The 57,164-nt window shown below is 65.8% G+C and carries 51 protein-coding genes (1 of these 51 running past the window's edge); 40 read left to right on the forward strand and 11 right to left on the reverse strand.

All coding sequences use genetic code 11. The annotated features are described in order from the left end of the window. The 4 genes from EJP67_RS11380 to EJP67_RS11395 form a co-directional block, all read right to left on the reverse strand. Positions 1–368: the 5' portion of an ABC transporter permease gene (locus tag EJP67_RS11380; RefSeq protein WP_126021820.1), read on the reverse strand. 475 nt of this gene lie to the left of the window's left edge; 368 of the gene's 843 nt are visible here — the first part of the coding sequence; the start codon lies at positions 366–368; the stop codon falls past the left edge of the window. 15 nt (positions 369–383) lie between these two features. Continuing rightward, positions 384–1,358 (reverse strand): ABC transporter permease, encoded by a 975-nt coding sequence (locus EJP67_RS11385; protein WP_126021821.1) that lies wholly within the window; start codon positions 1,356–1,358, stop codon positions 384–386. 76 nt (positions 1,359–1,434) lie between these two features. Further along, a complete protein-coding gene (locus tag EJP67_RS11390) occupies positions 1,435–2,997 on the reverse strand; it encodes an ABC transporter substrate-binding protein (protein ID WP_126021822.1) in 1,563 nt (520 codons plus the stop codon). 48 nt (positions 2,998–3,045) lie between these two features. Further along, entirely contained in the window at positions 3,046–3,804 is a 759-nt protein-coding gene (locus EJP67_RS11395; RefSeq protein ID WP_126021823.1) for a class II aldolase/adducin family protein, read from the reverse strand. Between the two features lie 442 nt (positions 3,805–4,246). On the opposite strand from EJP67_RS11395, the gene EJP67_RS11400 reads away from it, so the two are divergent. The 10 genes from EJP67_RS11400 to cydX all read left to right on the forward strand — a co-directional run bounded on the left by EJP67_RS11400 (position 4,247) and on the right by cydX (position 16,644). After that, on the forward strand, positions 4,247–4,996 hold the full coding sequence (locus EJP67_RS11400) for an electron transfer flavoprotein subunit beta/FixA family protein (RefSeq protein WP_126021824.1): 750 nt from the start codon (positions 4,247–4,249) through the stop codon (positions 4,994–4,996). A 2-nt stretch (positions 4,997–4,998) separates the two neighbouring features. Beyond that, positions 4,999–5,931, forward strand: a complete 933-nt coding sequence (locus tag EJP67_RS11405) for an electron transfer flavoprotein subunit alpha/FixB family protein (RefSeq protein WP_126021825.1) — start codon at positions 4,999–5,001, stop codon at positions 5,929–5,931. A 74-nt stretch (positions 5,932–6,005) separates the two neighbouring features. Further along, positions 6,006–7,796: an acyl-CoA dehydrogenase gene (locus EJP67_RS11410; protein WP_126021826.1), complete on the forward strand. Its 1,791-nt coding sequence runs from the start codon at positions 6,006–6,008 to the stop codon at positions 7,794–7,796. A 166-nt stretch (positions 7,797–7,962) separates the two neighbouring features. Then, complete coding sequence (locus EJP67_RS11415) at positions 7,963–8,925, forward strand: NAD(P)H-dependent flavin oxidoreductase (RefSeq protein WP_126021827.1); 963 nt, start codon at positions 7,963–7,965, stop codon at positions 8,923–8,925. Positions 8,926–8,987: 62 nt separating this feature from the next. After that, positions 8,988–10,100 (forward strand): acyltransferase family protein, encoded by a 1,113-nt coding sequence (locus tag EJP67_RS11420; protein WP_126022136.1) that lies wholly within the window; start codon positions 8,988–8,990, stop codon positions 10,098–10,100. Positions 10,101–10,256: 156 nt separating this feature from the next. Further along, entirely contained in the window at positions 10,257–11,948 is a 1,692-nt protein-coding gene (gene cydD / locus EJP67_RS11425; protein ID WP_126021828.1) for a thiol reductant ABC exporter subunit CydD, read from the forward strand. Beyond that, entirely contained in the window at positions 11,945–13,660 is a 1,716-nt protein-coding gene (gene cydC, locus EJP67_RS11430; protein ID WP_126021829.1) for a thiol reductant ABC exporter subunit CydC, read from the forward strand. Before cydD ends, cydC begins: the two co-directional genes overlap by 4 nt. A gap of 41 nt (positions 13,661–13,701) precedes the next feature. Continuing rightward, positions 13,702–15,321, forward strand: a complete 1,620-nt coding sequence (locus tag EJP67_RS11435) for a cytochrome ubiquinol oxidase subunit I (protein ID WP_126021830.1) — start codon at positions 13,702–13,704, stop codon at positions 15,319–15,321. After that, entirely contained in the window at positions 15,318–16,472 is a 1,155-nt protein-coding gene (cydB, locus tag EJP67_RS11440) for a cytochrome d ubiquinol oxidase subunit II (RefSeq protein WP_126021831.1), read from the forward strand. The genes EJP67_RS11435 and cydB overlap by 4 nt, the downstream gene beginning before the upstream one ends. Before the next feature lie 22 nt (positions 16,473–16,494). Further along, positions 16,495–16,644 carry a cytochrome bd-I oxidase subunit CydX gene (gene cydX, locus EJP67_RS11445; RefSeq protein WP_093201312.1) on the forward strand — a complete coding sequence of 50 codons (150 nt, stop codon included), beginning with the start codon at positions 16,495–16,497 and terminating at the stop codon, positions 16,642–16,644. Between the two features lie 22 nt (positions 16,645–16,666). Here the strand turns inward: cydX and EJP67_RS11450 are convergent, their stop codons facing one another. Both EJP67_RS11450 and EJP67_RS11455 read right to left on the reverse strand, forming a co-directional pair. Continuing rightward, complete coding sequence (locus tag EJP67_RS11450; RefSeq protein WP_126021832.1) at positions 16,667–17,248, reverse strand: GbsR/MarR family transcriptional regulator; 582 nt, start codon at positions 17,246–17,248, stop codon at positions 16,667–16,669. A gap of 49 nt (positions 17,249–17,297) precedes the next feature. Then, entirely contained in the window at positions 17,298–18,323 is a 1,026-nt protein-coding gene (locus tag EJP67_RS11455) for an AraC family transcriptional regulator (RefSeq protein ID WP_126021833.1), read from the reverse strand. Between the two features lie 110 nt (positions 18,324–18,433). Here EJP67_RS11455 and EJP67_RS11460 point away from each other — a divergent pair, with 110 nt between their 5' ends. The 6 genes from EJP67_RS11460 to EJP67_RS11485 are packed head-to-tail and all read left to right on the forward strand — an operon-like array spanning position 18,434 to position 23,766. Beyond that, positions 18,434–19,993: a long-chain-fatty-acid--CoA ligase gene (locus EJP67_RS11460; protein ID WP_126021834.1), complete on the forward strand. Its 1,560-nt coding sequence runs from the start codon at positions 18,434–18,436 to the stop codon at positions 19,991–19,993. Positions 19,994–20,038: 45 nt separating this feature from the next. Continuing rightward, positions 20,039–21,223 (forward strand): lipid-transfer protein, encoded by a 1,185-nt coding sequence (locus tag EJP67_RS11465; protein WP_126021835.1) that lies wholly within the window; start codon positions 20,039–20,041, stop codon positions 21,221–21,223. Positions 21,224–21,238: 15 nt separating this feature from the next. Then, on the forward strand, positions 21,239–21,679 hold the full coding sequence (locus EJP67_RS11470) for a MaoC family dehydratase N-terminal domain-containing protein (RefSeq protein WP_126021836.1): 441 nt from the start codon (positions 21,239–21,241) through the stop codon (positions 21,677–21,679). 17 nt (positions 21,680–21,696) lie between these two features. Continuing rightward, positions 21,697–22,116: a MaoC family dehydratase gene (locus tag EJP67_RS11475; protein ID WP_126021837.1), complete on the forward strand. Its 420-nt coding sequence runs from the start codon at positions 21,697–21,699 to the stop codon at positions 22,114–22,116. 28 nt (positions 22,117–22,144) lie between these two features. After that, complete coding sequence (locus EJP67_RS11480; RefSeq protein ID WP_019658647.1) at positions 22,145–22,975, forward strand: SDR family NAD(P)-dependent oxidoreductase; 831 nt, start codon at positions 22,145–22,147, stop codon at positions 22,973–22,975. A 2-nt stretch (positions 22,976–22,977) separates the two neighbouring features. Then, positions 22,978–23,766, forward strand: coding sequence for an enoyl-CoA hydratase/isomerase family protein (locus EJP67_RS11485; protein WP_126021838.1), 789 nt, complete (start codon positions 22,978–22,980; stop codon positions 23,764–23,766). Positions 23,767–23,778: 12 nt separating this feature from the next. On the opposite strand, the gene EJP67_RS11490 is transcribed toward EJP67_RS11485, so the two are convergent. From EJP67_RS11490 to pip, 3 genes are all read right to left on the reverse strand, one after another. Next, entirely contained in the window at positions 23,779–24,711 is a 933-nt protein-coding gene (locus EJP67_RS11490) for a DUF2167 domain-containing protein (RefSeq protein ID WP_165909616.1), read from the reverse strand. Positions 24,712–24,799: 88 nt separating this feature from the next. Continuing rightward, positions 24,800–25,222, reverse strand: coding sequence for a cupin domain-containing protein (locus EJP67_RS11495; protein WP_093201273.1), 423 nt, complete (start codon positions 25,220–25,222; stop codon positions 24,800–24,802). Between the two features lie 79 nt (positions 25,223–25,301). Further along, the gene (gene pip / locus EJP67_RS11500) at positions 25,302–26,255 is read right to left on the reverse strand and encodes a prolyl aminopeptidase (protein ID WP_126021839.1); all 954 of its coding nucleotides are present in this window, start codon (positions 26,253–26,255) and stop codon (positions 25,302–25,304) included. Positions 26,256–26,357: 102 nt separating this feature from the next. On the opposite strand from pip, the gene EJP67_RS11505 reads away from it, so the two are divergent. From EJP67_RS11505 to EJP67_RS11535, 7 genes are all read left to right on the forward strand, one after another. Beyond that, complete coding sequence (locus tag EJP67_RS11505) at positions 26,358–26,816, forward strand: ArsR/SmtB family transcription factor (RefSeq protein ID WP_126021840.1); 459 nt, start codon at positions 26,358–26,360, stop codon at positions 26,814–26,816. Further along, positions 26,705–27,166: an SRPBCC family protein gene (locus tag EJP67_RS11510; RefSeq protein WP_126021841.1), complete on the forward strand. Its 462-nt coding sequence runs from the start codon at positions 26,705–26,707 to the stop codon at positions 27,164–27,166. Before EJP67_RS11505 ends, EJP67_RS11510 begins: the two co-directional genes overlap by 112 nt. Before the next feature lie 20 nt (positions 27,167–27,186). Continuing rightward, a complete protein-coding gene (locus EJP67_RS11515) occupies positions 27,187–28,761 on the forward strand; it encodes an MFS transporter (protein ID WP_126021842.1) in 1,575 nt (524 codons plus the stop codon). Positions 28,762–28,808: 47 nt separating this feature from the next. Beyond that, complete coding sequence (locus EJP67_RS11520) at positions 28,809–28,994, forward strand: hypothetical protein (protein ID WP_126021843.1); 186 nt, start codon at positions 28,809–28,811, stop codon at positions 28,992–28,994. A 32-nt stretch (positions 28,995–29,026) separates the two neighbouring features. Continuing rightward, positions 29,027–30,136 carry a chorismate synthase gene (aroC, locus tag EJP67_RS11525; protein ID WP_126021844.1) on the forward strand — a complete coding sequence of 370 codons (1,110 nt, stop codon included), beginning with the start codon at positions 29,027–29,029 and terminating at the stop codon, positions 30,134–30,136. Positions 30,137–30,153: 17 nt separating this feature from the next. Next, the gene (locus EJP67_RS11530) at positions 30,154–31,335 is read left to right on the forward strand and encodes an MFS transporter (protein ID WP_240650605.1); all 1,182 of its coding nucleotides are present in this window, start codon (positions 30,154–30,156) and stop codon (positions 31,333–31,335) included. 89 nt (positions 31,336–31,424) lie between these two features. After that, positions 31,425–33,605 carry a LamG-like jellyroll fold domain-containing protein gene (locus tag EJP67_RS11535; protein ID WP_126021846.1) on the forward strand — a complete coding sequence of 727 codons (2,181 nt, stop codon included), beginning with the start codon at positions 31,425–31,427 and terminating at the stop codon, positions 33,603–33,605. A 79-nt stretch (positions 33,606–33,684) separates the two neighbouring features. Here the strand turns inward: EJP67_RS11535 and EJP67_RS34205 are convergent, their stop codons facing one another. Continuing rightward, entirely contained in the window at positions 33,685–34,056 is a 372-nt protein-coding gene (locus EJP67_RS34205) for an aspartate-alanine antiporter-like transporter (protein WP_420824263.1), read from the reverse strand. Positions 34,057–34,369: 313 nt separating this feature from the next. Here EJP67_RS34205 and EJP67_RS11545 point away from each other — a divergent pair, with 313 nt between their 5' ends. From EJP67_RS11545 to EJP67_RS11615, 17 genes are all read left to right on the forward strand, one after another. Next, positions 34,370–37,378 (forward strand): type VI secretion system Vgr family protein, encoded by a 3,009-nt coding sequence (locus EJP67_RS11545; protein WP_126021847.1) that lies wholly within the window; start codon positions 34,370–34,372, stop codon positions 37,376–37,378. A 75-nt stretch (positions 37,379–37,453) separates the two neighbouring features. Next, complete coding sequence (locus EJP67_RS11550) at positions 37,454–42,274, forward strand: RHS repeat-associated core domain-containing protein (protein ID WP_126021848.1); 4,821 nt, start codon at positions 37,454–37,456, stop codon at positions 42,272–42,274. Next, entirely contained in the window at positions 42,271–42,690 is a 420-nt protein-coding gene (locus EJP67_RS11555) for a VOC family protein (protein ID WP_126021849.1), read from the forward strand. The genes EJP67_RS11550 and EJP67_RS11555 overlap by 4 nt, the downstream gene beginning before the upstream one ends. Before the next feature lie 103 nt (positions 42,691–42,793). After that, on the forward strand, positions 42,794–43,048 hold the full coding sequence (locus EJP67_RS11560) for a hypothetical protein (protein ID WP_126021850.1): 255 nt from the start codon (positions 42,794–42,796) through the stop codon (positions 43,046–43,048). A gap of 387 nt (positions 43,049–43,435) precedes the next feature. Then, positions 43,436–43,912 carry a sel1 repeat family protein gene (locus EJP67_RS33600; protein WP_165909613.1) on the forward strand — a complete coding sequence of 159 codons (477 nt, stop codon included), beginning with the start codon at positions 43,436–43,438 and terminating at the stop codon, positions 43,910–43,912. Further along, the gene (locus EJP67_RS11565) at positions 43,909–44,247 is read left to right on the forward strand and encodes a hypothetical protein (RefSeq protein WP_165909617.1); all 339 of its coding nucleotides are present in this window, start codon (positions 43,909–43,911) and stop codon (positions 44,245–44,247) included. Before EJP67_RS33600 ends, EJP67_RS11565 begins: the two co-directional genes overlap by 4 nt. Before the next feature lie 76 nt (positions 44,248–44,323). Continuing rightward, complete coding sequence (locus EJP67_RS34120; RefSeq protein WP_276312245.1) at positions 44,324–44,446, forward strand: hypothetical protein; 123 nt, start codon at positions 44,324–44,326, stop codon at positions 44,444–44,446. 26 nt (positions 44,447–44,472) lie between these two features. After that, positions 44,473–44,967, forward strand: coding sequence for a pentapeptide repeat-containing protein (locus tag EJP67_RS11570; protein WP_126021851.1), 495 nt, complete (start codon positions 44,473–44,475; stop codon positions 44,965–44,967). A 12-nt stretch (positions 44,968–44,979) separates the two neighbouring features. Beyond that, entirely contained in the window at positions 44,980–49,674 is a 4,695-nt protein-coding gene (locus tag EJP67_RS11575; RefSeq protein ID WP_126021852.1) for an RHS repeat-associated core domain-containing protein, read from the forward strand. Beyond that, on the forward strand, positions 49,662–50,132 hold the full coding sequence (locus EJP67_RS11580; protein WP_126021853.1) for a hypothetical protein: 471 nt from the start codon (positions 49,662–49,664) through the stop codon (positions 50,130–50,132). The genes EJP67_RS11575 and EJP67_RS11580 overlap by 13 nt, the downstream gene beginning before the upstream one ends. 268 nt (positions 50,133–50,400) lie before the next feature. Beyond that, positions 50,401–51,564: an RHS repeat-associated core domain-containing protein gene (locus tag EJP67_RS11585; RefSeq protein ID WP_165909618.1), complete on the forward strand. Its 1,164-nt coding sequence runs from the start codon at positions 50,401–50,403 to the stop codon at positions 51,562–51,564. Next, positions 51,565–51,879, forward strand: a complete 315-nt coding sequence (locus tag EJP67_RS11590) for a hypothetical protein (RefSeq protein WP_126021855.1) — start codon at positions 51,565–51,567, stop codon at positions 51,877–51,879. A 172-nt stretch (positions 51,880–52,051) separates the two neighbouring features. Then, positions 52,052–52,414 (forward strand): hypothetical protein, encoded by a 363-nt coding sequence (locus EJP67_RS11595; RefSeq protein ID WP_126021856.1) that lies wholly within the window; start codon positions 52,052–52,054, stop codon positions 52,412–52,414. 295 nt (positions 52,415–52,709) lie between these two features. Beyond that, positions 52,710–53,726, forward strand: a complete 1,017-nt coding sequence (locus EJP67_RS11600; RefSeq protein ID WP_126021857.1) for a sugar ABC transporter substrate-binding protein — start codon at positions 52,710–52,712, stop codon at positions 53,724–53,726. A gap of 40 nt (positions 53,727–53,766) precedes the next feature. Next, positions 53,767–54,732: an ABC transporter permease gene (locus EJP67_RS11605; protein WP_126021858.1), complete on the forward strand. Its 966-nt coding sequence runs from the start codon at positions 53,767–53,769 to the stop codon at positions 54,730–54,732. After that, entirely contained in the window at positions 54,732–55,532 is an 801-nt protein-coding gene (locus tag EJP67_RS11610) for an ATP-binding cassette domain-containing protein (RefSeq protein ID WP_126021859.1), read from the forward strand. Before EJP67_RS11605 ends, EJP67_RS11610 begins: the two co-directional genes overlap by 1 nt. After that, entirely contained in the window at positions 55,525–56,754 is a 1,230-nt protein-coding gene (locus EJP67_RS11615) for an ROK family transcriptional regulator (protein ID WP_126021860.1), read from the forward strand. The genes EJP67_RS11610 and EJP67_RS11615 overlap by 8 nt, the downstream gene beginning before the upstream one ends. On the opposite strand, the gene EJP67_RS11620 is transcribed toward EJP67_RS11615, so the two are convergent. After that, on the reverse strand, positions 56,751–57,149 hold the full coding sequence (locus EJP67_RS11620; protein WP_126021861.1) for a DUF6194 family protein: 399 nt from the start codon (positions 57,147–57,149) through the stop codon (positions 56,751–56,753). The genes EJP67_RS11615 and EJP67_RS11620 overlap by 4 nt on opposite strands. Between the last annotated feature and the right edge of the window lie 15 nt (positions 57,150–57,164).

Raw genomic sequence — 57,164 nt, forward strand, 5'->3', positions numbered from 1 at the left:
GGGATGGCCTGGAACAGCTCGGTGAAGCGCATCAGCGTGGCGTCGACCCAGCCGCCGAAGTAGCCCGAGACGGCGCCGATGCTCACGCCGATCAGCAGCGAGACCACGGTGGAGACCACGCCGATCAGCAGCGAGACGCGCGCGCCGGTGACGATGCCCGAGAGGATGTCGCGGCCCATGGTGTCGGTTCCCAGCAGCAGGCCCTGTTCCGCCATGGGCGCGGCGAACGGCGTGCCGACCATGTCCCAGGGGTTGTTCTGCGCGACGAAGGGGCCCAGGGCCGTGACCAGCGCCACCAGCATCAGCACGATCAGGCCGAAGACCGCGCCCTTGTTGCGGCTGAAGCGCCGCCAGAATTTGCTTTTCATGAAGGGCTCCTTGGCTCAGCTCAGCTCGATGCGGGGATCGACCAGCGTGTAGACGAAGTCGGTGATCAGGTTGAACAGCACGGCCATGGCCGCGGTGAACAGGAAGCAGCCGAGCAGCAGGTTGTAGTCGCGCTGCAGCAGCGCGTCGAACATGAGGCGGCCGATGCCGGGCCAGGCGAACACGGTCTCGGTCAGCACGGCGCCGCCGATCATCCCGCCGGCCTGGATGCCGGCGAGCGTGACCACCGGCAGCAGCGCGTTGCGCAGGATGTGCTTGCGCTGGATGCGGCCCGGAGCCACGCCCTTGGCGCGCGCGGTCTTCACGAAGTCCATCTGCGCGACCTCGAGCATGGAGGCGCGCGTCATGCGCGCATACACCGCCATGTAGAACAGCGCCAGCGTCAGCGAAGGCAGGATCAGGTGCTTGGCGATGTCCAGCGCCTTGTCGATGCCTGTGAGGTCCGCGCCCACGGTGAAGAAGCCGAAGGCGGGCAGCAGGTCGAACTGCACGGTGAAGAGCAGCACCGCCATCATCGCCAGCCAGTAGAGCGGCGTGGCGTAGAACACCAGCGCGACGACGGTGATCAGGCTGTCCTGCCACTTGCCCGCGTTGCGGCTGGCCAGCGCGCCCAGCACGATGCCGAACAGCAGCGAGAGCCCGAAGGCCGTGCCCGTGAGCAGCAGCGTGGCCGGCAGACGCTCCAGGATCAGGTCGACCACCGGCTGCTGCTGGCGGTAGGAAAAGCCCAGGTCCAGCTTGATCACATGGCCCAGGTAGTTGCCGAGCTGCACGGGCAGCGGCTGGTCGAGGCCGAACTGCTGGCGCAGCTGGGCCACGAACTGCGCATCGGACGCGCCGGCCTCGCCGGCCATGACCGACACCGGGTCGCCCGGCGCCGCGCGAACCAGCAGGAAGTTGACGGTGGCGATCACCAGCAGGGCCATCAGGCCCTGCAGCAGGCGCACGGACATGAACTGCAGTCGTTTCATGGCGAACTCGGTTCGGGCATGCGGTGGTCCGGCCTATTCAGCCAACACAGGCGGGCACCGCATGCGGGGAGGAAAGTCAGGCCAGCTTGACGCGGCCCAGGCTGTCGTTCAGGCCGATGCCGGAGGACACCACGTTCTGGATCTTGCTGCGGTACAGCGTCGGGAAGTTGATCTCGTGCAGCCAGGCCACGGGCACTTCGTCGACCAGCAGCTTCTGCACTTCCAGGTAGATCGCGCGGCGCCTGGCCGGGTCGCTCTCGCGCGCACCGGCGGCGAACAGTTCGTCGACCTTGGGGTTCACGTAGCCCGCCACGTTGTTGAAGGGCGAGCCCTTGGCGATGTTGTCGCTGGTGTAGTTGCGCGCCACCCCGAGCGCCGGGTCGCCGTACTGGTAGACGTAGGTGAAGGCGAGGTCGAAGTCCCACTCGCTGTTGCGCTGGTTCCAGCCGGCCACGTCGGTGGCGACCATCTCGACCTTGATGCCGGCCTGCGTGAGGTTCTGGCGCACGATCTCGGCCTGGCGCTGCCAGGATTCGCCATAGGGCAGCGGCAGCAGGCGCAGCGTCTCGCCCTTGTAGCCCGATTCGGACAGCAGCTTCTTGGCCTTGGCGAGGTCGCGCGGGTACTTGGCGACGTCGTCGCTGGCGTAGGCGATGTGGCTGTTGAAGGGGCCGGTGGCCGGCTTGGCGTAGCCATACCAGGCGACCTTGGCCATGGCCTCGCGGTCGATGGCGGTCCACACGGCCTGGCGGAACTTCACGTTGTTCATGGGCGCCGTGCGGTTGTTCATCCACAGCCAGCTGTGCGGCGCGAAGAACTCCCAGCCCTTGGTGGTCACGGCCGCGCCGGGCAGCTTTGCGAGGCGGCCCACGTCGAAGTACTCCACCGTGCCGCCCGGCGCGATGTCGACCTTGCCCGACTCGAACGCCGCGGCGCGCGCGGCCGCGTCGGGGATCACGTGGAAATACACGCTCTCCACGCTCACGATGCCCGGCTGGTGGTAGTTCTCGTTGGCCACGAGGTTGATGTAGGAGCCCTTGACCCATTCCTTGAACTTGAGCGGGCCCGTGCCGATCGGCGTGGCGTTGGCGGGGTTGGTCGCGAAGTCGGTGCCTTCGTAGATGTGCTTGGGCACCATCGGCATGGTGCCGTTCTCGAAGATGCCCATGAAGGGGCCGAAAGGCTGCTTGAGCTTGAACTCCACGGTGAGCGGGTCGAGCGCCTTGATCGATTCCACCTGCGCCAGGCTGGCGCGGAAGCGCGCGTGCGTCTTGCGCAGGAACACGTCGCACGAGAACACCACGTCGTCGGCGGTGAAGGGCTTGCCGTCGTGCCATTTGACGTTGGGCTTGAGCTTGAAGACGTAGGTCTTGCTGTCCGCGCTCACGGTCCAGGACGTGGCGAGCTGCGGCTGGGGCTCGAGCTTCTCGTTGTAGCGCAGCAGGCCTTCGTAGATGTTGCCCGCGATCAACTGCGTGGGGCCGTTCTGCACGATGCCCATCATCAGGCCAGGCGGCTCGGGCTGGACCAGCACGTTGACGACACCCTTCTTGCCTTGCGCCAGGCTGTGCAGGGGCACCCCGGCGATGGACAGGCCTAGGGCGGCGGAGCCGGCTTGGATCAGGTTGCGGCGTTTCATCGGTGCGGACCTTTCGAAGTGGGTAGGGCAGTGAAGAACGGGTGAATCTCAGTCGCGGAAGGAGGCCGGGCTGGCCGGGGCCAGGCGCTGAAGGAGCGCGCGCCATTCGCGGGCGTAGGGGTCATGCGGTGCGGAGGCGAGGCGGTTGGTGTCGCCGCTTTCGTACTGGCGCGCGGTCAGCTCGCAGACCTCCTCGGGCACCGGGTGCACGGCCTGGCCGGTGCCCTGGATGGCGACCTGCACGCGGCAGGCGCGCTCCAGGTTGTGCATGAGGATGAAGGCCTCTGCCACGCTGCGGCCCAGCGTGATCAGCCCGTGGTTGCGCAGGATCAGTGCGCGCGAATTCGGGCCGAGGTCGGCGACCAGGCGCTCGCGCTCCTCGTGGTTGAGCGCGATCCCTTCGAACTCGTGGTACGTCACGCGGTTGTGGAACTGCAGCGCCCACTGGTTGCACGGCTGCAGCCCGCCGGCCAGCGAGGACACGGCGACACCGGCGACGGTATGGGTGTGCAGCACGCAGACGGCGTCATGGCGCGCGGCATGCACGGCGCTGTGGATCGTGAAGCCGGCCGGGTTCACGTCGTACTCGGAGGGCTCGACGATGTTGCCGTCCAGGTCGATCTTCACGAGCGAGGACGCCGTGATGTCGCGAAACAGCATGCCGAAGGGGTTGATCAGGAACTGGTCCGTGGTGCCGGGCACGCGGGCGGAGATGTGGGTGTAGATGCTGTCGTCCATCCCATAGAGGGCGACGAGCCGGTAGGCGGCTGCGAGGTCCTGCCGGAGCTGGCGCTCCGCGGATGCCATGGGAGGGAGGGTGCCGCCGCGTACGTCCGGGATGCTTCGTTCTGCTGTTTCCATTGAATCTCCGAAGATCGACTGTCATCTGTCGACAGTATTCATCTTGCAGTTTGCGTGCCAGCCCAGACATCGGCGAAAACCCGCAAATTGGCTGCAGTTGGCGTTTCAGCCGGCCTCGCATGCACCGCGAGCGGGCACGCCTGTCGTTTTGCGTGCAAGCCATGCAGCTTGATGGCGCGAATGCGCCCGCCCCGGCGGCCTCACGAATATCTTTGTCGCCCTAAAGGCTCAGCACTCCGGCGCTGCCTTATAATCACGAAAAAGCACGATCGTTCTTTTTTATGGCGCCAGCGCCGACGGGAAGAATGGAGAGGCGGCAAAGGTCGCGCCCTAGAATGACCGGTTTGCCCTCGAAGCCCCCTTTTTGCAATCCAATGGAGTCAAGTCAATGAAGGTTCTTGTGCCTGTCAAACGGGTCGTCGATTACAACGTGAAGGTGCGCGTGAAGAGCGACGGCACCGGAGTGGACATTGCCAACGTCAAGATGAGCATGAACCCCTTCGACGAGATCGCCGTTGAAGAAGCCGTGCGGCTGAAGGAAAAGGGCGTGGTCACCGAAGTCATCGCCGTCTCCTGCGGCGACGCCAAGAGCCAGGAAACCCTGCGCACCGCCATGGCCATCGGTGCCGATCGCGGCATCCTGGTGGAAACCACCGAAGAACTGCAGCCCCTGGCTGTCGCCAAGCTGCTGAAGGCGCTGGTCGACAAGGAGCAGCCTTCCCTCATCATCCTCGGCAAGCAGGCCATCGACGACGACGCCAACCAGACCGGCCAGATGCTGGCGGCCTTGGCTGATCTTCCCCAAGCCACCTTCGCCTCGAAGGTCGAAGTCGCAGGCGACAAGGCTACCGTGACCCGCGAAGTCGACGGCGGCCTGGAAACCGTGGCGCTGACGCTGCCCGCGGTCATCACCACCGACCTGCGTCTGAACGAGCCGCGCTACGTGACGCTGCCCAACATCATGAAGGCCAAGAAGAAGCAGCTCGACACGGTCAAGCCGGAAGAGCTGGGCGTGGACGTGAAGCCCCGCCTGAAGACCCTCAAGGTCGCCGAGCCGCCGAAGCGTGGTGCCGGCATCAAGGTGCCCGACGTTGCGACGCTGGTGGACAAACTGAAGAACGAAGCGAAGGTGATCTGAACATGACCGCACTTGTTATTGCCGAACACGACCACGCCAGCATCAAGCCGGCCACCCTCAACACCGTGACCGCAGCGCTGGCCTGCGGAGGCGACGTCCACGTGCTCGTGGCCGGCGCCAATGCAGCCGAAGCGGCCAAGGCAGCGGCACAGATCGCAGGCGTGGCCAAGGTCATCGCAGCCGACAGCCCGAGCCTTGCTGAAAACCTCGCCGAGAACGTCGCAGCCCAGGTGCTCGCGATCGCCGGCAGCTACAGCCACATCCTGTTCCCCTCGACCGCCAACGGCAAGAACGTCGCGCCGCGCGTGGCCGCCAAGCTGGACGTGGCGCAGATCAGCGACATCACGGCCGTGGTGAGCGCAGACACCTTCGAGCGTCCGATCTATGCGGGCAACGCCATTGCCACCGTGCAGAGCAGTGATGCGACCAAGGTCATCACCGTTCGCACGACCGGCTTCGACGCCGCGGCAGCCACCGGTGGCAGCGCCGCCGTCGAATCGGCTGAAGGCGTGGCAGACAGCGGCAAGAGCAGCTTCGTGGGCCGTGAAGTCACCAAGAGCGAGCGTCCTGAACTGACGGCCGCCAAGATCATCGTTTCTGGTGGCCGTGCCCTGGGCAGCGCCGAGAAGTTCACCGAGGTGATGGCACCCCTGGCCGACAAGCTCAACGCCGGCCTGGGCGCCAGCCGTGCAGCCGTCGACGCGGGCTACGCCCCGAACGACTGGCAGGTGGGCCAGACGGGCAAGATCGTCGCGCCGCAGCTGTACATCGCAGCGGGCATCTCGGGCGCGATCCAGCATCTGGCCGGCATGAAGGACTCGAAGGTGATCGTGGCGATCAACAAGGACGAAGAGGCGCCGATCTTCTCGGTGGCCGACTACGGCCTCGTGGCCGACCTGTTCACGGCCGTGCCGGAACTGGTGAAAGCGCTCTGATCGCATCGCTGCACTGAGCCAGAGGGCATCGTTCGCGATGCCCTTTTCGTATCCGCTGTATCTGGAGACATGACATGAGCTACACAGCCCCCATCAAGGACATGCTGTTCGACATCGAGCACCTGGCCAACATCGGCGAGATCGCGAAGCTGCCGGGCTTCGAGGATGCCGGCCTCGAAACCGCGCAGGCCGTGCTCGAAGAGTGCGCGCGCTTCAACCAGGACGTGATCGCGCCCCTGAACGTGGCGGGCGACCGCAATCCCTCGTCGTTCAAGGATGGCGCCGTCACCACTACGCCGGGCTTCAAGGAAGCCTTCGCGCAGTACGTGGCCGGTGGGTGGCAGGGGCTGCAGCATCCGGCGGATTTCGGTGGCCAGGGCCTGCCCAAGACCATCGGCGCTGCTTGCGGCGAGATGCTCAACTCGGCCAACATGAGCTTCGCACTGTGCCCGCTCTTGAGCGACGGCGCCATCGAGGCGCTGCTCACGGCCGGCTCCGACGAGCTCAAGGCCACCTACCTCGAGAAGCTCGTGAGCGGCCAGTGGACGGGCACGATGAACCTCACCGAGCCGCAGGCCGGCAGCGACCTCGCCATGGTGCGCAGCCGCGCCGAGCCACAGCCCGACGGCACCTACAAGGTGTTCGGCACCAAGATCTTCATCACCTACGGCGAGCACGACATGGCGCAGAACATCGTGCACCTCGTGCTGGCCCGCGTGGCCGGCGCGCCCGAAGGCGTGAAGGGCATCAGCCTGTTCGTCGTGCCCAAGTTCCTCGTGAACAAGGATGGCTCGCTTGGCGAGCGCAACGACGTGCACTGCGTGAGCATCGAGCACAAGATGGGCATCAAGGCGTCGCCCACGGCCGTGCTGCAGTATGGCGACCACGGCGGGGCCATCGGCTATCTCGTCGGCCAGGAGAACCGCGGCCTCGAGTACATGTTCATCATGATGAACTCCGCCCGCTACGCCGTGGGCATGCAGGGCATCGCGATCGCCGAGCGCGCCTACCAGCACGCCGTGGCCTACGCGAAGGAGCGCGTGCAGAGCCGCCCGGTGGACGGCTCCATCAACGCCAGCGCGCCGATCATCCATCACCCCGACGTCAAGCGCATGCTGATGACGATGCGCGCCTACACCGAAGGCTGCCGTGCCATGGCCAGCGTGGCCGCCGCAGCCTACGACGCCGCGCACCATCACCCCGACGCGGACGCGCGCAAGCAGAACCAGGCCTTCTACGAATTCATGGTTCCGCTGGTGAAGGGCTACAGCACCGAGATGAGCCTTGAAGTGGCCTCGCTGGGCGTACAGGTTCACGGCGGCATGGGCTTCATCGAGGAGACCGGCGCGGCGCAGTACTACCGTGACGCCAAGATCCTGACGATCTACGAAGGCACCACCGCCATCCAGGCCAACGACCTCGTGGGCCGCAAGACGGCGCGCGACGGCGGCCAGACAGCCAAGGCGATCGCCGCGCAGATCGAGAAGACCGAAGCCGAGCTGGCCAGGATCGACAACCCCGCTGCCGCGGCCGTGCTCAAGCGCCTGAAGGCTGCGCGCCAGGCCTTCGTCGAAGTCGTCGATTTCGTGGCCGGCCAGACCAAGGCCTCGCCCAACGCGGTGTTCGCGGGCAGCGTGCCCTACCTGATGCTCGCGGGCAACCTGGTGGCAGGCTGGCAGCTCGCGCGTTCGCTGATCATTGCGCAGGACCTTGCCTCGCGCAGCTTCGACACCGACTTCATGCTGGCGAAGATCGCCACCGCGCGCTTCTACGCCGAGCACATCCTCAACAAGGTGCCGGGCATCCGCGACAGCATCGTCGACGGTGCCGAGAGCGTGACGGCGCTGGCGCTCGAGGCTTTCTGAAATACGGACAGCCGAACGCAGAAGTCGCAAAGGTTACGCAGAAGTCGCAGAAGAAAAACCAGAATTTGTCTTCGGGTCCTTTCGCGACCTTTGCGTAGTTTTTGTCTTCCTTCTACGTTCGGCTGCCCGATCCCGCATTCAACACAACTTTCAAGAGACAAGCATCATGTCGAAACTGCCTCCCGTCCTCGCGAACCTGCCGCTGCCGATCATCGGCTCGCCGCTGTTCATCATCAGCAACCCCAAGCTCGTGATCGCGCAATGCAAGGCGGGCGTGGTGGGTTCGATGCCGGCGCTCAACGCACGTCCTGCGGCGCAGCTGGAAGACTGGCTCGCCGAGATCACCGAGGAACTGGCGGCCTACAACAAGGCCAACCCCGACAAGCCCGCTGCACCGTTCGCCATCAACCAGATCGTGCACAAGAGCAATGACCGGCTCGAGCACGACATGGAGATGGTCGTGAAGTACAAGGTGCCGATCGTCATCACCTCGCTGGGTGCGCGCACCGACGTGAACGAGGCAGTGCACAGCTACGGCGGCGTGACGCTGCACGACATCATCAACAACAAGTTCGCGCAGAAGGCGATCGAGAAGGGGGCCGACGGCATCATCGCCGTGGCGGCCGGCGCCGGCGGCCATGCGGGCACGAAGAGCCCGTTCGCGCTGGTGCAGGAAATCCGCCAGTGGTTCGACGGCCCGATCGCACTGTCGGGCTCTATCGCCACCGGCGGGGCGGTGCTGGCGGCACAGGCCATGGGCGCCGACTTCGCCTACATCGGCACGGCCTTCATCGCCACCGAGGAGGCGCGCGCGAGCGACGAGTACAAGCAGGCCATCGTCGACGGCACCTCCGACGACATCGTCTATTCGAGCCTCTTCACCGGCGTGCACGGCAACTACCTTGCGCCCAGCATCATCAAGGCCGGCATGGATCCGGCCAACCTGCCCGAAGGCGACGTGAAGACGATGAACTTCGGCGGCGGCGAAGGCAGCAAGGCCAAGGCCTGGAAGGACATCTGGGGTTCGGGCCAGGGCATCGGTGCCGTGACCGAGGTGGCCACCGCCGGCGCCTTCATCGAGAAGCTCAAGCGCGAATACACGGAGGCAAGGCAGCGGTTGGCGCTTTGACTGCCTTTGCCGACGGCGCCGCGCCCGTTGCGAGCGCGCCGCCGTCTTCATCCGCGGGACGCATGCCGCTGCTCGATGCGGCAAAGGGCGTCGCCTGCGCGGTGATCGTCGGACATCACCTTTCGCGCTACGGCCCGATGCCGGCGGGCGCATACGCGCTCGCACCCGATTTCTTCGCCTGGCTGGCCGACGAAGGGCGGCTGGCGGTTCAGGTGTTCCTGGTGATCGCAGGCTTCCTGGCGGCGGCCAGTCTTGCGCCCGACGGCACGCTGCGAGTGGACCGGCCGGTGGCGCGCATCCTGCAGCGCTATGGGCGGCTGATCATGCCGTACCTCGCCGCGCTCACCGTGTGCGTGCTGGTCGCGGCGGTCGTGCGGCCCTGGCTCGACGAAGAGGTGGTGCCGGCTGCGCCGACTTTCGGGCAATTGATCGCCCACGGCCTGCTGCTGCAGGATCTGCTGGGTTACGAGTCGCTCTCCACGGGCGTCTGGTACGTGGCCATCGACTTCCAGCTCTTTGCGCTGGCGTTGGTGCTGGTGGGGTTGCCGTCGATGCTGCAGCGCACCGGCGGCCCGGCACCGCAGGGCCTGCGGGCGCGATGGCTGCCCGTGGCGCTGGTCTTCGGGCTGGCAGTGGCTTCGCTCGCGCTCTTCAATCGCAATGCGGGGCTGGACGACACTGCCTTCTATTTCTTCGGCACCTACGGCCTGGGCATGCTGGTGTTCTGGATCGGGCGCGCGACGCGATACAGCACGTGGCAGAGCGCGATCGCGCTGCTGGCGCTGGTTGGGGCGGGCGCGCTGGCGATCGACTGGCGCAGCCGCATCGCGACCGCGCTGGTCACGGCGCTGCTGATTGCCATTGCTCAGCGGCGGAACTGGCTGTCGCCGAAGCACTGGCCCGCGACGGCGATGCCGCTGGTGCGGCTGGGGCGGATGTCGTATTCGTTGTTCCTCATCCACTTTCCGGTGCTGCTCGCCATGAATGCTGCGGTTGCGAATGCAGGTCCGCACGGCTCGTGGTTCGACGCGGCCGGCCTTGTGGCGACTTTCGGCCTGTCGGTGGTCGCCGCGGCGTTGCTCTATCGCTGGGTGGAAGCGCGCCCGGCCTCCTGGCGCGCGGTGTTCGCGCTGTTCGCCGCGCTGCTGGTCAGCGGAATAGTCGTTTCTCATTAAGGAACGGGCGCGCCAGCGCAGGCGCACCGTCCGAATCTTCCTGAACCGGTTGCGTTAGCGCGCGGGAGCGTGCAGTCTGCGGGCTCGTCAGCCGCCTCAGTCTCCGGTATGATTGTGGAAATTTCAGTAAATACTGAAAATTCACGAAACTAAGGAATGACCAAGCACTCGCCATCCCGATCGCCGCTGCGGGCTTTCGCGTCGCCTGACGTCGGCGGGGTGGTGCAGGGTGCCGCGGCGCTGTTCTGGTTGCCGCAAGCTGCGTTGCTGGCGATGGCTGTGCAGGGGCTGGCTTCGGGGCGCGGTTTCGACGCCGTGATCTGGCCTGCTGCCGCGATCCTGCTGCTGGGCCTGGCGAGAGCGGCTTGCGAGACCTGGGGCGCGCGCCGGACTTTCACTCGTGCGCGCGCACAACTCACCGCGTTGCGCGCTCAAACCGCCGCCGCGCTGGCCGCCGGCTCTCCGCTGGATCGAAGCCGCGCGCATTCCGGGCTCGCGGCAAGCGTGCTCGCCGAGCAGGCCGAGGCGCTGGTTCCGTACCTCGTGCGGTACCAGCCCGCCCGCTGGCGCGCGACGGTGGTGCCGATCTTCATCCTGTGCGCGGTGGCTGCCTTTTCGTGGGTGGCAGCGCTGGTCTTGCTGTTCGCGGCACCGCTCATTCCGATCTTCATGGCCATCGTCGGCTGGCGCGCCAGGGCCGCGAGCGAGGCGCAGATGGTGGAGCTCGGCGGCATGAACGCCTTCCTGCTCGACAGGCTCCGTGGACTGGCAACGTTGCGCTCCCTGGGCGCTGTGGAACTCACTGCGCAGCGCCTGGGCGATTCAGCGCAATCCCTGCGCCGCCGGACGATGGCCGTGCTGCGTATCGCATTCCTCTCTTCCGCCGTGCTCGAACTCTTCTCCGCGCTGGGTGTGGCATTGGTGGCTGCGTATGTCGGCTTCCACCTGCTCGGCTCCCTCGGCTTCGGCACCTGGGGCCGCACGCTGAGCCTCGGTGAGGGCCTGTTCGTGCTGCTGCTGGCGCCCGCGTTCTTCGAGCCGCTGCGCGAGCTGTCGATGGTCTGGCACGACCGCGCCGCGGGCGAGGCTGCGCTGGAGGCACTCGGCCGCCTGCAGCGCAACGACCTGCCTCTGCCCGGTGCGAATGCTTCGCTGACACGCGCCACGACGAATGCCCACGCAGGCCCGCCGGCAGTCACCATCCACAACCTGCATTTCGCCTGGCCGGGCGAGCAGCAGGAGGTCTTCGACGGTTACGAGCTCCGCATCGCTCCCGGAGAGCACGTCGCCCTGACAGGTTCCAGCGGCAGCGGCAAGACCGTCTTGCTTTCCCTGCTCGCAGGTCTGGTGCCTGTCACGCACGGTGATATCTCCATCGGCGGCGTCGCGCTCACCAGCCACACGGTGGCCGCACTGCGCCAGCGCATGGGTTGGATGGGCCAGACGCCGCACGTCTTCGCCGGTTCCGTCGAAGCCAACGTGGCGTTGGGGCGTCCGGATGCCGATAGCCAACGTGTGGCCAATGCCATGCACTTCGCATCGCTCGAAGCCGTGGCGCAGGCCCATCCCGTCACTTCGCTGGGCGAGGGTGCGCAGGGCCTTTCCGGCGGAGAGGCCGTGCGCCTCGCGCTCGCACGCGTCGCAGTCCACCCGCACGCCGACCTGCTGCTGGTCGACGAGCCCACCGCGCATCTGGACACCGAAACCGCCGAGCGAGTGATCGACGCGCTGATCACGCTGGCACGCGGCAAGACCCTCGTCGTCGCAACCCACGACCCGGTGCTCGCCGCGCGCATGGACCGCACGATAAACCTCGGCAGCGCAGAAGCGGTGGAGAAGGCCGCATGAGCAAGCCTTCCCACATCGGCACGAACTGGCGCGACCTGCGCCGGGTCCTGCGTCCCTTCCTCGCCACGCAGCCGCGCTGGCTGCTCCTGGGCTGCCTGCTCGCGGCGATCACGGTTCTCGCAGGAATGGCCCTGCTGGGCCTTTCCGGCTGGTTCATCACCGCGACGGCACTTGCCGGCCTGCATGCCGCCACAGCCTTCACCTTCGACGTATTCATGCCGTCCGCCGGCATCCGCCTGCTCGCGCTGGGCCGCACCGCATCGCGCTACGGCGAGCGGCTGGTGACGCACGACGCCACCTTCGCCGTGCTCGCCGAACTTCGTGTGCGCCTGTTCCGCGGCTGGGCCAGGGCCGAGGCAGCGCGCCAGTTGCTGATGCGCCCGGCGCGCCTGCTGTTCCGCCTCACCGCCGACATCGACGCGCTCGAATCGCTTTATCTCCGCCTGCTCGTTCCAGCGGCCGCCGCGCTGGGGGGCGCATTGCTCGCCGGCACGGTGCTCGGCTTCATGCATGTGGCGATGGGCCTCGCGCTGACGCTCTGGCTCGTGATCGCCGGCTGGGGCATCGCATTCCTCGTGGCAAGGCGAGCGCGCCGGCCAGCCGTGCGGCGCGCGCATGGCGTCGAGACGCTGCGCGCACGTGCCGTCGATCTGGTGGCAGGGCAGACCGACCTGGTGATGGCCGGCCGCATCGACGCGCAACGCGAGGCATTGATTGCTGCCGACGCACAGCTTGCCAAGGCCGACTTCGCACTGAACAAGCTCGAGGCAGCCGCCGGTTTCGCCTACGGCGGCGCAGGCACCCTGACCCTCGTCGGCGTGCTGCTGGCCGTTGGCTTGCTGGTGAATGAGGGTGTCATCGGCGCACCGGCCGCAGCGCTGGCTCTGCTGGTGGCGCTCACGGCGACGGAGCCTTTCGCAGCCTTGCGCCGCGGCGCGCTCGACGCGGGCCGCACCTGGCTGGCGGTGCGGCGCCTGGCGCCCCGCATGACTTCTTCCGCGGATGAGCCCGCCGCAACGGCGAAGGCTCCCGATTCCCGACTCGCACTCCAGCTGGAGGAAGTCACCGTAGCCCACGACGGCAGCAGCATCCCCGTCCTGACCGAAGCCTCATTGGCTCTGCAAGCAGGCGAGCGCGTCGCCCTCATCGGCGCCAGCGGCGCCGGCAAGTCCACGCTCCTCGCCGCCATCGCAGGCGAGATCGCCCCCCGTTCCGGCAGCGTCCTCGCCCAGCCGGCCTGCCTGCTGACCCAGCGCACCGAACTCTTCCAGGACAGCCTGCGCGACAACCTCCGCCTCGCAGCCCCCGAAGCCACCGATGAACGGCTGCACGCCGTGCTGCAAGCCGCGGGGCTGGAAGAAGAGGTGCGTGCCTTGAGCACCGGCCTCGACACCCGCCTCGGCGAAGGCGGCCTCGGCCTCTCCGGCGGCCAGTCGCGCCGCCTCGCGCTGGCCCGCCTGCTGCTGCGCGACGTGCCGTTCTGGCTGCTCGACGAGCCTACGGAAGCGCTGGATGCAGCCACCGCGCACGACGTGCTGGATCGCCTCGCCCGGCATGCAGGCGCCCGAACCCTGCTGATCGCCACCCACTTGCGCCGCGAGGCCGCGCTCGCCGACCGCCTCGTGTGCATGAACCAGGGCCGCATCGTCGCCGACCTGCGGCGCGGCAGCGAGAGCTTCGACGCCGCGCTGCGCAGCCTGCGGCCCGACTGAATCCGGAAACGAAAAACAGGGAACACAAAGGAAGAACCCCCATGGACCTCGACATCGTCGCGCTATCGCGCCTGCAGTTCGCCGTCACGGCGCTGTACCACTTCCTGTTCGTGCCGTTGACGCTCGGACTCTCGATCATCATCGCCATCATGGAGACGGTCTACGTCATGACCGGCCGCGTGATCTGGCGCGACATGACGAAGTTCTGGGGCGTGCTCTTCGGCATCAACTTCGCGATGGGCGTCGCCACCGGCATCGTGATGGAGTTCCAGTTCGGCATGAACTGGAGCTACTACAGCCACTACGTCGGCGACATCTTCGGCGCGCCGCTGGCCATCGAGGGGCTGATGGCCTTCTTCATGGAGGCCACCTTCGTCGGCCTGTTCTTCTTCGGCTGGGACAAGCTCTCCAAGGTCGGCCACCTGATCGCCACCTGGGCCGTGGCCATCGGCTCCAATTTCTCGGCGCTGTGGATCCTCATCGCCAACGGCTGGATGCAGAACCCCGTGGGCGCGGCCTTCAATCCGCAGACCATGCGCATGGAAGTGACCGACTTCGCCGCCGTGCTGACCAACCCGGTCGCGCAGGCCAAGTTCGTCCATACCGTGTCGGCCGGCTATGTATGCGCCGCGGTGTTCGTGCTCGGCGTTTCTGCGTGGTACGTGCTCAAGGGGCGTCACCTCGAACTCGCCAAGCGCTCGATGACGGTCGCGGCCTCGTTCGGCCTGGCCGCAGCGCTCTCCGTGGCGGTGCTCGGTGACGAGAGCGGCTATCTCTCCGGAGAACACCAGAAGATGAAGCTCGCCGCCATCGAGGCCATGTGGGAGACGCAGCCTGCGCCCGCCGCCTTCACCGTGGTCGGCTTCCCCGACCAGGAGGCTCGCGAGACGCACTACGCGATCCACATTCCTGGCGTGATGGGCCTCATCGGCACGCGTTCGCTGGACACCGTCATGCCCGGCATCGACGAACTGGTGAAGCGCGCGGAGGTGCGCATCCGCGAAGGCATCAAGGCCTACGACGCGCTGCAGAAGATCCGCGAGGCCGGCGGCACCGACAAGGTGACGCAGGGCGTGCGCGGCGACTTCGAGGACAACGGCATCAACATGGGCTACGCGCTGCTGCTCAAGCGCTACGTGGACGACCCGCGCCAGGCCAGCGACGAGCAGATCGCCAAGGCCGCGTGGGACACCGTGCCGCAGGTGGCGCCGCTCTTCTGGCTGTTCCGCGTGATGGTGGGCATCGGCGTGCTGCTGATCGTTCTGACCGGCACCTTCTTCGTGCTCTCCGCGCGCCGCAGGCTCGACAGCCACCGCTGGCTGCTGAAGCTCGCCGTGTTCGCGATCCCGCTGCCGTGGATCGCCATCGAGTCGGGCTGGCTGGTGGCGGAGTTCGGGCGCCAGCCGTGGGTGATCGAGGGCGTTCTGCCGACCGCGGTGGCCGTGTCGAACCTCGGCGTGAAGACGCTGCTGCTCACGCTGGCGGGCTTCATCGCGATCTACACCGCGCTGCTCGTCATCGAGATGAAGCTCATGCTCAAGGCCATCCGCAAGGGGCCGCAGGCCGAGCACGCGCCCGACGAGGGCGACACGCTCTCGCACATTCCGCCGGCCCACGCGGGCGCGGCCATCGCAACGCCATCCACCGGGAGCGCAGCATGATCCTTCACACACTTCTCGACTACGACACCCTGCGCTTCATCTGGTGGCTGCTGATCGGCGTGCTGCTGGTGGGCTTCGCCGTCACCGACGGCTTCGACCTGGGCAGCGGCATGCTGCTGCCCTTCGCCGCGCGCAACGACATCGAGCGCCGCGTCGTCATCAACAGCGTCGGCCCGGTCTGGGAGGGCAACCAGGTCTGGCTGATCCTGGGCGGCGGCGCGATCTTCGCGGCATGGCCGCAGCTCTACGCCGTTTCCTTCTCGGGCTTCTACCTGGCGATGTTCGTGATCCTCACGGCGCTGATCCTGCGGCCCGTGGCCTTCAAGTTCCGCAGCAAGCGCGAGTCTGCGCAGTGGCGCGCGCGCTGGGACTGGGTGCTGTTCTTCAGCGGCTTCGTGCCGGCGCTGATCTGCGGCGTGGCCGTGGGCAATGTGCTGCAGGGCGTGCCGTTCCGCTTCAACCCCGACATGCACATCTTCTACGACGGCAGCTTCTTCGGCCTGCTGAATCCGTTCGCCATCCTGTGCGGGCTGGTGTCCGTGGCGATGCTGGTGGTGCACGGCGCCGCGTGGCTGCTGCTGAAGACCGCCGGGCCGGTGGCCGAGCGTGCGCGCACCTACGGCATGGTTGCCGCCGTGCTCACCGTGGTGCTCTACGCGCTGGCCGGCGTGCTGCTGGCCACGAGCATCGGCGGCTTTCGCATCAGCAGCGTGATCGACGCGACGGGGCCTTCGAACCCCCTGCTCAAGACGGTCGAGTTGCATGCGGGCGCGTGGACCGCCAACTACGCGGCGCACCCATGGACGCTGGCGGCTCCGGCGGCCGGCTTCGTCGGTGCGCTCGGTGCACTGCTGGGGCTCGCGCTGCGCCGCCCGGTGCTCGCGCTGCTCGCAGCTGCGCTCGGCATCGCCGGCATCATCCTCAGCGTGGGCGCCTCGATGTTCCCGTTCATCCTGCCGTCGTCCATCGATCCGCGCGCCAGCCTCACGGTATGGGACTCGTCATCGAGCCACCTCACGCTGTTCATCATGCTGGTGGTCACGGCCGTCTTCATTCCGCTGATCGTGGCCTACACGAGCTGGGTCTACCGCGTGCTGTGGGGCAAGGTCGACGAACAGGCGATCCGCGACGAGAGCGGCCACGCCTACTGACCAATCAAAGGAGGAATCGAAGATGTGGTACTTCGCCTGGATTCTAGGCCTGCCGCTGGCAGCCGCATTCGCCGTGCTCAACGCCATGTGGTACGAGCTGATGGACGACGAGGCCGTCCGCAAGGCCAAGCTCGGGACGCCCGAGCCGTCATCGGGGCAGGAGCGGCTGTAGCCCCCGGAAGAGGGCGGCCGGCTTACTCGGCAGCCTTCTTTTTCGACGCCGCGCCGCCGGTGATGCGGTCTTTCAGCGTCAGCACCTTCGTCACCGTCGCGCCCATGCCCATGAGCTTCATGGCGGTTTCGGGCGCGAGCCGCTGCACGTCGTCGAACCATTTCATCAGCCGGTCGATCAGGTCGTGCATCTCGCGCATGCGCTCCTGCGCGTGGCGCTCGGCTTCGCTCGTGGGCGATTCGAGCAGGGCGTTGCGAAGCATGGAGAGGGTCGGTTCGATCTCGCGGCGGCGGCGCTCCTCGGCCAGCACGCGGAAGATTTCCCACACGTCGGAAGGTGCCTCGAAGTATTCGCGCCGGTCGCCGGGGTGATGCCGCAGGTGCACCAGCCGCCATGCCTGCAGCTCCTTCAGGCCCATGCTGACGTTGGAGCGCGAGAACTCGAGCAGTTCGGCGATCTCGTCGGCGTTGAGCGCGCGCTCCGAGAGAAAGATCAGCGCGTAGATCTGCCCGACTGTGCGGTTGATGCCCCACTTGCTGCCCATCTCGCCGAAATGGGCGACGAACTGGCGGTTGAGGGGCGGGAGATCGGAAGAGTTGGCCATGCGCGGGATTGTCGCGCGGATGGCTGTAATTCCGGAAAGTCCTGAAAACTCAGTCGGCCTGCTGGCGTCGCCTGTACGAGCCCGGCGCGCCGCCGGTCCATGCCTTGAAGGCCCGCTGGAAGGCCGCGCTGTCGGCAAAGCCCAGCTCGTCGGCCAGCGCCGCGAGGGGCACGGTGCTGGTGTTGAGCCGCACGATGGCGAGGTCGCGCCGCAGCTGGTCCTTCAGTGCCTGGAAGGACGTGCCCTCGGTCGCCAGATGCCGCTGCAGCGTGCTGACCGACATGTGCAGCACGCCCGCGGTGGTCGCGAGGTCAGCCCAGGCCGGCCGGTGCTGCTGCAGCACCGCGCGCACCTTTGCGCTCACCGCCTGTTCGGCGAGCCGGGGCAGGATCACGTTGGCTGGGGAGGCCGCGAGGAAGGCCTGGATCTCCTGCGCGTCGCGGTGCACCGGCGTGTCGAGCGCGGCGGCGTCGAACCATACGGCCGACAGGGGCTGGTCGAACTGCAGCGGGCCCGGGAACACCTTGGCGTAGCCGTCGGCATAGGGCGGCGGCTCGAAGCCGAAGTCGAAGCGGCGAGCCTGCAGCCGGCCGCCGTGCAGCCAGGCGAAGAGCCGCCAATACACCCGCAGCATCAGCTCGTGCAAAAAGTTCTGGTGCTTGGGCGGCTGGATGTTCAGCCGCAGCCCGAAGCCGGCGAGCGGGCCGTCGTGCAGCAGCACCAGCGAGAGGTCGTCCTGCAGCAGGTCGAATGTGCGGGCCACGCGGCGCAGCGCCACCTCGAAGGTGCGCGCGCCCAGGGTGGAGCGCGTCATCAGCGCGAAGCTGCCGCAGCGCAGGCGCCGCGTGAGAAAACCCAGCGCCTCGTCGTCCAGGCGCTCCATCAGCAGCGCGAAGAGGGCCACGTACTGCTCGGCCGTGACGCGGGCTGCGGCCTCGTCGAGGAGTGCCGGAGCGATGCCCGCGTCTTCCAGCGCCTTTTCCACGTCCACCAGCGCCTCGCCGGGCCGCGCGCGGATGCCCGACAGCATGCCGAGGACGAAGGCGATCGGGATGGTGACGGGCGGCTGCAGCATGTCTGTGTCGATTGACCTTTTCTGCCATGCGATCGAAGCGAAGTGCAATCGCCGGACGGCGGCTGGATTTCTACCATGCGTCTGCACAAGAACGAGACGGAGACAAACCCATGTACCTGACCCAGGGCCTTCACCGGGCCGTGCAGCAGCGCCCCGACGCCATTGCCGTGCGTTTCGCCGGCCGTGTCCGGACATTCCGCGACTTTGCCGAACGCGTCGCCCGCCTGGCCGGCGCGCTGCAGCGGCTGGGCATGCAGGCGGGAGACCGCGTCGCCATGCTGTCGCTCAACTCCGACCGCTACCTGGAATACCAGATGGCCGTGCCCTGGGGCGGCGGCGTGCTCAACCCGTGCAACATCCGCTGGTCGGCCGCCGAGATCCTGTACTCGCTGGAAGACTCGGGCTCGCGCATCCTGCTGGTCGACGAGACCTTCCGCGCGGTCGTCGAGCAGATGCGCGGCCAGTCGAAGAGCCTGCGCGAGGTCGTCTACTGCGGCGACGGGCCCGTGCCCGCCGGCATGCACAGCTATGAGGGCCTGATCGACGCGGCGGCCCCGGTGCCCGACGCCGTGCGCCGCGGCGAGGACCTGGCCGGCATCTTCTACACCGGCGGCACCACCGGCTTTCCCAAGGGCGTGATGCTGAGCCACACCAACATCTGCAGCTCGGCGCTCGCGGCGCAGGCGGAAGGGCTGGCACCGGCCGACGGCTGCTACCTGCATGCCGCGCCCATGTTCCACCTGGCCGACATGGGGCTGGCCACGCCGCACTGGTTCACGGGCAACACGCACGCCATCATTCCCATGTTCACGCCCGAGGGCGTGCTCGACACCATCGAGCGCGACCGCGTGACCAGCCTGCTGCTGGTGCCCACCATGATCCAGATGCTGGTGGACCACCCCGCGATGCGACAGCCGCGCGACCTGAGCAGCCTGAAGAACATCACCTACGGGGCCTCGCCGATCTCCGAGGCGGTGCTCAACCGCGCGATGGAGGCGTTTCCGGGCGTGGGCTTCGTGCAGGCCTACGGCATGACGGAGCTGTCGCCCATCGCCACGCTCAACCCGGCGTACTTCCACACGGCGGAGGGCCGCAAGCGCGGCAAGCTGCGCTCGGCGGGTCGCGCCAGCGTGTGCATGGAAGTGCGCGTGGTCGATGCCGACGACAAGGAGGTGCCGCGCGGCACCGTCGGCGAGGTGGTTGTGCGCGGGCCCAACGTGATGCAGGGCTACTGGAACAAGCCCGAGCAGACCGCCGCTGCACTGCGCGACGGCTGGATGCACACCGGCGACGGCGCCTACATGGACGACGACGGCTTCATCTTCGTGGTCGACCGCATGAAGGACATGATCATCAGCGGCGGCGAGAACGTCTACTCGGCCGAGGTCGAGAACGCCATCAACCAGCATCCCGCGGTGGCTGCCTGCGCCGTCATCGGCATTCCCAGCGAGGAGTGGGGCGAGGCGGTGCATGCCGTGCTGGTGCTCAAGCCGGGGCAGGGCGTGCAGCCCGAGGAGCTGATCGCCCACTGCAAGACGCTGATCGCCGGCTACAAGTGCCCGCGCAGCGTGGCCGTCGTCGATGCGCTGCCGCTCTCGGGCGCAGGCAAGGTGCTCAAGACCAAGCTGCGCGAGCCCTTCTGGCAGGGCCGGCAGCGCAGCGTGGCCTGAGCCCGCTCTACCTTTCTTTTCGAACTTCCAGACAAGGAGCCTTTCATGAGTCAAGACGTTCACGTGGTCGGGGTCGGCATGATCCCGTTCACCAAGCCGGGCGCGAACCAGCCCTATCCCCAGATGGCCGCACAGGCCACGAACACTGCTCTGAAGGACGCCGGCATCGGCTACGAGCTCGTGCAGCAGGCCTACGTGGGCTACGTGTACGGCGACTCCACCGCCGGCCAGCGCGCTCTCTACGAAGTGGGCATGACGGGCATTCCGGTCGTCAACGTCAACAACAACTGCTCGACCGGCTCGACGGCTTTGTTCCTCGCGCGCCAGGCGGTGGCCAGCGGCGCGGCCGACTGCGTGCTGGCGTTGGGCTTCGAGCACATGAGCCCCGGCGCGCTCGGCGCGGTGTTCAACGACCGGCCCAGCCCCTTCGACCACTTCGAGAACATCACCGACGAGCTGGTCGGCAACGAGCAGGTGCCGCTCGCGCTGCGCTACTTCGGCGGCGCCGGGCTCGCGCACATGCAGCAGTACGGCACGCAGATGTCGACCTTCGCGAAAATCCGCGCCAAGGCCAGCCGCCACGCGGCGAACAACCCCGTGGCGCTGTTCCGCACCGTCGTCACCGAAGAAGAGGTGATGGCCGCACCCGTCATGTGGCCCGGCGTGATGACGCGGCTCATGGCCTGCCCGCCCACCTGCGGCGCGGCAGCCGCCATCGTCTGTTCGCCCCGATTCGCCGAGCGCCACGGACTCGACCGCAGCGTGCGCATCAAGGCGCAGGCCATGACCACCGACCGCCCCATCACCTTCGAGAGCCGCGACATGCGCGAGGTGGTCGGCTTCAGCATGGCCCAGGAAGCCGCGCAGAAGGTGTACGACGCGGCCGGCGTCGGCCCGCAGGACGTCGACGTGGTCGAACTGCACGACTGCTTCGCGCACAACGAGCTGCTGAGCTACGAGGCGCTGGGCCTGTGCCCGGTGGGCGGCGCGGAGAAGTTCGTGGTGGACGGCGACAACACCTATGGCGGCAAGGTCGTCACCAACCCGTCGGGCGGGCTGCTGTCGAAGGGACACCCGCTGGGCGCGACGGGGCTGGCGCAGTGCACCGAGCTGGTCCAGCAGCTTCGCGGCACAGCAGACAGGCGGCAGGTGGAAGGTGCGCGGCTCGCGCTGCAGCACAACCTCGGGCTGGGCGGCGCCTGCGTGGTCACGCTCTACGAGCGCGTCTGAGAGAAGGGCTGCCAGATGATCGATAGGAAGTGGATCGGCCACGAACTGCCAGCATCGGTGCTGCCCATCGAGCGCAGGCGGCTGCAGTTCTTCGCCAAGGCCATCGGCGAGACCGACCCCGTCTACACCGATGCCGCCGTCGCGCGCGACGCCGGCTACCCCGACCTGCCCGCGCCGCCGACCTTCCTGTTCGCGGCCGAGCTGGACTCGGGCGCTTCCGACCGGCTGCTGGCCGGCCTGGGCATTCCGCTGTCGAAGCTGCTGCACGGCGAGCAGGGCTTCAGCTACCACCGGCCGGCCTGCGTGGGCGACACCGTGACGGTGCGTTCCACCATCACCGACATCTACGACAAGAAGAACGGCGCGCTCGAATTCGTCGTCAAGACATCGCGTGCCACCAATCAGCGCGACGAGCTGGTGGCCGAGCTGCGCTCGGTGATCGTCTGCCGCCATTGACGAAGGAGCCTGCACCGATGACCGCACCGACCTACGACGCCGTGAACGTCGGCGACGAGTTGCCCGCGCTGCAGCTGCCGCCCGTGAACCGCACCACGCTCGCACTGTTCGCGGGCGCGTCCGGCGACCACAACCCCATCCACATCGACACCGACTTCGCGCGCAAGTCCGGCATGCCCGACGTGTTCGCGCAGGGCATGCTGGGCATGGCCTGGCTGGGCAGGCTGCTCACGCAGTGGGCGCCGCAGTCGCAGCTGCGCCGCTTCGACGTGCGCTTCCAGGGCATCACGCACCTGGGGCACGCGGTGCGCTGCGGCGGCCGTGTGGTCGAGAAGCTGGAGCACGAAGGCGAGCGCTGCGTGCTCGTGGAAGTGCACAGCGCCAATCAATACGGGCAGACGCGCATCGCCGGCGAGGCGCTCATCGCGCTGCGCTGAATCAACACGACAAGGAAAGAACGCAGACATGACACCCAAGCTCGACGGCAAGGTCGCCCTCATCACCGGTTCGGGCCGCGGCATCGGCCGGGCCATCGCGCTCAAGCTCGCGTCGGAAGGCGCGCGCATCGTCGTCAACGATCTCGACGCACAGCCGGCGGAAGAAACGGTGCAGGAAATACGTGCGGCCGGCGGCCAGGCGGTGGCATGCACCGGCAGCGTGGCAGCGCCCGATTTCGCGGAGCGCTTCGTCGGCACGGCTGTGAGCGAGTTCAAGGGGCTCGACATCATCGTCAACAACGCCGGCTACACATGGGACAGCGTGGTGCAGAAGATGACCGACGAGCAGTGGTACGCCATGATCGACGTGCACCTGACCGCGCCGTTCCGCATCCTGCGCGCGGCGCAGCCGGTGATCCGCGCGCTGTCGAAGGCCGAGACCGAGGCGGGCCGGCGCGTGGTGCGCAAGGTGGTCAACATCTCGTCGGTGGCGGGGCTGTTCGGCAACGCGGGGCAGGCGAACTACGCGGCGGGCAAGGCGGGCATCGTCGGCCTCACGCAGACGCTGGCCAAGGAGTGGGGCCGCATGAACGTGACGGTCAATTGCGTGGCCTTCGGCTTCATCCAGACGCGGCTGACGGCCAGCACCGCCGAGGCGTCCACCGCGAACATCGAGGGCCGAGAGATCAAGGTCGGCATCAACCCTGGGCTGCTGGCGATGATGGAGCAGTCGATTCCGCTGGGACGCGGCGGCACGCCCGAGGAGGCGGCCGGCGCCGTGTACCTCCTGTGCGCGCCCGAGTCGGACTATGTGAGCGGCCAGACGCTGATGTGCAGCGGCGGCCTGACAGGCATCTGAGCATGGAAACCGCCGAGGGCATCGCCTGGAGCGTGGAGGAGGGCATCGGCCGCATCGTGCTGAAGCGGCCGGAGCGCGCCAACGCGATCGGGGTGCGCAGCGGCCGCGCGCTGGTGCGGGCCATCGACGAAGTGCTGGCGGGCAAGCCGCGCGTCATCCTGCTGACCGGAGAAGGCCGCGTGTTCTGCGCCGGTGGAGACATCGACGAGTTCGTGGCGGCCGGCGAAGCGTTGCCGTCGCTGGTCGACGAGATCCTGGACCGGTTGCACCCGGCGCTGCTGCGACTGTCGAACAACCCCGCGCCGCTGGTCGTCGCGGTGAACGGATCCGTCGGCGGCGCGGGCGTGGGGCTGGCGCTGTGCGGCGACTTCGTGCTCGCCGCGGAATCGATGAAGCTGCGTACGGGCTATGCGGCCATCGGGCTTTCGCCGGATGCGGGCGCGTCGTACTTCCTTGCGCGCCGTGTGGGGCCAGTGCGCGCGCAGCAGTTGTTGATGCTGAGCGACTCCATCGACAGCCAGCGCTGCCTTGCGTGGGGCGCGGTCGATGCGCTGCATCCGGACGACGAACTCGCGGCTGCCGCCGAAGCGCTGGTGGCCCGGCTCGCGCATGGTGCGAGCGCATCCTTCGCCGCCATCAAGCAGCTCTGCGCCGGCGCGCCCGGCCGGCCCTTCGAGCAGCATCTGGCGCTGGAGCACAGGCTGCTGCGCGAGCGTGCCGCCAGCGCCGATGCGCGCGAGGGCGTGGCCGCCTTCGTGGAGAAGCGAGCGCCCAGGTTCAAGGGAAGCTGAACGCCACGGCCGTCAGCCGTTGCGCTTGAACAGCTTCGCGATGCCCCAGAGCGCCGCGCCGCCGGCCACCACCGCCAGCTTCGCGAACTTGGCGAGGAAGGCCGCGATGACCGCGAACAGGCCCAGCTTCTTCACCGCCGTGCCGGCCACCAGCGCGGCCAGGCCGTAGGCGGCGACCTTGTCCGTGGACGCGTTGAAGTCGGCGTACTTCTTGCCGTCGTCGTACTGGATCGCGCCGAGGAGCTTGCTCGCGTCGGGCTTGTACTTGTCCAGGTCCTTCGCGTTGGTGATGAGGTTCAGGCTCAGGTAGCCCTCGCGGCCCAGCGCGTAGGTGTTGTAGTTGACGCCTTGGTCGCCGTCGGTGCCGCCCTTGCGCTTCGACAGGGCCGACCACACGAGGCGGTGCGAGGATGCGTCGTACTGCGGCTTCTGCGCCCAGCCCGTGACCTCGATGGACGGGATGCCGCGCTTGGCGCGTTCCTCGTTCGCGGCCTCGGTGCCTTCCTTCAGGCTCTTGAGCAGGTCGTCGGCGTTCCAGTCCTTGGCGTCGTCGTCCTTGATGTAGCCCTCCTTCACGAACTTCACCACCGCCATCCAGTCGGCGTCGTCGGCGGGGAAGATCGCGCCGATGAAGGTGTCGTCGGTGCGGTTGCCCATGCTGCGCATGAGCTGAGCGGCGGCCGGCGTCGGCACCCACACGTAGCCCGCGGGCAGGTGCAGGTGGGCCTGGTCGCGCAGGGTGATGTCGACGGGGCCGACCTTCTGCACGGCTTTTGCGGCCTTGAAGGCGGCGTCCTGTTCGGCTTCCAGCGAACTGGCCGTCGATGCCTGAGTCGATGGAGCGGACGGGGTGCTGGTGGGCGATGCGGCTTGGCTGGTCTGCGCCACGAAAGCGGCGCACGCGAGCAGCACGCCGGCCGCCAGGCGGGTGGTTTGAATACGCAAGTTCTCTCTCCTCGGTTGTTATCAGTCTGGTGAGCCGAGGGAGTTTAGGGGCTGTGCGGAATGTGGCGGGTCGTGGAGCGCGAGGCTGCTACTTCCAGGGCGTCGGCGCCGGCACCTCGCACACCGGCTCCACATCGACGCTCTTGAAGTCCGCAGGCGAGACGATTTCCAGGTACTCCATGTCGGGCGAGTAGTCGAACAGGAAGTGGCGGATGCCCGGGCGCTGGTGCACTACGTCGCCGGCCTCGACCAGCGTTTCCTTGTCCTCGTACATGAAGCGGGCCCAGCCCTTGACCATGATCACGATCTGGAAGTCTGCCTCATGGCGGTGCCAGCCGGTGCCCGTTTCCGGTGCCATGTTGGCCTTGACCAGATGCGCGATCACCTTGCCGTTGGTGGCCTCCGCCACGCCCAGGTCGCGGTAGAGGAAGAAGTCACGCAAACCACCCGATACGAACTCGGTGTCGCCGGGCTTCACATGGGAGAACTGGGTGGCGGTACGGTCCAGCATGGGGCGCTCCTTCGCAGGTGGTGGGTGTTGCGGTGCAACACGCATAAAGCGTTCCCGGGACGGACCCGCCGCGCGCGATTCAGCGGCTTGCGAAGCCGTCGGTTGCGCGAAGCAATCGGTCGAGGATGCCGGGCTCCGAATAGGCGTGCCCCGCGCCCTCGATCAGGTGGAACTCCGCCTCCGGCCAGGCCTTGTGCAGCGCCCAGGCATAGCGCGCGGGGCAGGGCATGTCGTACCGGCCGTGCACGATCACGCCGGGGATGCCGTGCAGCCGGTGCGCCTCGCGCAGCAGCTGGCCTTGTTCCAGCCAGGCGTCGTGCACGAAGTAGTGGTTTTCCAGCCGTGCGAAGGCGAGCGCGAAATGATCTTCGCCATGTGCCGCGGCAATCGCCGGGCTGGGCAGGAGGGTGATGGTCTCGGCCTCCCACACGCTCCAGGCGCGCGCCGCCTCGATCTGCGCCACCGGGTCGTCGCCGGTGAGCCGCTTGCGGTAGGCGCCGATCATGTCGCCGCGCTCGGCTTCGGGAATGGGCGCCTGGAACTTCTCCCATTTGTCGGGGAACATTTCCGATACGCCGAACTGGTAGTACCACTGGAGCTCCGAGCGGGTCACGGTGTAGATGCCGCGCAGCACCAGTTCGCTCACGTGCTCGGGATGCTTCTGGGCGTAGGCGAGGGCGAGCGTCGAACCCCATGAGCCGCCGAACACCAGCCACTTGTCAACGCCGGCGCGTTCGCGCAGGCGCTCGATGTCGGCGACAAGGTGCCAGGTCGTGTTGGCCTCCAGGCCGGCGTGCGGCAGCGAGCGGCCGCAGCCGCGCTGATCGAACAGCGTCAGGTCGTAGCGTGCCGGATCGAACAGGCGCCGGTGCTCCGGCGAGATGCCGCCGCCGGGACCGCCATGCAGGAACACCGCCGGCTTGGCCCCGGGAGTGCCGCAGCGCTCGTAGTAGATCTGGTGGCCGTCGCCCACGTCGAGCATGCCGCTTTCGTAGGGCGCGATGGGGGGATAGGGCTGGCGCAGTTCGGTCATTGGGGCTTCCTCTGTCGGTGCTGGATGGGCTTGATCGCTGCGCATCGTCGCATGACGTGAAGTGGCTTGACGGCACCGGGGGCCTTCCAGATACTCAACCGCATGGTTCAGCCAGCAACCCGACCCGACAGCGATGCGCTCGACGCAGTCTTCGCCGCGCTCTCCGATTCCACGCGGCGCGCCGTGCTCGAAGCCCTTGGCGAACGCAGCCTCAGCGTGACCGAACTGGCCGAGCCGCACGACATGTCCCTCACCGGTTTCATGAAGCACCTGCGCGTGCTGGAAGACGCCGGCCTGATCTCCCGCACGAAAGAGGGCCGCATCGTGCGCTGCGAACTCTCGCCCCGGCCCATGCAGGAGGCCGCCGTGTGGTTGTCTCGCTACGAGAAGTTCTGGGCCGGGCGTCTCGATGCACTGGCGCGCTTTCTCTATCACCAGGAGGAGACCGAATGGAAAACCCTTCCGCCGGCGGCGCAGAGCGCCCCTCGCTCACCCTCAGGCGGCACTACCGGGTCTCGCCCGACAAGGTCTGGCGCGCGTGGACCGACCCGCAAGCGCTGAAGCTCTGGTTCGGCCCAGAGGAAATCGTCGCGGTGCCGATCGCCGAGGTCGACCTGCGCGTGGGCGGCCGCTTCCGGGTTGCCATGCTCGCCAATGACGGCGAAACGCACGACGTGAGCGGCACGTATCTCGAGGTTGTTCCGAACCGCAAGCTGGTCTTCAGCTGGGCCTGGCGCAGCACGCCGGAGAGACAGTCGCGCGTCACGCTGCGCATCGAGCCCGATGCCGAGGGCTGCGAGCTGGTGCTGCTGCACGAACAGTTCTTCGACGAAGCCGCGCGCGACGCCCACAACCACGGCTGGACCGGTGCGCTCGTCAAGCTGGAGGCTTGGCTGAACCTCGCCGCCTGAGACCTTTCGCCACGTAACGAATGAAGAACACCCCGCCGCCGGCCCGCGCCACGATGCGCGAGTGGACCGGCCTCGCCGTCATAGCGCTGCCCTGCATGCTCTATTCGATGGACCTCACGGTGCTGAACCTCGCGATCCCGTCGATCAGCGAAGAGCTCAAGCCCACGGCCTCGCAGCTGCTGTGGATCGTCGACATCTATGGCTTCTTCGTGGCCGGGCTGCTGGTCACCATGGGCACGCTGGGCGACCGCATCGGCCGGCGGCGCCTGCTGCTGATCGGCGCGGCGGCGTTCGGCGTCGCCTCGGTGCTCGCGGCCTTCTCGACCAGCGCCAACATGCTCATCGCCACGCGGGCGCTGCTCGGCGTGGCGGGCGCGACGCTGGCGCCGTCCACGCTCTCGCTGATCCGCAACATGTTCCTCGATCCGGGGCAGCGCACCATCGCCATCGGCGTGTGGATCTCGAGCTACTCGGCTGGCGCCGTCATCGGCCCGGTGCTGGGCGGCGTGCTGCTGCAGTTCTTCCCGTGGGGCTCGGTGTTCCTGATCGGCGTGCCGGTGATGGTGCTGCTGCTGGTGCTCGGGCCCTTGCTGTTGCCCGAATACCGCGACCCCGACGCGGCCCGGCTCGACCTTGCCAGCGTGGCGCTCTCGCTGGGCGCGGTGCTGCCGGTGATCTACGGCGTCAAGCAGATCGCCGAGCATGGGCCGGACGTGGTGCCTGCGCTGTCTATCGCGCTGGGCCTGGCCCTGGGATGGGTGTTCGTGCGCCGTCAGCAGCGGCTGGCCGACCCGATGATCGACCTGGGCCTGTTCCGCCTGCCGGCCTTCACCGTCTCGCTCGGCGCCTACATGCTGGCCTGCTTCGTGATGTTCGGCATCTTCCTCTACAACGCCCAGTACCTGCAGCTGGTGCTTGGTCTTTCGCCCCTGCATGCCGGCCTCTGGAGCATGCCGGGGGCGGGCGCCTTCATCGTCGGCTCCATGGTCGTTCCGGCGCTGGTGCGGCGCATGCGCCCGGCCTTCGTGATGGGTGGCGGGCTGGCGGTGGCGGCGCTGGGCTTCGGCATGCTGGCCGTGCTGCCCGCGCAGGACGGGCTGGCCTGGATGGTGTGTAGCGCGGTCGTCTCCTCGCTCGGGCTGGCGCCGGTGTTCACGCTGGCAACCGACCTGGTGGTGGGCAGCGCGCCGCCGGAGCGCGCGGGCGTGGCCTCGGCGATCTCCGAGACAAGCTCCGAATTCGGCGGGGCGCTGGGGATCGCGATCCTCGGGGCCATCGGCGCCGCGATCTACCGCGGCACCATGGCCGATGCCGTGCCCGCGGGTCTGGCGGGCATTTCGGAGGTGGAAGCCGCCCGCAGCACGCTGGGCGGCGCGGTCGCGCTGGCCGGGCAGATCGGCGGGAGCGCAGGCGTTGAACTGCTCGACGCGGGCCGCGATGCCCTGATGCGCGGCATGCGGCTCACGGCGGGCGTTTGTGCCGCAGTGCTGCTGTTCGTGGCCGGGCTGGTGGCGATCCGGCTGCGCGGGGCGGGTGGCGCCGGGCAGGCGCTCCCCGTGGATTCCCCGAGTGCCGCCGCATTGCCGGAGCGCTGATGAAACCCCATACTGGGGCTTCCACGACGCGACCACCGGAGCCTTCCATGAGCAACGAACTGCGCAAGAAGCTGCACGACCTGGCCGAACTGGGCGACAAGGCCCCCGACCCGCAGACCAAGGCCCTCATCGAGGCGATCCGGCTCCAGACGGCGGTGCTGAACGAGCGGCTCTTCGCCATCGAACTGCAGGTGGCGGCCCTGTCCAAACGGCTCGAAAGCACGACCGACTGAGAGGGGAGCGCTTTGGCGGGATAATCCCCGCCATGAGCGGCAACACCTTCGGAACTCTTTTCGCGGTCACCAATTTCGGCGAGTCGCATGGCCCGGCCATCGGCTGCGTCATCGACGGATGCCCCCCGGGCATGGAACTCAGCGAAGCTGACATCCAGGGCGACCTGGACCGCCGCCGCCCCGGCACCAGCCGCCACGTCACCCAGCGCAACGAGCCCGACGCCGTGCAGATCCTCTCGGGCGTGTACGAAGGCAAGACCACCGGCACCCCCATCGCGCTGCTGATCCAGAACACCGACCAGCGCAGCAAGGACTACGGCCAGATCGCCCAGCAGTTCCGCCCGGGCCACGCCGACTTCACCTACTGGAAGAAGTACGGCATCCGCGATCCTCGCGGCGGCGGGCGTTCCTCGGCACGGCTGACCGCGCCCATGGTCGCGGCCGGCGCGGTCGCCAAGAAATGGCTGGCCGAGAAGTACGGCATGGTGTTCCGTGGCTGCATGACGCAGATCGGCGAGATCGCCATTCCCTTCGAGAGCTGGGACCACGTACCCAACAACCCCTTCTTCGCCCCCATCGCCGACGTGAGCGCGCTGGAGGACTACATGGACCGCCTGCGCAAGGCCGGCGATTCGTGCGGCGCGCGCATCCGCGTGACCGCCTCGAACGTCCCGGTGGGCCTGGGCGAGCCGCTCTTCGACAAGCTGGACGCCGAGATCGCCTACGCGATGATGGGCATCAACGCGGTGAAGGCGGTGGAAATCGGCGCCGGCTTCGACAGCGTCACCCAGCGCGGCACCACGCACGGCGACTCGATCACGCCCACGGGCTTCGTCACCAACAACGCGGGTGGCATCCTCGGCGGCATCAGCTCGGGGCAGGACCTCGAAGTGAGCATCGCGATCAAGCCCACCAGCTCGATCATCAGCCCGCGCCAGTCCATCGACATCCACAACAACCCCGTCGAGGTCGTCACCAAGGGCCGTCACGACCCGTGCGTGGGCATCCGCGCCACGCCCATCGCCGAGGCGATGCTGGCGCTGGTGGTGATCGAGCACGTGCTGCGCAACCGCGCGCAGTGCGGCGATGTGCCACAGGGCAGCAAGACAGAAGCCGCGTCGCCGCAGGCGTCCTTCCTCTAGTGTCGGAACCGCCACCAGTGGCCGCCGCCAGGCGCGGCCACCTGCTGGCATTCGCTGGCCTTTCGGCCAGCTATTTCGCGCACATCGGTTTCTTCAATCCTTACCTGCCGCTCTGGCTGAAGGACCTGGGGCTGCCGATCTTCACCATCAGCCTGCTGGCTTCGGTGCAGTCGATCACGCGCGTGTTCGCGCCCTATGCATGGGGCGCGCTCAGCGACCACACCGGGCAGCGCGTGAAGCTGCTGCGCTTCAGTGCGGCGGTGGCGCTGGCCAGCTCCTTCGGTCTCTGGTGGCACGGCGGTGCATGGTGGCTCGCGCTGGTGCTGCTCGTGATGTTCACCCACACCAGTTCGATGATGTCGCTCACCGAGGCCGCGATGGCGCAACTGGTGGCCGGCGACTGGGGGCGCTACGGCCGCATCCGGCTGTGCGGCTCGGCCGGTTTCCTGCTCACGGTGTTCGTGGCGGGGGAGTGGTTCGACCGCTTCGGCATGAAGCACTTTCCGGCATGGGCGGCCGGCACCCTGGCCATCGTGCTGATCGCGACGATGAAGCTGCCCGACGTGCGCGAGCCTCCGGCCGCGCACGGCACGGTGAAGGAGCCCATCGGACCTGTGCTGCGCAACCGCTCGGTGCAGTGGTTCTTCGCGTCGCTCTTCTTCCAGGTGATGTCGCACTTCTCGGTGTACGCGTTCTTCTCGCTGTACCTCGATTCGATCGGCTACGGAAAGAGCACCATCGGCCTGCTGTGGGCGCTGTCGGTGGTGGCGGAGATCGTGTGGTTCTTCCTGCAGGGCAGGCTCATCGGCCTGATGCCGATGCCACGCTGGATGCTGGTGTGCGGCATCGCGGCCGTCGCGCGGCTCGGGCTGACCGCGGGCCTGGGTGGATGGATCGCTGCGCTCATCCTTGCGCAGTGGCTTCATGCACTGAGTTTCGCGGCGCATCACACGACCTGCATCGCGGTGGTGTCGCGGCGATTCCCTGGTCATCTGCGCGGGCGCGGGCAGGCGCTGTTTACGGTTATCGGCTATGGCTTCGGTGGCGTGCTGGGTGTTCTGCTCGGTGGCGCAGTTGCGCAGGCCTTTGGATATCGCACGATGTTTACAGCTGCGGCCTTGCTGGCGGTGCTTGGCAGTGCATGTGCGTGGCGGGTGATGAAGTTGGATCGGATGGAGCGCGCGGTCAGGACCTCCTGATCTCCCGACAAAGTGTCATGGGCCTTACATGCCCACGTCACCGCGGATTTTTACGCTGCGCGCTCCGTAATCTTTTCTCCTAATTTCTCATGTCCGTTTCAGACGACTCGCGCGGCGCACGCACGCCGCGTCTCCTTGCTCCTGCCGCATCGAACGCCTCCGAACAGAACAACGACAACAACACGCCGCCGCGCCGCCAGGTGCTGAAGCTCGGGGCTTCGCTTCTGACGGTCGGCAGCAGCGGCGCCTTGCTCGCGGCATGCGGCGGCGGTGGAAGTGACGGGCCGGCTCTCGGTCCATTCCCGGCTTCGACGCCTGCACCGGCGCCCGCGCCGGCGGCAACGCCCGCTCCGCCCGCGGCAGCCGCCAAGATCTCGAGCTTCTCGATCGCTGTGATGCCCGACACGCAGTTCTATGCGCGCTATGCCACGGCGGCCGAAAGCGACCAGTACAACAAGCGCTTCGGCAGCGCTCCTTTCGCAGCGCAGACGAAGTGGATCGCCGACAACGCCAAGGGACTGAACATACCTTTCACCATCCACCTCGGCGACGTGGTCGACCAGGTCGGCAAGCCCGACCAGTGGAAGGTGGCCGATGCCGCCATGAAGATCCTTGAAGATGCGAAGCTGCCCTACAGCGTGCTGGCCGGCAACCACGACGTGCTGAGGGACGTCGACTACAGCGTCGATTCAGTCGGGGGCACCGACAAGGACCGTACCCCTGCCAACGAACCCTACATCCAGTGGTTCGGCACCGAGCGCGCGAAGAAGCAGGCCACCTTCGGCGAGCGCGACACCAGCGGCTTCCACGAGTACCACGTGTTCGAAGCCCAGGGCCAGAAGTTCATGGTGCTGTCGCTGTCGTGGCGCATTTCCGATGCCGGCATTGCATGGGCGCGCCAGGTGATCAGGAAGAACCCGACGCTGCCGGTGATCCTGGTGAACCACCAGTTGCTCAACATCGCGCCCGATGGCACGAGCCCGCTCGAAACCGACTACGGCAAGATGCTGTGGGAGAAGCTGATCCGCGACAACGACCAGATCTTCATGACGCTCAACGGCCACCACCACGGCGCCGCGCACCTCACGAAGATCAACGACTTCGGCCGCAAGGTCGAGGAGATGGTGGTCGACTATCAGATGGCCTACCAGGGCGGCAACGGCCTCATGCGCCTGTACGAGTTCGACCTGACCAACAAGAAGATCAAGGTGCTGTCGTTCTCGCCGTGGGTTCCGCAGAAGCCGGCGGCCACGCTCAACAGCTTCGACCAGGCGGTGCTCACCACTGCCAACGAGGCCTTCACCATCGACATGGATTTCGCCCAGCGCTTCTCGGGCTTCAACAAGAGCTTCGGTGCCGGCAGCGCCACCATCGAAGGCTCGCTGGTGGACAAGGCCCGCGCGATGATCCTTGCGAACTACAAGGAACCGGCGACGCTCGTGCAGCGGCCGGCCACGAACTCGGACGACTACCCCAAGGTCGCGAACACGCTGGCGCACTGGCGCTTCTTCGGTGGCACGGCCAACCAGCCGGTGCTGCCGGGCACGGTCATCGCCGACGTCGCGGGCAGCAATCCACTGCACCGCGATGCGCTGAATCAGGGGGGCGTCGTCGGTGCGACAGATGGCGACATCGTGTGGACGGACGACCGTCACTACCTCTCGGCCGCGCCGGGGTCGGTACGTTTCCTGAATACCAACAAGAACACGCCTCGCCTGAGCTATTTCCTTACCGATGCTGCGGCGCCGATCAACGCGCAGACGCTGGAGAACGGCTACACCATCGAAGCATTCATCAAGATCGACAAAAGTTGGACTATTGCCAACAACGAGTGGATGAACATCATGACGCGCGATGGCCGCAGCGGTGATTTGCCTGGCTACGCGGGTGACGGAGATGCACCGCCGATGTTGTTTGCCATTTCCAACCTGCGTGAAGTGCAGTGGGAAGTGGTTCCCAGCCCGGCCGGACCCAACGCGAAAACCAATTGGTCGGGCGAGGTGATTGCCGACCGCTGGATTCACATTGCGGTTGTCAACGATCCGGCGTCGCACGATACGACGATGTATGTAGAGGGCGCACCGGTGCTGCGCAACGTCACAGCGGCCAAGGGACTGGCGACACTCTCGGCCACATCGCAGTGGGTCGTGGGCGGCGGCTCCTGGAATCTCAAGAGGGGTGATGGCTTCTTCGGCAACATCGGCGAAGTCCGCGTCGTGGCAGCAGCGCTGACCCCTGCCCAGTGGCTCACGGCACGCAAGCCGGCCTGAGCAGAGGCTCCGGCCTTCCCGCGATCAGTGAGTGATGCGGGGAGGCCGCTTTCTCCTATTTCTTCCTGCCGGTCCGCCTTCACGGCACCCTTGCCGTTCTCCTTCTCGAACATCGCAAAGTACTCCGAAGCCAGCTTCCGCAGCGATCGCCCGGTGTTCGCGTAGTCGTATTCGTCGAGATTCGCCAGCGACACCCGCCCGGCAGCACACGATGCCGGTTTCCTCGGCGACGCGGCTGACCGAATTGGGGTCCACTTCCAGCGGCGGCCGAGCTCGCGGTACAGCGCCTCCCTGCGGCGCCGACGACGAGGGCGGCAATCAATGTGCCGCAGATGCCGCCGAGCTGAATGGGGCCGAAGCGGATCTGGCCCACTGCATAGCCAATGGCGAGCACGAGGAATAGCGCAATTTCGGACTGGTTTCCGGGTATTTCGGCCAGACCGCCAATCACGAATCAGATCCTTGCCCGGAATGTGCTTGCAGGCCGGGCGTGGCCTCAATTGGCCGGCGGCTGATTCGGAGGGCGCCGTAATTCATTCGAATCTCATCAGCGTGACTGCGGACACAGGCAGCCATGGATCGCGAACTTCATGCTGATTCGAAGAACCGTCTATTTTCCGCATTGGTTCTCGCGGTAAATCAACACTTAGAATAATTGTGAAAATATGCATCAGGGAGGTGAGCATGCCGCTCAATTTGCAAACAATATTCTTATCAATTGAATTTCAATTAGGCGGTTTGTCTTATCTGCAAACCGAAGCGCAATGACCCGGCGCGTCAATATCGAGACGCCCGCGGGCGAGGCACTGCAATTCCGCCAGCTGGTAGGCCGCGAAGCGCTGAGCCAGCTGTACGCCTTCGACGTCGAATTGCTGGGCAACAGCAACGCCATCGACCCCAAGAGCCTGCTGGGCAAGGCCTGCAACGTGTCGGTGGAGACCGAAGGCGGGGTGAGGTACCTGGGCGGTATCGCCACCCGCTTCGGATTGCAGCAGGAGGATGCGCGCCACTCCTTCTACCGCCTGCGCCTTCGCCCCTGGCTGTGGCTGGCCACGCGGCGCAGTGACTTCCGCATCTTCCAGGGCAAGAGCGTTCCCGAGATCGTCATGGAAGTGCTCGGGCGTTATGGCCATCCCATCGAGCAGAAGCTCAGCCGCGGCGACTACCGGCGCTGGGATTACTGCGTGCAGTACCACGAGAGCGACTTCGACTTCGTCTCGCGCCTGTGCGAACTCGAAGGCATCTACTACCACTTCCGGCACGAGGCCAGCCAGCACGTGCTCGTTTTCGCCGACGACATCGCCAACTCCCACAGCCCGCTGCCCGGCGGCGAGGAGGTGCGCTACCACCCGCTCGAGAAGTCCGGCATGGGCCAGCGCGAGCGCATCTACGCGTGGGAGATCGCCGAGGAGGTGCGCTCGGGCCATCACTACAACGACGACTACGACTTCGAGAAGCCCAAGGCCGAGCTCTCGCACCTGCGCCAGATGCCCCCGGGGCATGACCACGACGCCTTCGAGAACTACGAATGGCCCGGCGGTTTCGTGCAGCACGGCGACGGCGAGACCTACGCGCGCATCCGCAACGAGGAGCAGCTCAGCCAGCGCAGCCGCGTCACGGGCCGCGCCAATCTGCGCGAGCTGGCCACCGGCCACACCCTGCGCCTGACCGGCCATCCCAAGGCCGACCAGAACCAGCAGTACCTGCTCGTGGGCGTGAGCTACCACCTGCAGGAGAACCTGCAGGCCAGCGAAGGCGTGGAAGGGACCGAAGGCTCCGTGCAGCGCTTCGCCTTCGAGGCCCAGCCCACCAGCTATGCATGGCGGGCGCCGCGCACCACGCCCAAGCCGCGCACGCGCGGCCCGCAGACCGCCATGGTCGTGGGCCCGGCGGGCGAGGAGATCTGGACCGACCAGTACGGGCGCATCAAGGTGCAGTTCCACTGGGATCGCCTCGGACAGGACAACGAGAACTCCAGCTGCTGGGTGCGCGTTTCAACCGCGTGGGCCGGCGCCACCTTCGGCATGACCAGCGTGCCGCGCGTCGGCATGGAGGTGATCGTCGACTTCCTCAACGGCGACCCCGACTACCCCATCGTCACTGGCTGCGTGCACAACGCCGACACCATGCCGTCGTGGGAGCTGCCGGGGCAGAAGCACCTGTCGGGCATCCGCAGCCGGGAGCTCGGAGGCGGACGCGGCAACCACCTCGTGCTGGACGACACGCAGGGCAAGATCCAGGCGCAGCTGCGCAGCGACCACCAGTCCAGCCAGCTGAGCGTGGGGCACATCGGCCGCATCGAGGACACGGCAGGGCGCAAGGAGCCGCGCGGGCAGGGCTTCGAGCTGCGCACCGACGGGCATGGCGTGCTGCGTTCGGGCAAGGGCCTGCTCGTGACCACCGAGGCCCGGCCGAATGCGCAGGCGCATGCCACCGACATGGGCGAGACGGTGGGCCGCCTCACGCAGGCGCGCGATCTGCACGAAGGCCTCAGCGGCCTGGCCCAGGGCGCGCAGGCCCATGAAGCCGGCGACCAGGACGAAGTCACCACGAGCATCAAGGAACAGAACGACGCCATCAAGGGCCAGGGCGGCAACCGCGAGCAGGGCGATTTCCCCGAGTTCCAGGAGTCGCACCTGACGCTGGCCAGCGCCAAGGGCCTGCAGACCGTGGCGCAGGGCTCGACGCACGTCGTGAGCAACGAGCACACCGCGCTCACCAGCGGCGGCCATACGAGCGTGAGCGCGGGCAAGAGCATGCTGGTGAGCGTGCAGAGCGCGATCCGCATGTTCGCCGCCAAGGCCGGCATGCGGCTCGTGGCTGCGGGCGCGGACATCGACATCAAGGCGCTGAAGGACAGCGTCAACGTGCTGGCCAAGCTCAACATCACGCAGACCGCCAACAAGATCACCATCCAGGCGAAGGAAGAAGTGGTCATCAACGGCGGCTCCAGCTACAGCCGCTGGAGTTCGGGCGGCATCGAGCACGGCACGGCCGGCACATGGCGCGAGCATGCCGCCGTCCACAGCCTCGTGGGGCCGGCCAACGACGGCAAGCCCGCGCTGCCCAACCCGCCGCCGGTGCCCAAGGGGCAGCTCGACCTCTATCACCAGTACATCAAGCCGACCGGCGAAAAGCGCCAGGGCGTGGCGCAGGGCGACTTCACCGTGGTGGATTCGGAAGGCGGCACGCACGCCGGCACCTTCGACCGCAACGGCTTCGCGACGGTGTCGGGCCTGCCCATCGGCACCGCCAAGGTCACGTTCGGCAAGGACCCGCGAGACCCTTGGGAAGAAGGCAGCTATTACGGTACGCCGGAGGACTGGAAGGCGAAAGGCGCGACCGGCGCGGCCGCGGGCGGAGCGGGCGGAGCGGGCGGGGGCGTGTCGGGCATCTCTGGCCTCGTCGGCAACGCTGCCGGACTGGCTGGCTCTGCGGGCGGCGCCGCAGGAGCCCTCGCGGGCGTGGCCGGCATGGGCAGCAAGGCGGCGAGCGCGCTGAACCAGGTCACGCAAGCGGCCGGCGTCGCGCAGCAGGCCGTGGGCGCGGCGCAGGCGATCCAGCAGGGCGGCGCCAAGGCGCTGCTCGGCCAGGCGAGCCAGGCGGCGACCGGCATGGCGATCCAGGCGGCCGGTGCCAAGCTCGGCCCGATGGGCGTGCCGATCACCGGCGTGATGAGCGGCATCGCTTCTGGCGGTATGAAGCAGCCAGGCATCGCCACCGCAGTTGCAAATCCAGTCGCCACAGGCCGGACGCCTGGCTTCGCAGGCTGACCCTGCCTGGTCGCCCCGAATGGCCCTCCAGCGGGCCACCCAACCTGAAACGAGAGTTCGAGAGAAAAAGAAAAAATGGCAGAACAGGAGGCGGCGTCGAAGCCGCAGGCAACCGAGCGCGAACCGCAGACGGCGGTAGCGCCGCTGAACACGATCGTGAAGGAGGACGTCGCCGCCGCGAGCAAGGCGGTGGACGACTGGCTGCGCTCGTTCAGCGGCGGCTACGTGACGCTGGAAAGATTGACGATGGTGCTGGGCAGCATCCCGATCGTCGGCAACATCATGGCGCTGGTGGATGTGTTCCTGGACATCATCAACATCGTCGAGAAGAAAGCGAAAGACGGCGTCGATGCATTCCTGAACTGGGTGAGCCTTGGCATCAACCTGATCGGGCTGATCCCGATACCGCCGAGCATGGCGGCGGCGCGCATGAGCCTGCGTCCGACCCTGCACCTGGTGAAGCAGGAGTTGAAGACGGCGGCGTCCAACCTTGGCGAGGCGATCGTGACGACGCTGGTGGGGCACCTGAACGCCACCATCATGGGCGAGCTGGACAAGTTCATCGATGGTGCGATCGCCAAGCTCGATGGCATCCTGAAGAGCTGCGCCGATCTTGCGGACAAGATCATCGACAACCTGGTCGACGTGATGCGCCGGGTTCTGGGCCAGAAGGACCTGTTCACGGTGGGCACGCCGCCGTCGCCGGAGACCAGGGTGCACGACCCGAAGACGCAGAGCACGTGGAACCGGATGTGGGGCGCGGCGGTGCGCTACACGAAGCAGTCGGCGAACTACGTGGCGAAGGCGGCGGCGAGCCATCTGCCGGATGGCATCGCGGGGCGGATCAACGGGGTGATCGCGCAAATGCTGGACTTCAAGCGGCTGCTGAGAGGGCAGCTGTCGAGGCTGGCGGACAAGGAGGCGCAGGCCAGCATCATGTGGCTGCTGCACAAGCTGCGGGATGCGTTGCTGCACAAGAAGGGCAAGCGTGGGGCGATCGTGTCGCCTCAGGCTGGGGCCAAGGCGGAGAAAGACAATCCCGGTACGCCGCTCGGGCACGTCAGCAAGCAGGCCCCAGGCCAGAAGGACGGCGGATGCAAGAATTGTCCGGCGCCTGTTTCCCTTGGAGGATCGATCTCCCTGGTCACGGGCTGCGAGAGCTTCACGCACACCGACTTCGTGCTCGTCGCGCCGCTGCCGATCGAATGGGCTCGCACCTACCGCAGTCAGCTCGATGCCTATGACAACGGCATGCTGGGCGCGCGGTGGATCACGGCCTACAGTACGCGCGTCGACCTGATGACGCCTGCCAGGGGTGAACGCCAGGGGCATGCGAGCCTGGTCTATCACGCAGCCGATGGCCGCAGCCACGCTTACCCCTTGCTGGTAGTGGGCCAGAGCTACCGCGATCCCATCGAAGAGGTGACTCTTTCGCGTCTGAGTGAGACCTTGCTGGTGCTGGACTTCGGCAAGCCGCTGCCGGCAGGCGAGCAAGGCAGCTGGCGCGAAATCTACGAGCTGGCCGAAGGCGGTCGGCACTACCGGCTCGTGACCCTGCAAGCCAAGGATGGCGCCTCCATCGGCCTGCGCTACGACCATGTGATCGCAGGTACGGGTGAGCAGGTTCTGAGCGACATCATCAGCAAGCAGGGTGATGTGGTCGTAGCGCACGTTGGCACGCAGCCTGATGCGACAACAGGTCTGATCAAGTCGGTGTGGGAGCTGAAGGACGGCCAGGTCGTGCGTCAGCTGGCCGCCTATGCGCACGATAGCGAGCGCGACCTCGTCGCTGCCCAGGACGAGAACGGTGCGAGCTGGAGCTACGCCTATAGCCACCATCTCGTGACCCGCTATACCGACCGTACCGGCCGAGGTACGAACCTCGAATACGACGGCACCGGCCCCGACGCCAAGGCCGTTCGAGAGTGGTCGGACGATGGCAGCTTTGCGCTGAAGTTCGAGTGGGACAGGAACATCCGCCTGACCTACGTGACCGATGCCTTGGGCGGCGAGACATGGTTCTACTACGACATCCTGGGCTATACCTATCGCATCATCCATCCGGACAGGCTGCAGGAGTGGTTCTTCCGCGATGAGTTCAAGAACGTCACGCGCCATGTGCACACCGATGGCACGACCGATGACTACACCTACGATGCCGAAGGCAACCTGCAGACGCACACGCGTGCCGACGGCAGTCGTGTCCATTTCGAATACGACAGGCTGAATCGCCAGACGGGTTTGCGCGACGCCGAGGGCGGCGTATGGAAGCGCGACTACAACGCACAGGGTCATCTGGCGGAGGAGATCGACCCACTCGGCTACAAGACCGAATACGCCTACGACAAGGCGGGGCGGCTTGTGTGCGTCACCGATGCCAAGGGCGGCTCGAAGCAGTTGACCTACACCCCTGCCGGGCAGCTCGCCAGCTACACCGACTGCTCGGGGAAGACCAGCCGCTGGGAGTACGACGCCCGTGGGAGGCTGATCAGTGCCATTGACGCGGCAGGTCAGGCCTTCAGGTATCGCTACACCCCCGAGGGCTCCGCTGCCGGAAGCGATGGCAATCATCCCGGGCAACTCGAGCAGATCGAACAGCCCGACAGGACGAGCGAGCACTTCGAGCACGACGCCGAAGGCCGGCTGCTCGTGCACACCGACGCACTGGGGCGCGCCACGCGCTACAGCTACACGCGCGCCGGCCTGATCGCCGGCCGCACCGATGCCGCGGGTCGTTCGCTCAGGTACCGCTGGGACCTGCTGGGGCGCCTGACCGAACTGCACAACGAGAACGGCAGCCGCTACGACTTCCGCTATGACCCCGTGGGCCGACTGCTGGAAGAAACCGGCTTCGACCGCAAGACCACGCAGTACGTCCACGAAGAAACCACGGGCGTGCTCGCCGAAGTGATCGAGGCGGGCCACAGCACCGAACTCGAATTCGATCCTCTCGGCCGCCTCAGCGAACGCCGCGCCGGCGGGCAGTCCGAACGCTTCGCATACGACCGCAACGGCCGCCTGCTCGAGGCGACCAATAGCGATGCGCGCCTGCAGTGGTTCTACGACCCGGCCGGCAACCTGACTCGCGAGCATCACCACTACCTGGAGCGCAAGCGCACGGCGGTCTGGCAGCACCGCTACGACGAACTCAACCATCGCATCGCCACCGTGCGGCCCGACGGGCATGTCACCCAGTGGCTGACCTATGGCTCCGGCCATGTGCACGGCCTGATGATCGACGGCCAGGACATCCTGGGCTTCGAGCGGGACGACCTGCATCGGGAGATCGCACGCGAGCAGGGCAACGGCTTGAGCCAGCGGCAGAAGTACGACCCGGCGGGCCGGCTGCTCGAACAGCACATCTCCCGCACCAGACCAAGCGCTATCGAATCGACCACCGGCATCCAGCGCCGCTATACCTACGACAAGGCCGGCCAGTTGGTGACCATCGGCGACAGCCGCCGAGGCAGCCTGAACTACCGCTACGACCCGGTGGGCCGCCTGCTCGAGGCCAACAGCCGCCTCGGGCGCGAGATCTTTGCATTCGACCCGGCCGGGAATATCGGTGACCCTGTAGACGCGCATCCCAGCCCGCGCGCAGCAGGTCGCGTCACCCACCGTGTTGCCGTCCGTCTCGATGGGGAAGGTCGCGGCATGGCCGGGCGGTTGATGGACAACCTTTTGAAGGATTACGCGGGAACCCGCTACAACTGGGACGAATGCGGAAATCTGGTCGAGCGTGTCCGCAATGGTGAGAAGACCGTATTTACGTGGGACGGCTTCAATCGCATGCGAAGTGCGACTACCTATGGCAAGACGACGGACTTCAGCTACGACGCGCTGGGGCGCAGACTCTCGAAGAGCTCTGCCGAGACAACGACGCTGTTCGGGTGGGATGGCGACGTGCTCGCATTCGAGAGCACGCAGAGCAGGTCGGCGATCGAGGAGGGGGGCGAGCACGGCTGGAGCGTGCACTACGTCCACGAGCCCGATTCGTTCGTACCGCTGATGCAGGTGCGTCAGGCACAGGCGATGGCGCTGTGCGAGGCGACGGACACAAAGGCGCTGATGGATGCCAACGGCGGCGTCTACGACATCGAGCAGGATCCTCTATGGAACGGCGAGCAGAGCAAAGTGCCGCGTGCGTTCGATAAGAAGGAGATGGCGTTCTATCAGTGTGATCACCTGGGCACGCCCCAGGAGCTGACAGATCATGATGGAGATGTCGCGTGGTCGGCGGAGTACAAGGCGTGGGGGGAGGCCCGCGAGGCGATCAGCGAGGCGGGTAGACGGGCGGGATTCAGGAATCCGATCCGGTTCCAAGGGCAGTACTGGGATGAAGAGACCGGGCTGCACTACAACCGATATCGGTATTTCGATCCGTCCAGCGGCAGGTTCGTGTCACAGGATCCCATCGGGTTGGCCGGGGGCATCCATTCAATGGCCTATGCGCCCAATCCTGCCGGATTCATTGATCCACTGGGTCTGAGAAAGTACGTGATCATCGGCGAAGGGCAGGCCGCAGTGGAAGCCTATGCTGCGGCCATGAAACTCAAGTTCCCGTGCGACGAGTTCAGGACCATCAAGAAGGATTGGAATTCCGTGACCCAAGCTTCCGGCGCATCGGTTGAAAAGTTCGGAAGCAAGGAATGGGAGCAGAAGGCGGTTGCCGGCAACGCCGTCTGGATCAGGCAGCGGGCCGCGGAAGGCTATGAATTCATCGACATCGGGATTGACGGCGCGACCAATCGCAGTCCTTTCTATTCGGCCGAGAAGAAGGCATTGGGCAGGGCCGGCGCCAAGACATACAAGGCAAATCAGTGTGCGACCGTGGCCGCCAGAGACGGCTCGAAGGAAAGCTCTCGCCCCAAGGCCAAAGGACGATACGGAAAATGACGAAACCATTCACCATTCACATTCCGATGCTTCGGAAAAAAGGGATGCTCGAGAAGATGGATGCCTTCTACGAAGGTGTTCTGAAGTATGAGCGAGATCCGGAGCTGAATATTCTGCGAGTGACGGGTCATCGAGACTTGGCGATCTGCTTCAAGTACTCCGATTCCATCGCAAAGATCAACGCAAGGGATCGCGAAGCCCTCTATGAATTCTTCATTGAGAAAAACTTCCCCAGCTTCTGCCAGAAGTTGAAAGAAAGCGGAGTCGAGTTCGACATGCTGGCGCGAACTCCTGCATCTTATTTCGCGAGGATCCTGGATCCGTCTGGAAATTCAGTCGAAATCATCTCGGAGAGCTTCGAGGATGATTTCGGTGTTGATGTCTCAGGTTGGGATGTCTACCAGGATATTGGGTGAGGCTTCAACGGTGGCCGTCTTTGCAGCGACCGAATCTGATCTGGCAAGCGCCTCGCCAGGAAGAGGTTGATTGCGTCGGAGTTCTTTATGCGCCTCAACTGCCATGAATGATCCCTTCGAAGTCGATGCCATGATGGCGCAAGCAATCGCGGCGGCCTACGAGCATGTGAAGTCGGCGGGCTTGCAGTTGGAGAGGTACAAGCTCGTCGTGCTCGAGGAGCCCGGTGCCTACAACGTATCGTGGGTTTCCAGGGACAAACCACGCGGTCATCGCGGCAGCTCGCCGGGTATGCCGGAATTCTGCTTGCTGATTGAGAGGGGGACAGGCCGAGTGCTGCAGAAGCAATTTGTCCGCTGAGTTGAGGAGTCTGCCCTTGGTTGCGCAGTCCGATTGTTCAGGGGCAGGAAGTGAACGACAGCGCTGCGGTACCGAGCCGCACTCGCCCGAATCCATGAACGAAATTTTCTCCCTCTGATCCTCCATGTCTTCCCAAATCATCATCCTCGCCCACGACATGTGGCGCAAAGGCGCAGGCGGCGCTCCGGCCGGGCCTCGTAGGCCAGGCCGACAGCTCTGCCTATGCCGGACTCGACCTGGGCCCTGCACAGTTCGCCGCGACGACCTTCCCAGGCACGATCTTCACCGCCACCAGCCCAACGGCGCGCACAAGCCGGCCGGCCAGAAGGCGGACGGCACCATGGACACCGCCGACCCTGGGGTCTGGCATACCTTCAATCCCAAGTCATGAAGAACATCGACCTCAGGTTCGGCGTGAAGCTGGCAGTGCTGCTTCCTCTTCTTCTGAACCTCCCAGTCTCTTACGCAACGGAGAACCAGACCATGGACAAGCCCGAAGCTGCACCCACCTCTTCTTCGCCCATTTCGGGTGCGCAGTCCTACGCACTGACAGATGCGCAGCGAGCCGGGCTCGTCGCGAAGGCCGAGGCCGGCGACGCCGAGGCCGCGTTCCGGCTGTCGCTGTACTACACCTTCGCGTCTTCGGACAAGGCTCAGCGCACCCGCTGGCTGACGGTCGCTGCCAAGGCAGGGCACGTCGTGGCACAGCACAACCTGGCCTACGACCTCTACATGAACGGCAAGGACCTTGCTGAGTCCGCGCATTGGGCGGCAGAGTCGGCGAAGAACGGGAATTCGGAGGCGGGCGGCCTTCTCAAGGAAATCGAAGCGGCACGCGCGAACGCCCGGGGCTCGCGTCCGTGAGCGACGGCCTCGATGGCTCGGCCGTGCCGCTCTTCGAGATGGAGTCGCCCGATCGACTGCTGCTCAGTACGCCGTTGGTGACCGCCCTGGGTGACGCCTTCAGGCTGTTCGAGAAGACCGGACAAGACCTGAACAACTTCGACGTCTGCGTTGCCGAGAGGCGGAAAGAGAACGGCGAGGACGAAGACGGCGTCGACACCGTCGGCATTGCCTTCTCGGCCAAGCTGCCGCCCGGGCAGAAGGGGCTTGGCAACGCCAGCAGGTTGGGGCGATCGATCATGTACATCGCCTCGAGGACGACGGGCGAAATACTTCGGGAGCAAGGAAGCAGGTAGCTCGCCAGACGGCGGGCAGTCCAAAGGATGCCGCGGCCGCTCCAACCGCGGCTTTTGATTTTCAAGGGAGAGAAGAATGAATGAAACCATCGAAAGAAAACCGCACCGCCGCCCAGGTGCCTTGCCCGGGCTTGCCGAATCGCGCCCGCTGATCGAAGCGTGTGGCGGCCCGATGCCTCGGCAGCAACTGTCTCGCTGACGAGACGACGATCCGAGGGGCATCGAATGTCTTCCCAAATCATCATCCTCGCCCACGACATGTGGCGCAAAGGCGCTGGCGGTGCTCCCGCCGGGCTCGTCGGCCAGGCCGACAGCTTCGCCTACGCGGGGCTCGACCTGGGCCTTGCCCAGTTCGCCGCAACGACCTTCGCAGGCACGAGCTTCACCGCCACCAGCTTCAAGCAGGCGGGCTGGAGCGGCTGCCAGTTCACGGGCTGCAGCTTCACCCAGTGCGACTTCAGCAGCATCTCGATCACCGGCTGCACGTTCATCAATTGCAGCTTCACGGGCGCGAACTTCGATGGCGCGAGCATCGGAAGCAGCACCTTCCGCCAGTGCCAGTGGGACGACATCAGCTTCGCGGGCGGCAGCTGGAATGACGTCGGCGTGCTGGACTGCAGCGGCACCGTGGTGCATGCGCAAGGGCTGCAGGGACGCAGCGTGGACTTCACCGGCAGCACCTTCGAGCAGCTCGAGTTCCAGGGCGCCAGCATCAACTGAGGGAAACAATAAATGGCAGGGACGGAAGAGAAGAAAGCGCCGACCGAGCGCGAACCACAGACGGCGGTGGCGCCACTGAACACGATCGTGAAGGAGGACGTCGCCGCGGCCAGCAAGGCGGTGGACGACTGGCTGCGCTCGTTCAGCGGCGGCTACGTGACGCTGGAACGATTGACGATGGTGCTGGGCAGCATCCCGATCGTGGGCAACATCATGGCGCTGGTGGATGTGTTCCTGGACATCATCAACATCGTCGAGAAGAAGGCCAAGGACGGCGTCGACGCGTTCCTGAACTGGGTGAGCCTGGGCATCAACCTGATCGGGCTGATCCCGGTACCGCCGAACATGGCTGCGGCGCGCATGAGCCTGAGGCCCACGCTTCACCTCGTGAAGCAGGAGCTGAAGACGGCAGCCTCCAACCTCGGCGAAGCGATCGTTACCACGCTGGTGGGGCACCTGAATGCCACCATCATGGGCGAGCTGGACACGTTCATCGACGGAGCCATCGCCAAGCTCGACGGCATCCTGAAGAGCTGCGCGGACCTGGCGGACAAGATCATCGACAACCTGGTGGACGTGATGCGTCGCGTGCTGGGTCAGAAGGATCTATTCACGGTAGGCACGCCTGCGTCACCAGAAACCAAGGTGCACGACCCGAAGACGCAGAGCACGTGGAGCCGGATGTGGGGCGCTGCGGTGCGGTACTCGAAGCAGTCGGCGAACTACGTGGCGAAGGCGGCTGCGAGCCAGTTGCCCGATGGCGTTGCCAGCCAGGTCAACAGCGTGATCGCGCAGATGCTGGACTTCAAGCAGGAGCTGAGGGAGCAGCTGTCGAGGCTGGCGGACAGGGAAGCGCAGGCCAGCATCATGTGGCTGCTGTACAAGCTGCGGGATGCGCTGCTGAAGAAGAAGGGCCAGCGTGCCGCGATCATCGCTCCGCAAACAGGAGCCAAGGCGGAAAAGGAAAATCCCGGAACGCAACTCGGCCACATCAACAAGCAAGCCGATGCACAAGGGACCGCGGGGTGCAAGAACTGCCCTGCGCCGGCGCGCAAAGGGGCTTCCATCAGCCTGAGCACCGGCAACGAAAGCTTCACCCACACCGACTTCGTTCTGGCGGCGCCGCTGCCGATCGAATGGGCGCGCACCTACGCCAGCGACCTCGACGCCTTCGACCGCGGCAGCCTGGGCGCCCGCTGGATCACCCCCTACAGCATGCGCGTGGACATCACCACGCCCGCGCGAGGCGCACGCCAGGGCCAGCCCAGCCTTGTGCACCACGCCGCCGATGGCCGCAGCCATGCCTACCCCGTGCTGGCCGTGGGCCAGAGCTACTTCGATGCGATCGAGGAAGTCCGCGTCTCTCGCCTGAGCGAGAGGCTGCTGGTGCTGGACTTCGGCAAGCCCCTGCCCGAAGGCGAGCAGAGCGAGTGGCGCGAGATCTACGAGTACGTCGACAGCAAACAACCCCATTTCCGGCTGGTCACGCAGCAGGCCAAGGACGGCATGGCGATCGGCCTGCGCTACGACCACGTCATTGCGGCAACGGGCGAGCGTGTGCTCAGCGACGTCATCAGCAAGCACGGCGAAGCCGTCATTGCGCACGTGGGCACCAAGCCCGATGCGCAGACGGGTCTCATCCAGTCGCTGTGGGAGCTCAAGGATGGCCAGGTCGTGCGTCAGTTGGCCGCCTACACCCACGATGCAGAGCGCGACCTTGTCTCGGCCCAGGACGAAGACGGCGCCAGCTGGAGCTACACCTACAGCCACCATCTCGTGACCCGCTACACCGACCGCACCGGCCGGGGCATGAACCTCGAGTACGACGGCACTGGCCCCGACGCCAAGGCCGTGCGCGAGTGGTCCGACGACGGCAGCTTCGCGCTGAAGCTGGAGTGGGACCGCAACATCCGCCTGACCTACGTGACCGATGCGCTGGGCGGGGAGACCTGGCACTACTACGACATCCAGGGCTACACCTACCGCATCATCCATCCGGACGGGCTGCAGGAGTGGTTCTTCCGTGATGACGCGAAGAACATCACGCGCCACGTGCACACCGACGGCACGACGGACGACTACACCTACGACGCCGACGGCAACCTGCAGACGCACACCCGAGCCGATGGCAGCCGGGTGCACTACGAATACGACAGCCTGCACCGGCTCACTGGCATCCGCGATGCGGAAGGCGGCGTGTGGAAGCGCGACTACGACGCGCAGGGCCATCTCACGGAAGAGATCGATCCGCTGGGCCACAAGACCGAGTACGCCTACGACAAGGCCGGCAGGCCCGTGCGCATCACCGATGCCAAGGGTGGCGTCAAGGTGCTCGCCTATTCCCCTTCCGGCCAGCTGCTGAGCTACACCGACTGCTCCGCAAAGACCAGCCGCTGGGACTACGACGATCGTGGCCGCCTGGTCAAGGCCACCGACGCCGCCGGCAACGCCACCAGCTACCGCTATGCAGCCGGCCAGCTGGAAGAGATCGAACAGCCCGACAGGACGAGCGAGCACTTCGAGCACGACGCCGAAGGCCGGCTGCTCGTGCACACCGACGCACTGGGGCGCGCCACGCGCTACAGCTACACGCGCGCCGGCCTGATCGCCGGCCGCACCGACGCCGCGGGCCGTTCGCTCAGGTACCGCTGGGACCTGCTGGGGCGCCTGACCGAACTGCACAACGAGAACGGCAGCCGCTACGACTTCCGCTATGACCCCGTGGGCCGACTGCTGGAAGAAACCGGCTTCGACCGCAAGACCACGCAGTACGTCCACGAAGAAACCACGGGCGTGCTCGCCGAAGTGATCGAGGCGGGCCACCGCACCGAACTCGAATTCGATCCTCTCGGCCGCCTCAGCGAACGCCGCGCCGGCGGGCAGTCCGAACGCTTCGCATACGACCGCAACGGCCGCCTGCTCGAGGCGACCAATAGCGATGCGCGCCTGCAGTGGTTCTACGACCCGGCCGGCAACCTGACTCGCGAGCATCACCACTACCTGGAGCGCAAGCGCACGGCGGTCTGGCAGCACCGCTACGACGAACTCAACCATCGCGTCGCCACCGTGCGGCCCGACGGGCATGTCACCCAGTGGCTGACCTATGGCTCCGGCCATGTGCACGGCCTGATGATCGACGGCCAGGACATCCTGGGCTTCGAGCGGGACGACCTGCACCGGGAGATCGCACGCGAACAAGGCAACGGCCTGAGCCAGCGGCAGAAGTACGACCCAGCGGGCCGGCTGCTCGAACAGCACATCTCCCGCACCAGGCCAGGCGCCATCGAATCGACTACCGGCATCCAGCGCCGCTATACCTACGACAAGGCCGGCCAGTTGGTGACCATCGGCGACAGCCGCCGAGGCAGCCTGAACTACCGCTACGACCCCGTGGGCCGCCTGCTCGAGGCCAACAGCCGCCTCGGGCGCGAGACCTTCGCCTTCGACCCCGCAGGCAACGTCGTCGACGCGCCACTGGCCAATGAGCCACTGAGGCACCCGGCCGGCAAGCTGCTGGACAACCTGCTGAAGAACTACGCCGGCACCAGCTACCGCTACGACGAACGCGGCAACATGACCGAGCGCGTACGCAACGGCTGGCGCACCGTCTTCGCATGGGACGGCTTCAACCGCATGACCGCGGCGACCGACCACAGCGGCATCACCACCACCTTCAGTTATGACGCGCTGGGGCGGCGTCTATCCAAGAGTTCGGGCGATACAACGACCCTGTTCGGCTGGGACGGCGACGTGCTCGCATTCGAGAGCACGCAGAGCAGCTCAGCGATCGAGGAGGGCGGCGAGCACGGCTGGAGCGTGCACTACATCCACGAGCCGAACTCGTTCGTGCCGCTGGTGCAGGTGCGCCGAGCGAGCGCGATGGCGCTGAGCGAGACGACGGATGCGAAGGCGCTGATGGAGGGCAACGGCGGCGTCTACGACATCGAGCAGGATCCGCTGTGGAACGGCGAGCAGAGGCAGGTGCCGCGGGCGTTCGACAGAAGGGAGATGGCGTTCTACCAGTGCGACCACCTGGGCACGCCGCAGGAGCTGACGGACCATGAAGGGAGCATTGCGTGGTCGGCGCAGTACAAGGCGTGGGGAGAGGCGCGGGAGGCGATCAGCGAGGCGGGGAGAAGGGCGGGGTTCAGGAATCCGATTCGGTTTCAGGGGCAGTATTGGGATGAAGAGACGGGGCTGCATTACAACCGGTATCGGTACTACGACCCACGCAGCGGAAGATTTGCTTCTAGCGATCCCATAAAGTTGCTGGGGGGAACAAATCTCCACCAATATGCGCCGAATCCGACAGAGTGGGTCGATCCCTTTGGACTGAGCGGAAACTCGAAGCAGCGAAGACAAGCAACGCGTGCGGCTCAACGTGACTGCGAGAGAGCTGAGGAAAAACGCGATGACTTGATGAACAAGCGAAAACGAAAGCATGCGACTTATGTTGGCGGCACAAAAAATGGCCAATCTGTGGGAGGGTGCTCGACAAATCCAACTGGATGTGCAGAAGACGATATTGCCCGTCAACTCGGCTCTGACGCTACTTTTACAAAAGCGTTTGGCTGGCGCCGAAATCGTGAGACAAACGAGCTTGAGAGAACTGAAATCCCCGTTTGTTGCAGATGCCAATTGAAATATAATCCTTCTCAATTTCCTTCAGATGTTAAGGCTGAGCCAGGTGGAGCATGGGAAAAATGATTGATTTTGCATCCGTTGAGTGTTCTAGGATTGATTGGCAGAAATATGAGGAAATTCAAGGGCGAGCGGATTCCATTCCTGCTGTCTTACAAGCGTTGTTGAGTTCTTCAATAGAAAATGCGGAGAAATATTATTGGGGGATAGAGAATCATGTGGTTGTTCAAGGACAATTGTTTAGTGCGGCTGAGCCCACGTTGCAAGTGCTTATCGCCTCGCTTTTGAATGTTCGCCCTAGGCATACAAAAATCGATGTGCTTGAGCTTATTTTTCAAATAGTTGCTGCTGCTTTTTCCGAGGCAGAAGATGAAAAATACAGGGAAATGCAACGCCGAATTCAATTGCGCGCACTGGAGGGGTTGTGGGTTTTTTACGGAGAATTAAACGGGGAGCATTCTGAGGCAGTTGGCGAGATATTGGATTTGATTGATCAATCCCGATTGAAATACTTTATTCAATGAGCCGAGGATGCAATCAAAGGATGATCATTGGATGCATTGATCACTCCGACGTGATAGGGTGAAGTTGAATTGAAATCGACACGATCAACAGGCGCTGCCTGAGGCCAACAGCCGCCTGGAACGCGAGACGTTTGAGTTCGATCAGGCGGGCAACATCGCCGACCCGCCCCCGGCCAACGAGCCACTGAGGCACCCGGCCGGCAAGCTGCTGGACAACCTGCTGAAGAACTACGCCGGCACCAGCTACCGCTACGACGAACGCGGCAACATGACCGAGCGCGTACGCAACGGCTGGCGAACCGTCTTCGCATGGGACGGCTTCAACCGCATGACCGCGGCGACCGACCACAGCGGCATCACCACCACCTTCAGTTATGACGCGCTGGGGCGGCGTCTATCCAAGAGTTCGGGCGACACCACGACCCTGTTCGGCTGGGACGGCGACGTGCTCGCATTCGAGAGCACGCAGAGCAGCTCGGCGATCGAGGAGGGCGGCGAGCACGGCTGGAGCGTGCACTACATCCACGAGCCGAACTCGTTCGTGCCGCTGATTCAGGTGCGTAGGGCAAGTGCTGTGGCGCTGAACGAGACGACGGATGTGAAGGCGCTGATGGAGGCCAACGGAGGCGTCTATGACATCGAGCAGGATTCGCTGTGGAACGGCGAACAGAGGCGGGTGCCGCGGGCGTTCGACAGAAGGGAGATGGCGTTCTACCAGTGCGACCACCTGGGCACACCGCAGGAGCTGACGGACCATGAGGGGAGCGTTGCGTGGTCGGCGCAGTACAAGGCGTGGGGAGAGGCGCGGGAGGCGATCAGCGAGGCGGGGAGAAGGGCGGGGTTCAGGAATCCGATTCGGTTCCAGGGGCAGTATTGGGATGAAGAGACGGGGCTGCATTACAACCGGTATCGCTACTACGACCCCCTGGTAGGGCGGTTCGTCTCGAAAGATCCAATTCGAATCCTCGGTGGCGAAAACTTCTACGAGTACGCGCCAAGTCCTACTTACTGGATCGACCCCTTTGGATTAGCGCGAAAAGGAGGGCAACGGACGAATGGCGGGGGCACTCCGCCGAAGAAACCCGAGCAGGCTAAAGCGGCGCAAACACAGGAAAACACGCATTGCCCGCTGATGACGCGAGTGCGGCATTACACGAATCGAAAAGGGTCAACCGGAATCCAGGCCAGCGGCAAAGTTATTGCGAGTGACAACAATCGTGTCTATGTCGAGCCTGCTAGCGGAAAACCACTAAGTCAACGCGATGCCGAAGATAAGTATCAGATCGGACAAGGCCGCGGGCGGGACTATGTTGAATTTGACGTACCACTTTCAAGGCTTGAATGGGTGGAGAATCCTAGGTATCACAGGCAGGAGCTAACAATTAAAGGTGATGCTCCAGCATGCAATCTTAAAGTCTTTAGGAGAGTTTAAATGATGGAAAAAAATAAGGAATTGCGAATCGATGGGGGGGATTTGTTAAATGTCCTTCGAGAGATTGAGTACATGCTGATTTCCCTGCACAAGATTGGCTCCTATTACGCACCGGATCTTCCTGGTAAGAAGTCAGAATACAACGCAGAAACAACCAAATTCATTGACGACGGAGACGTAACGGGTCGGCTCGCCAGAGTTCGATCTGCCTTGTCCAGGGTTTTCGATGAAACTCGAGGCGAAGACGACATGACAGACATCGAGCGAGCTTTGGAAGGTCTGCAGTTTTGGAGACCAGGAAATAACAGTGAGTGAACAGTACTGAATAGCGGTGCCAGGTTGCTGAACGGTGCGCCGAGATTTTTTGTGCGCTGGCTTCTGATCACTTCGAGCTATTGTTGAAGTTGAATCCTAATGAAATGAATTGACGCTTCGGTGGCGATGCTGGCAGAGAGGTTGTAGCTTGATAGTTTTTCATTTTGGGCTGTTGAGCAAGGACGAATTAACGATTGATTTCGATGAAGAGGGTGCTGGTTTGCTTCTCTCGAAAATCTCTGCATTGATAGATGGAATAAGGAGTGTCGAGCATGTCGGCTCTCTTCATTTGTTTCGAAATGATCTGGAGGAAGCGATAATTGAATTGAGGCTTGGCGTGCTCGATCGTCTCGAAATGAAGAAAAATTCGTTGTTCTTGGAGATAGGCTTGGATGCTTTGGGGTATGCGCTCCATCAGTTGACTGAATTCCTGGAAAGGGGCTACTTCTTTCCTTCCGAATTCTGGAGTTTTTCGAGAGAAGGTCGAAAATACGATACGCAGGTTTTCTTCGGAAAGCTCTCCTCGCGGGAGTGACTCCTTCGCCTCCGGCTTGAGAGGGCAACCCGAACGCTACGTGGATCTACCCTTCAGCATTGCGCGCACGACAGACGTCCCCTAGGCAAAACTCCCCATTGATTTGTTCGCCGCCATAGCCACAGGCTTCGGCGCCTCTACATCTGCTGTGTTCGGGTTTCCGATAACTAAATCACCTTGATTTAGTCCCTCCGCTGCCCGATAGTCCCCTTGCGCCCGGACGCCCGCTTCCCATCACGCGATCCGGATCCAAAACCGCAGGCGCAAACCAACCGCCCGCCCAAGGAGACAACCCATGCACACCAGCCCCCGCTCCATCCTCGTCCTGGCAGCACTCTCCCTCGCCGCAGCCTCCGCGTCGACCGCAGCCTTCGCCGCCGACCAGCCCGTCATCGGCCTCGTCACCAAGACCGAAACCAACCCCTTCTTCGTGAAGATGAAGGAAGGCGCACAGGAAGAGGCCAAGAAGCAGGGCGCCAAGCTGCTCTCCGGCGCAGGCAAGGCCGACGGCGACAACGCCGGGCAGATCACCGCCATGGAGAACATGATCGCCGCTGGCGCCAAGACCATCCTCATCACGCCGAGCGACGCCAAGGCCATCGTTCCCGCGATCAAGAAGGCGCGCGACAAGGGCGTGATGGTGATCGCGCTCGACAGCCCGGCCGATCCGCCGGATGCGACCGACGCGCTCTTCGCCACCAACAACTACACCGCCGGCGTGCTGATCGGCGAATACGCCAAGGCCGCGATGGCGGGCAAGCCGGCGAAGATCGTCGCGCTCGACCTGCTGCCGGGCCACCCCGTGGGCGCGCAGCGCCACAACGGCTTCATGAAGGGCTTCGGCCTGCAGGCCAACGACGCGAAGTCGAACGAGCTGTCTAAGGCGCCCGAGATCGTCTGCATGGCCGACAGCTACGGCGACCAGGCCAAGGCGCAGACGGTGATGGAGAACTGCCTGCAGAAGGCGCCCGACGTGAACCTGGTCTACACCATCAACGAGCCCGCCGCCGCCGGTGCGTACAACGCACTCAAGCGCGCCGGCAAGGAGAAGGGCGTGATGATCGTGTCGGTCGACGGCGGCTGCCAGGGCATCAAGGACACGGCCGCCGGCATCATCGCCGCGACCTCGCAGCAGTACCCGCTGAAGATGGCTGCCATGGGCGTTGCCGCGGGCGTCGAGTACGCCAAGACGGGCAAGAAGGCTTCGGGCTACGTCGACACCGGCGTGACGCTGATCGCTGGCAAGAGCGTGGCGGGCGTCGACAGCAAGGACACCAAGACCGGTGCCGAGCTGTGCTGGGGCAAGAAGTAAGCAGCCGATCTGACGACGAATCTCAGGGAGGCACATCTCGATGGCGAAATCCGCATCAGCCACGCACCACATCCCGTGGGGCGCCCTGGGGCCGTGGCTGGCCCTGCTGGGCGCATGCATCTTCTTCGCGACCCAGTCCGACCGCTTTCTCACGGGCGGCAATCTCTCGCTGATCCTGCAGCAGGTGATGGTGGTCGGCGTGATCGCCATCGGCCAGACGCTGGTGATCCTCACGGCGGGCATCGACCTGTCGTGCGGCATGGTGATGGCGTTGGGCGGCATCATCATGAGCAAGTTCGCCACCGAGCTCGGTCTGCCGGCGCCGGTGGCCATTCTCTGCGGCATCGGGGTGACGACGCTGTTCGGCCTGCTCAACGGCCTGCTGGTCACGCGCATCAAGCTGCCGCCCTTCATCGTGACGCTCGGCACGCTGAACATCGCCTTCGCGATCACGCAGCTGTACTCGTCGTCGCAGACCATCACCGACCTGCCCGGCGGCCTCACTGGCCTGGGCACCACCTTCACCATCGGCGGCGCCGAGGTGGCTTGGGGTTCGGTGCTGATGGTGGTGCTCTATTTCCTCGCGTGGTTCGTGCTGCGCGAGACGGCGGCGGGGCGCCACGTCTACGCCGTGGGCAACAACGCCGAGGCCACGCGCCTCGTGGGCATCCCGACCCAGCGCGTGCTGCTGGGCGTGTACGTGATGGCGGGCGTGCTCTACGGTATCGCCTCGCTGCTGTCGGTGGCGCGCACCGGCGTGGGCGACCCCAACGCGGGCCAGACCGAGAACCTCGATGCCATCACGGCCGTGGTGCTCGGCGGCACCAGCCTCTTCGGCGGCCGCGGCATCGTGCTGGGTTCGCTGATCGGCGTGCTGATCGTGGGCGTATTCCGCAACGGGCTCACGCTGATGGGCGTGTCTTCGATCTACCAGGTGCTGGTGACTGGCATCCTGGTGATCCTGGCCGTCGCGGCCGATCAACTCTCGCGGAAAGGGGCCCGCTGATGACCGCCGCAGCAAACCCCCGCAAGATCGTGATGCAGGCCAAGGGCCTGGTGAAGCGCTACGGCCAGGTCACGGCGCTGGCCGGTGTCGACTTCGAGCTGCGCGAAGGAGAGATCCTCGCGGTGATCGGCGACAACGGCGCGGGCAAGTCATCGCTCATCAAGGCGCTGTCGGGCGCGATCGTGCCCGACGAGGGGCAGATCCTGCTCGACGGCAAGCCGGTGAATTTCCGCAATCCCCTGGAGGCGCGGCGCGCGGGCATCGAGACGGTCTACCAGGACCTGGCCGTGGCGCCCGCCATGACCATCTACGAGAACCTGTTCCTCGGCCGCGAGCTGCGCCGGCCCGGCTTCATGGGCAACGTGCTGCGCATGCTCGACAAGAACAAGATGCTGCGGGAAAGCACCGCGCGCATGGCCGACCTGAAGGTCGGCATCCAGTCGATGACGCAGGCGGTCGAGACGCTCTCCGGCGGCCAGCGCCAGTGCGTGGCGGTGGCGCGCAGCGCGGCCTTCGCGCGGCACGTGGTCATCATGGACGAGCCCACCGCCGCGCTCGGCGTGAAGGAGGGCAACATGGTGCTGGAGCTGATCCGCCGCGTGCGCGACCGCGGCCTGCCCGTGGTGCTCATCAGCCACAACATGCCGCACGTGTTCGAGGTGGCCGACCGCATCCACGTGGCCCGCCTCGGCCGCCGCGCGGCCGTGCTCGACCCGAAGAAGATCAGCATGAGCGACACCGTCGCCGTCATGACCGGCGCCATGCCGCCCGACCAGCTGCCCGCGGAGGCGCATGCCTGATGCGCACGCACCGGCTGCTGCGCGCACGCCCGACCTGCTGCGGCCCCGCGGCTCCAACCAGGTCGGCATGCGCCAGTTCAACGAGCGCACGGTGCTGCAGGCGCTGCGCGTTCACGGCAGCCTGCCCAAGGCCGACCTGGCCCGGCTGACCGGGCTGAGCGCGCAGACCATCGGGCTCATCACGGCGCGGCTGGAGGAAGACGGGCTCATCGTCAAGCAAAGCCGCGTGCGCGGACGCATCGGCCAGCCTTCGGTGCCGCTGGCGCTCAACCCCGACGGCGCCTTCGCCATCGGCATCAAGGTCGGCCGGCGCGGTGCCGAGTGGCTGCTGATCGACTTCGCCGCGCAGGTGCGCGAGCGCCACGCCGTCGGCTACGACTTTCCCGATGCCGACGCGCTGCTGCCCGCCATCGCGCAGCACATCCACCGCCTGCGCGACGGCCTGGGGCCGCTGGCCGCGCGCAACGTGGGCGTGGGGCTGGCCGCGCCGTTTCTGCTCGGCGGCTGGCACCGCACGCTGGGGCTGTCGAAGGCGCAGTCCGACCTGTGGAACCAGATGGACCTGGCCGCCGAGGTGCGTTCGCGCATCGACCTGCCGGTGAGCTTCGCGCGCGACACCGTGGCCGCCTGCGTGGCCGAACTGGTGGGAGGGCGGGGGCACGACCTGAAGAGCTTTCTCTACATCTTCGTCGACACTTTCGTGGGCGGCGGGCTGGTCATCAACTCGCACCTGCACACCGGCGCGCATGGCAATGCGGGCGCGCTGGCATCGCTGCCGATGCAGCCGCCGGGCACTCGCGGCGCGCTGCCGCCGCAGCTGGTTGCGCAGGCGTCGCTGTGGGAGCTCGAACAGCGCCTGTCGGCCGAAGGCCTCGATCCCATGGCCGCCTACGACGACCGCGCGCTGCAGCCGCCTTTCGCGCAGACCACGACAGCCTGGCTGGCCAGCGCATCGCAGGCGCTGGCGCATGCCATCGTGTGCGGCACCGCCATGCTCGACCTGTCCGACGTGGTGGTGGACGGCTCCATGTCACGCCCGCTGCTTCAGGCGCTGCTCGACCAGACCCGCGACGCGCTCGACCACTGCAACTGGGAAGGCCTCTGGCAGCCCCAGCTGCATGGCGGCAAGGCCGGTGCGCAGGCCTGCGCGCTCGGCGGCGCGATGCTGCCGCTGCACGCGAACTTCGCGCCGGACCACGACGTGTTCCTGAAGGCGGCCTAGGCTGTTCGACGTGATCGCGCGAGGCTCAGTGCCTCGGCGATCAGCGGCTTGACCGTCTCGAAGGTCTTCGCGCTCGGGTTGATCACGCTGACCCAGTACATCTTCGCGTACAGCGGATGCGGCATCAGCGTGTCGAGCGCGGTGTAGTCGGGCGCCGTTGGTTGCTCGCCGAAGAGCGCGCGGAACGTTTCCTTGCCCACGCCGAGGTTCAGCCGGAACACGCCGGCGCGGTCCAGCTTCGAGGCGTTGTCGAACTCGTTGTCCTTCGTCACGATGGTCGCGAAAGGGAACTTGTCGTCGCCGTCGTGGAAGAAGAAGGTGTTGTCGTCGGCGATCTGGAAATGGCCGCCGGCCAGCATGTCGATGATGTGTTGGGTGATCGCGTCTTCGGTCATGGGCGCGATCTTGCC

The organism is Variovorax guangxiensis, assembly GCF_003952165.1.
In the GTDB taxonomy this organism is placed as follows: Bacteria; Pseudomonadota; Gammaproteobacteria; order Burkholderiales; family Burkholderiaceae_C; genus Variovorax; species Variovorax guangxiensis.

What these genes read in the sequence shown, in the direction of transcription:
- EJP67_RS11510 (WP_126021841.1), top strand. Translation starts at nt 26,705, where the DNA reads ATGGAAAACCCTTCCGCCGGCGGCGCAGAGCGCCCCTCGCTCACCCTC.
- EJP67_RS11570 (WP_126021851.1), top strand. Translation starts at nt 44,473, where the DNA reads ATGTCTTCCCAAATCATCATCCTCGCCCACGACATGTGGCGCAAAGGC.
- EJP67_RS11610 (WP_126021859.1), top strand. Translation starts at nt 54,732, where the DNA reads ATGACCGCCGCAGCAAACCCCCGCAAGATCGTGATGCAGGCCAAGGGC.
- EJP67_RS11580 (WP_126021853.1), top strand. Translation starts at nt 49,662, where the DNA reads ATGGGAAAAATGATTGATTTTGCATCCGTTGAGTGTTCTAGGATTGAT.
- cydD (WP_126021828.1), top strand. Translation starts at nt 10,257, where the DNA reads ATGACCAAGCACTCGCCATCCCGATCGCCGCTGCGGGCTTTCGCGTCG.
- EJP67_RS11420 (WP_126022136.1), top strand. Translation starts at nt 8,988, where the DNA reads ATGCCGCTGCTCGATGCGGCAAAGGGCGTCGCCTGCGCGGTGATCGTC.
- EJP67_RS11505 (WP_126021840.1), top strand. Translation starts at nt 26,358, where the DNA reads ATGGTTCAGCCAGCAACCCGACCCGACAGCGATGCGCTCGACGCAGTC.
- EJP67_RS11620 (WP_126021861.1), bottom strand. Translation starts at nt 57,149, where the DNA reads ATGACCGAAGACGCGATCACCCAACACATCATCGACATGCTGGCCGGC.
- EJP67_RS11415 (WP_126021827.1), top strand. Translation starts at nt 7,963, where the DNA reads ATGTCGAAACTGCCTCCCGTCCTCGCGAACCTGCCGCTGCCGATCATC.
- cydC (WP_126021829.1), top strand. Translation starts at nt 11,945, where the DNA reads ATGAGCAAGCCTTCCCACATCGGCACGAACTGGCGCGACCTGCGCCGG.
- EJP67_RS11390 (WP_126021822.1), bottom strand. Translation starts at nt 2,997, where the DNA reads ATGAAACGCCGCAACCTGATCCAAGCCGGCTCCGCCGCCCTAGGCCTG.
- EJP67_RS11560 (WP_126021850.1), top strand. Translation starts at nt 42,794, where the DNA reads ATGAATGATCCCTTCGAAGTCGATGCCATGATGGCGCAAGCAATCGCG.
- EJP67_RS11600 (WP_126021857.1), top strand. Translation starts at nt 52,710, where the DNA reads ATGCACACCAGCCCCCGCTCCATCCTCGTCCTGGCAGCACTCTCCCTC.
- EJP67_RS11520 (WP_126021843.1), top strand. Translation starts at nt 28,809, where the DNA reads ATGAGCAACGAACTGCGCAAGAAGCTGCACGACCTGGCCGAACTGGGC.
- EJP67_RS11480 (WP_019658647.1), top strand. Translation starts at nt 22,145, where the DNA reads ATGACACCCAAGCTCGACGGCAAGGTCGCCCTCATCACCGGTTCGGGC.
- EJP67_RS11465 (WP_126021835.1), top strand. Translation starts at nt 20,039, where the DNA reads ATGAGTCAAGACGTTCACGTGGTCGGGGTCGGCATGATCCCGTTCACC.
- EJP67_RS11410 (WP_126021826.1), top strand. Translation starts at nt 6,006, where the DNA reads ATGAGCTACACAGCCCCCATCAAGGACATGCTGTTCGACATCGAGCAC.
- EJP67_RS11435 (WP_126021830.1), top strand. Translation starts at nt 13,702, where the DNA reads ATGGACCTCGACATCGTCGCGCTATCGCGCCTGCAGTTCGCCGTCACG.
- EJP67_RS11460 (WP_126021834.1), top strand. Translation starts at nt 18,434, where the DNA reads ATGTACCTGACCCAGGGCCTTCACCGGGCCGTGCAGCAGCGCCCCGAC.
- pip (WP_126021839.1), bottom strand. Translation starts at nt 26,255, where the DNA reads ATGACCGAACTGCGCCAGCCCTATCCCCCCATCGCGCCCTACGAAAGC.
- EJP67_RS34120 (WP_276312245.1), top strand. Translation starts at nt 44,324, where the DNA reads ATGAATGAAACCATCGAAAGAAAACCGCACCGCCGCCCAGGTGCCTTG.
- EJP67_RS11485 (WP_126021838.1), top strand. Translation starts at nt 22,978, where the DNA reads ATGGAAACCGCCGAGGGCATCGCCTGGAGCGTGGAGGAGGGCATCGGC.
- EJP67_RS11605 (WP_126021858.1), top strand. Translation starts at nt 53,767, where the DNA reads ATGGCGAAATCCGCATCAGCCACGCACCACATCCCGTGGGGCGCCCTG.
- aroC (WP_126021844.1), top strand. Translation starts at nt 29,027, where the DNA reads ATGAGCGGCAACACCTTCGGAACTCTTTTCGCGGTCACCAATTTCGGC.
- EJP67_RS11455 (WP_126021833.1), bottom strand. Translation starts at nt 18,323, where the DNA reads ATGCTGCAGCCGCCCGTCACCATCCCGATCGCCTTCGTCCTCGGCATG.
- EJP67_RS11475 (WP_126021837.1), top strand. Translation starts at nt 21,697, where the DNA reads ATGACCGCACCGACCTACGACGCCGTGAACGTCGGCGACGAGTTGCCC.
- EJP67_RS33600 (WP_165909613.1), top strand. Translation starts at nt 43,436, where the DNA reads ATGAAGAACATCGACCTCAGGTTCGGCGTGAAGCTGGCAGTGCTGCTT.
- EJP67_RS11555 (WP_126021849.1), top strand. Translation starts at nt 42,271, where the DNA reads ATGACGAAACCATTCACCATTCACATTCCGATGCTTCGGAAAAAAGGG.
- EJP67_RS11585 (WP_165909618.1), top strand. Translation starts at nt 50,401, where the DNA reads ATGACCGAGCGCGTACGCAACGGCTGGCGAACCGTCTTCGCATGGGAC.
- EJP67_RS11395 (WP_126021823.1), bottom strand. Translation starts at nt 3,804, where the DNA reads ATGGCATCCGCGGAGCGCCAGCTCCGGCAGGACCTCGCAGCCGCCTAC.
- cydX (WP_093201312.1), top strand. Translation starts at nt 16,495, where the DNA reads ATGTGGTACTTCGCCTGGATTCTAGGCCTGCCGCTGGCAGCCGCATTC.
- EJP67_RS11575 (WP_126021852.1), top strand. Translation starts at nt 44,980, where the DNA reads ATGGCAGGGACGGAAGAGAAGAAAGCGCCGACCGAGCGCGAACCACAG.
- EJP67_RS11545 (WP_126021847.1), top strand. Translation starts at nt 34,370, where the DNA reads ATGACCCGGCGCGTCAATATCGAGACGCCCGCGGGCGAGGCACTGCAA.
- EJP67_RS11495 (WP_093201273.1), bottom strand. Translation starts at nt 25,222, where the DNA reads ATGCTGGACCGTACCGCCACCCAGTTCTCCCATGTGAAGCCCGGCGAC.
- EJP67_RS11550 (WP_126021848.1), top strand. Translation starts at nt 37,454, where the DNA reads ATGGCAGAACAGGAGGCGGCGTCGAAGCCGCAGGCAACCGAGCGCGAA.
- EJP67_RS11450 (WP_126021832.1), bottom strand. Translation starts at nt 17,248, where the DNA reads ATGGCCAACTCTTCCGATCTCCCGCCCCTCAACCGCCAGTTCGTCGCC.
- cydB (WP_126021831.1), top strand. Translation starts at nt 15,318, where the DNA reads ATGATCCTTCACACACTTCTCGACTACGACACCCTGCGCTTCATCTGG.
- EJP67_RS11535 (WP_126021846.1), top strand. Translation starts at nt 31,425, where the DNA reads ATGTCCGTTTCAGACGACTCGCGCGGCGCACGCACGCCGCGTCTCCTT.
- EJP67_RS11590 (WP_126021855.1), top strand. Translation starts at nt 51,565, where the DNA reads ATGATGGAAAAAAATAAGGAATTGCGAATCGATGGGGGGGATTTGTTA.
- EJP67_RS11515 (WP_126021842.1), top strand. Translation starts at nt 27,187, where the DNA reads ATGAAGAACACCCCGCCGCCGGCCCGCGCCACGATGCGCGAGTGGACC.
- EJP67_RS11405 (WP_126021825.1), top strand. Translation starts at nt 4,999, where the DNA reads ATGACCGCACTTGTTATTGCCGAACACGACCACGCCAGCATCAAGCCG.
- EJP67_RS11470 (WP_126021836.1), top strand. Translation starts at nt 21,239, where the DNA reads ATGATCGATAGGAAGTGGATCGGCCACGAACTGCCAGCATCGGTGCTG.
- EJP67_RS11385 (WP_126021821.1), bottom strand. Translation starts at nt 1,358, where the DNA reads ATGAAACGACTGCAGTTCATGTCCGTGCGCCTGCTGCAGGGCCTGATG.
- EJP67_RS11615 (WP_126021860.1), top strand. Translation starts at nt 55,525, where the DNA reads ATGCCTGATGCGCACGCACCGGCTGCTGCGCGCACGCCCGACCTGCTG.
- EJP67_RS11400 (WP_126021824.1), top strand. Translation starts at nt 4,247, where the DNA reads ATGAAGGTTCTTGTGCCTGTCAAACGGGTCGTCGATTACAACGTGAAG.